Source organism: Streptomyces roseofulvus (genome assembly GCF_039534915.1).
Lineage (GTDB): Bacteria > Actinomycetota > Actinomycetes > Streptomycetales > Streptomycetaceae > Streptomyces > Streptomyces roseofulvus.
Genome location: NZ_BAAAWE010000001.1, coordinates 3,903,341 through 3,956,353, shown reverse-complemented (window position 1 = coordinate 3,956,353; position 53,013 = coordinate 3,903,341). Strand labels below are relative to the sequence as shown.

The 53,013-nt window shown below is 72.9% G+C and carries 58 protein-coding genes, 1 tRNA gene and 2 pseudogenes (2 of these 61 only partly in view); 37 read left to right on the top strand and 24 right to left on the bottom strand.

Going from position 1 to position 53,013, the window contains the following annotated elements; all coding sequences use genetic code 11:
* A protein-coding gene (gene cobN, locus ABFY03_RS18175) for a cobaltochelatase subunit CobN (protein ID WP_346170373.1) crosses the window boundary here: on the top strand, positions 1-2,707 show its 3' portion. 902 nt of this gene lie to the left of the window's left edge; the window shows 2,707 of its 3,609 coding nt (coding positions 903-3,609); the start codon falls outside the window, past its left edge; the stop codon is at positions 2,705-2,707.
* A gap of 6 nt (positions 2,708-2,713) precedes the next feature.
* Here the strand turns inward: cobN and ABFY03_RS18170 are convergent, their stop codons facing one another.
* Together ABFY03_RS18170 and ABFY03_RS18165 are read right to left on the bottom strand one after the other, a co-directional pair.
* On the bottom strand, positions 2,714-4,309 hold the full coding sequence (locus tag ABFY03_RS18170) for an ABC-F family ATP-binding cassette domain-containing protein (protein ID WP_346170372.1): 1,596 nt from the start codon (positions 4,307-4,309) through the stop codon (positions 2,714-2,716).
* Positions 4,310-4,450: 141 nt separating this feature from the next.
* On the bottom strand, positions 4,451-4,798 hold the full coding sequence (locus tag ABFY03_RS18165) for a DoxX family protein (RefSeq protein WP_319009426.1): 348 nt from the start codon (positions 4,796-4,798) through the stop codon (positions 4,451-4,453).
* Positions 4,799-4,892: 94 nt separating this feature from the next.
* Here ABFY03_RS18165 and ABFY03_RS18160 point away from each other — a divergent pair, with 94 nt between their 5' ends.
* On the top strand, positions 4,893-5,333 hold the full coding sequence (locus tag ABFY03_RS18160; protein ID WP_319009427.1) for a MarR family winged helix-turn-helix transcriptional regulator: 441 nt from the start codon (positions 4,893-4,895) through the stop codon (positions 5,331-5,333).
* Between the two features lie 67 nt (positions 5,334-5,400).
* Here ABFY03_RS18160 and ABFY03_RS18155 read toward each other — a convergent pair whose 3' ends face one another.
* Positions 5,401-6,369 (bottom strand): S8 family serine peptidase, encoded by a 969-nt coding sequence (locus tag ABFY03_RS18155; protein ID WP_319009428.1) that lies wholly within the window; start codon positions 6,367-6,369, stop codon positions 5,401-5,403.
* 176 nt (positions 6,370-6,545) lie between these two features.
* Here ABFY03_RS18155 and ABFY03_RS18150 point away from each other — a divergent pair, with 176 nt between their 5' ends.
* Both ABFY03_RS18150 and ABFY03_RS18145 read left to right on the top strand, forming a co-directional pair.
* Complete coding sequence (locus tag ABFY03_RS18150; RefSeq protein WP_346170371.1) at positions 6,546-7,520, top strand: DUF1648 domain-containing protein; 975 nt, start codon at positions 6,546-6,548, stop codon at positions 7,518-7,520.
* A gap of 2 nt (positions 7,521-7,522) precedes the next feature.
* Positions 7,523-7,879 (top strand): GntR family transcriptional regulator, encoded by a 357-nt coding sequence (locus ABFY03_RS18145; RefSeq protein WP_346170370.1) that lies wholly within the window; start codon positions 7,523-7,525, stop codon positions 7,877-7,879.
* Positions 7,880-7,894: 15 nt separating this feature from the next.
* Here ABFY03_RS18145 and ABFY03_RS18140 read toward each other — a convergent pair whose 3' ends face one another.
* Entirely contained in the window at positions 7,895-8,866 is a 972-nt protein-coding gene (locus ABFY03_RS18140; protein WP_319009431.1) for a D-2-hydroxyacid dehydrogenase family protein, read from the bottom strand.
* Between the two features lie 91 nt (positions 8,867-8,957).
* Here ABFY03_RS18140 and ABFY03_RS18135 point away from each other — a divergent pair, with 91 nt between their 5' ends.
* From ABFY03_RS18135 to ABFY03_RS18115, 5 genes are all read left to right on the top strand, one after another.
* Positions 8,958-10,304 (top strand): hypothetical protein, encoded by a 1,347-nt coding sequence (locus ABFY03_RS18135; RefSeq protein WP_346170369.1) that lies wholly within the window; start codon positions 8,958-8,960, stop codon positions 10,302-10,304.
* A gap of 87 nt (positions 10,305-10,391) precedes the next feature.
* On the top strand, positions 10,392-10,802 hold the full coding sequence (locus tag ABFY03_RS18130; protein ID WP_319009433.1) for a VOC family protein: 411 nt from the start codon (positions 10,392-10,394) through the stop codon (positions 10,800-10,802).
* A gap of 20 nt (positions 10,803-10,822) precedes the next feature.
* Positions 10,823-11,065, top strand: a complete 243-nt coding sequence (locus tag ABFY03_RS18125) for an AraC family transcriptional regulator (protein WP_319009434.1) — start codon at positions 10,823-10,825, stop codon at positions 11,063-11,065.
* Positions 11,062-11,505 carry a pyridoxamine 5'-phosphate oxidase family protein gene (locus ABFY03_RS18120; protein ID WP_319009435.1) on the top strand — a complete coding sequence of 148 codons (444 nt, stop codon included), beginning with the start codon at positions 11,062-11,064 and terminating at the stop codon, positions 11,503-11,505. Before ABFY03_RS18125 ends, ABFY03_RS18120 begins: the two co-directional genes overlap by 4 nt.
* A 102-nt stretch (positions 11,506-11,607) precedes the next feature.
* On the top strand, positions 11,608-12,075 hold the full coding sequence (locus ABFY03_RS18115; protein ID WP_319009436.1) for an iron chaperone: 468 nt from the start codon (positions 11,608-11,610) through the stop codon (positions 12,073-12,075).
* Between the two features lie 4 nt (positions 12,076-12,079).
* On the opposite strand, the gene ABFY03_RS18110 is transcribed toward ABFY03_RS18115, so the two are convergent.
* Together ABFY03_RS18110 and ABFY03_RS18105 are read right to left on the bottom strand one after the other, a co-directional pair.
* Entirely contained in the window at positions 12,080-12,988 is a 909-nt protein-coding gene (locus ABFY03_RS18110; protein ID WP_346170368.1) for an NAD-dependent epimerase/dehydratase family protein, read from the bottom strand.
* An 87-nt stretch (positions 12,989-13,075) separates the two neighbouring features.
* A pseudogene (locus ABFY03_RS18105) lies at positions 13,076-13,264 on the bottom strand (LuxR C-terminal-related transcriptional regulator); the annotation flags it as partial.
* Position 13,265: 1 nt separating this feature from the next.
* Between ABFY03_RS18105 and ABFY03_RS18100 the strand changes: the two are divergent.
* Positions 13,266-14,327: an ATP-grasp domain-containing protein gene (locus tag ABFY03_RS18100; RefSeq protein ID WP_346170367.1), complete on the top strand. Its 1,062-nt coding sequence runs from the start codon at positions 13,266-13,268 to the stop codon at positions 14,325-14,327.
* A gap of 61 nt (positions 14,328-14,388) precedes the next feature.
* Here ABFY03_RS18100 and ABFY03_RS18095 read toward each other — a convergent pair whose 3' ends face one another.
* The 4 genes from ABFY03_RS18095 to ABFY03_RS18080 form a co-directional block, all read right to left on the bottom strand.
* Positions 14,389-14,799, bottom strand: coding sequence for a hypothetical protein (locus ABFY03_RS18095; RefSeq protein ID WP_346170366.1), 411 nt, complete (start codon positions 14,797-14,799; stop codon positions 14,389-14,391).
* A 61-nt stretch (positions 14,800-14,860) separates the two neighbouring features.
* Positions 14,861-15,745 carry an RNA polymerase sigma factor SigJ gene (sigJ, locus tag ABFY03_RS18090; RefSeq protein WP_346170365.1) on the bottom strand — a complete coding sequence of 295 codons (885 nt, stop codon included), beginning with the start codon at positions 15,743-15,745 and terminating at the stop codon, positions 14,861-14,863.
* A 127-nt stretch (positions 15,746-15,872) separates the two neighbouring features.
* A complete protein-coding gene (locus tag ABFY03_RS18085) occupies positions 15,873-16,526 on the bottom strand; it encodes an SCO4225 family membrane protein (RefSeq protein ID WP_319009441.1) in 654 nt (217 codons plus the stop codon).
* A gap of 132 nt (positions 16,527-16,658) precedes the next feature.
* On the bottom strand, positions 16,659-17,660 hold the full coding sequence (locus tag ABFY03_RS18080; protein ID WP_346170364.1) for a helix-turn-helix transcriptional regulator: 1,002 nt from the start codon (positions 17,658-17,660) through the stop codon (positions 16,659-16,661).
* A gap of 212 nt (positions 17,661-17,872) precedes the next feature.
* Here ABFY03_RS18080 and ABFY03_RS18075 point away from each other — a divergent pair, with 212 nt between their 5' ends.
* Positions 17,873-18,265, top strand: a complete 393-nt coding sequence (locus ABFY03_RS18075) for a RidA family protein (RefSeq protein WP_319009443.1) — start codon at positions 17,873-17,875, stop codon at positions 18,263-18,265.
* Between the two features lie 71 nt (positions 18,266-18,336).
* Here the strand turns inward: ABFY03_RS18075 and ABFY03_RS18070 are convergent, their stop codons facing one another.
* Positions 18,337-18,675 (bottom strand): MerR family transcriptional regulator, encoded by a 339-nt coding sequence (locus tag ABFY03_RS18070; protein ID WP_319009444.1) that lies wholly within the window; start codon positions 18,673-18,675, stop codon positions 18,337-18,339.
* A gap of 703 nt (positions 18,676-19,378) precedes the next feature.
* Here ABFY03_RS18070 and ABFY03_RS18065 point away from each other — a divergent pair.
* Positions 19,379-19,735, top strand: coding sequence for a hypothetical protein (locus ABFY03_RS18065; protein WP_319009445.1), 357 nt, complete (start codon positions 19,379-19,381; stop codon positions 19,733-19,735).
* A 103-nt stretch (positions 19,736-19,838) separates the two neighbouring features.
* Here the strand turns inward: ABFY03_RS18065 and ABFY03_RS18060 are convergent, their stop codons facing one another.
* The gene (locus tag ABFY03_RS18060) at positions 19,839-20,042 is read right to left on the bottom strand and encodes a cold-shock protein (protein ID WP_319009446.1); all 204 of its coding nucleotides are present in this window, start codon (positions 20,040-20,042) and stop codon (positions 19,839-19,841) included.
* 418 nt (positions 20,043-20,460) lie between these two features.
* Between ABFY03_RS18060 and ABFY03_RS18055 the strand changes: the two genes are divergently transcribed.
* Positions 20,461-21,129, top strand: coding sequence for a DUF998 domain-containing protein (locus tag ABFY03_RS18055; protein ID WP_346170363.1), 669 nt, complete (start codon positions 20,461-20,463; stop codon positions 21,127-21,129).
* Between the two features lie 47 nt (positions 21,130-21,176).
* Here the strand turns inward: ABFY03_RS18055 and ABFY03_RS18050 are convergent.
* The 3 genes and pseudogenes from ABFY03_RS18050 to ABFY03_RS18040 all read right to left on the bottom strand — a co-directional run.
* Positions 21,177-21,278: pseudogene (locus ABFY03_RS18050) on the bottom strand (RNA polymerase subunit sigma-70); the annotation flags it as partial.
* 36 nt (positions 21,279-21,314) lie between these two features.
* Positions 21,315-21,878 (bottom strand): DUF5994 family protein, encoded by a 564-nt coding sequence (locus ABFY03_RS18045; protein ID WP_346170362.1) that lies wholly within the window; start codon positions 21,876-21,878, stop codon positions 21,315-21,317.
* Between the two features lie 279 nt (positions 21,879-22,157).
* A complete protein-coding gene (locus tag ABFY03_RS18040) occupies positions 22,158-22,430 on the bottom strand; it encodes a hypothetical protein (protein WP_319009450.1) in 273 nt (90 codons plus the stop codon).
* 232 nt (positions 22,431-22,662) lie between these two features.
* Here ABFY03_RS18040 and ABFY03_RS18035 point away from each other — a divergent pair, with 232 nt between their 5' ends.
* Entirely contained in the window at positions 22,663-23,187 is a 525-nt protein-coding gene (locus tag ABFY03_RS18035) for a DUF5994 family protein (RefSeq protein WP_319009451.1), read from the top strand.
* Positions 23,188-23,205: 18 nt separating this feature from the next.
* Here the strand turns inward: ABFY03_RS18035 and ABFY03_RS18030 are convergent.
* Positions 23,206-23,276: transfer RNA gene (locus tag ABFY03_RS18030), tRNA-Gly, on the bottom strand.
* Between the two features lie 411 nt (positions 23,277-23,687).
* On the opposite strand from ABFY03_RS18030, the gene dcd reads away from it, so the two are divergent.
* Positions 23,688-24,263, top strand: coding sequence for a dCTP deaminase (gene dcd / locus ABFY03_RS18025; protein ID WP_030495892.1), 576 nt, complete (start codon positions 23,688-23,690; stop codon positions 24,261-24,263).
* Positions 24,264-24,277: 14 nt separating this feature from the next.
* Complete coding sequence (locus tag ABFY03_RS18020; protein WP_031008691.1) at positions 24,278-24,775, top strand: phosphoribosyltransferase; 498 nt, start codon at positions 24,278-24,280, stop codon at positions 24,773-24,775.
* A 63-nt stretch (positions 24,776-24,838) separates the two neighbouring features.
* On the opposite strand, the gene ABFY03_RS18015 is transcribed toward ABFY03_RS18020, so the two are convergent.
* Positions 24,839-25,678: a Yip1 family protein gene (locus tag ABFY03_RS18015; protein ID WP_319009469.1), complete on the bottom strand. Its 840-nt coding sequence runs from the start codon at positions 25,676-25,678 to the stop codon at positions 24,839-24,841.
* 191 nt (positions 25,679-25,869) lie between these two features.
* On the opposite strand from ABFY03_RS18015, the gene ABFY03_RS18010 reads away from it, so the two are divergent.
* Positions 25,870-26,622 carry a protein kinase family protein gene (locus tag ABFY03_RS18010; RefSeq protein WP_346170361.1) on the top strand — a complete coding sequence of 251 codons (753 nt, stop codon included), beginning with the start codon at positions 25,870-25,872 and terminating at the stop codon, positions 26,620-26,622.
* A 71-nt stretch (positions 26,623-26,693) separates the two neighbouring features.
* On the opposite strand, the gene ABFY03_RS18005 is transcribed toward ABFY03_RS18010, so the two are convergent.
* On the bottom strand, positions 26,694-28,958 hold the full coding sequence (locus ABFY03_RS18005) for a heterodisulfide reductase-related iron-sulfur binding cluster (protein WP_346170360.1): 2,265 nt from the start codon (positions 28,956-28,958) through the stop codon (positions 26,694-26,696).
* Positions 28,959-29,115: 157 nt separating this feature from the next.
* The gene (locus tag ABFY03_RS18000; protein ID WP_346170359.1) at positions 29,116-29,724 is read right to left on the bottom strand and encodes a sugar transferase; all 609 of its coding nucleotides are present in this window, start codon (positions 29,722-29,724) and stop codon (positions 29,116-29,118) included.
* A 246-nt stretch (positions 29,725-29,970) separates the two neighbouring features.
* Here ABFY03_RS18000 and dnaK point away from each other — a divergent pair, with 246 nt between their 5' ends.
* Genes dnaK through ABFY03_RS17980 form a run of 4 tightly spaced genes read left to right on the top strand, consistent with a single transcriptional unit; the run spans position 29,971 to position 34,110 of the window.
* Complete coding sequence (dnaK, locus tag ABFY03_RS17995) at positions 29,971-31,812, top strand: molecular chaperone DnaK (protein WP_031008702.1); 1,842 nt, start codon at positions 29,971-29,973, stop codon at positions 31,810-31,812.
* Positions 31,809-32,453: a nucleotide exchange factor GrpE gene (gene grpE / locus ABFY03_RS17990; protein WP_319009473.1), complete on the top strand. Its 645-nt coding sequence runs from the start codon at positions 31,809-31,811 to the stop codon at positions 32,451-32,453. Before dnaK ends, grpE begins: the two co-directional genes overlap by 4 nt.
* Before the next feature lie 33 nt (positions 32,454-32,486).
* Entirely contained in the window at positions 32,487-33,662 is a 1,176-nt protein-coding gene (dnaJ, locus tag ABFY03_RS17985; RefSeq protein WP_319009474.1) for a molecular chaperone DnaJ, read from the top strand.
* Between the two features lie 4 nt (positions 33,663-33,666).
* Positions 33,667-34,110: a heat shock protein transcriptional repressor HspR gene (locus ABFY03_RS17980; RefSeq protein WP_031008710.1), complete on the top strand. Its 444-nt coding sequence runs from the start codon at positions 33,667-33,669 to the stop codon at positions 34,108-34,110.
* Positions 34,111-34,172: 62 nt separating this feature from the next.
* Here the strand turns inward: ABFY03_RS17980 and ABFY03_RS17975 are convergent, their stop codons facing one another.
* Together ABFY03_RS17975 and ABFY03_RS17970 are read right to left on the bottom strand one after the other, a co-directional pair.
* Positions 34,173-34,643: a hypothetical protein gene (locus tag ABFY03_RS17975; protein ID WP_346170358.1), complete on the bottom strand. Its 471-nt coding sequence runs from the start codon at positions 34,641-34,643 to the stop codon at positions 34,173-34,175.
* A 5-nt stretch (positions 34,644-34,648) separates the two neighbouring features.
* A complete protein-coding gene (locus ABFY03_RS17970) occupies positions 34,649-35,611 on the bottom strand; it encodes a helix-turn-helix transcriptional regulator (RefSeq protein ID WP_319009476.1) in 963 nt (320 codons plus the stop codon).
* 146 nt (positions 35,612-35,757) lie between these two features.
* Between ABFY03_RS17970 and ABFY03_RS17965 the strand changes: the two genes are divergently transcribed.
* The gene (locus ABFY03_RS17965) at positions 35,758-36,024 is read left to right on the top strand and encodes a hypothetical protein (protein ID WP_319009477.1); all 267 of its coding nucleotides are present in this window, start codon (positions 35,758-35,760) and stop codon (positions 36,022-36,024) included.
* The gene (locus tag ABFY03_RS17960) at positions 36,021-36,341 is read left to right on the top strand and encodes a Rieske (2Fe-2S) protein (protein ID WP_031008718.1); all 321 of its coding nucleotides are present in this window, start codon (positions 36,021-36,023) and stop codon (positions 36,339-36,341) included. Before ABFY03_RS17965 ends, ABFY03_RS17960 begins: the two co-directional genes overlap by 4 nt.
* A gap of 116 nt (positions 36,342-36,457) precedes the next feature.
* On the opposite strand, the gene ABFY03_RS17955 is transcribed toward ABFY03_RS17960, so the two are convergent.
* Positions 36,458-36,862, bottom strand: coding sequence for a pyridoxamine 5'-phosphate oxidase family protein (locus tag ABFY03_RS17955; protein WP_319009478.1), 405 nt, complete (start codon positions 36,860-36,862; stop codon positions 36,458-36,460).
* A gap of 127 nt (positions 36,863-36,989) precedes the next feature.
* On the opposite strand from ABFY03_RS17955, the gene clpB reads away from it, so the two are divergent.
* Positions 36,990-39,575 carry an ATP-dependent chaperone ClpB gene (clpB, locus tag ABFY03_RS17950; protein ID WP_346170357.1) on the top strand — a complete coding sequence of 862 codons (2,586 nt, stop codon included), beginning with the start codon at positions 36,990-36,992 and terminating at the stop codon, positions 39,573-39,575.
* Between the two features lie 6 nt (positions 39,576-39,581).
* Here clpB and ABFY03_RS17945 read toward each other — a convergent pair whose 3' ends face one another.
* Positions 39,582-40,010: a hypothetical protein gene (locus ABFY03_RS17945; protein WP_319009480.1), complete on the bottom strand. Its 429-nt coding sequence runs from the start codon at positions 40,008-40,010 to the stop codon at positions 39,582-39,584.
* A gap of 105 nt (positions 40,011-40,115) precedes the next feature.
* Here ABFY03_RS17945 and ABFY03_RS17940 point away from each other — a divergent pair, with 105 nt between their 5' ends.
* On the top strand, positions 40,116-40,649 hold the full coding sequence (locus ABFY03_RS17940) for a type III secretion system chaperone family protein (RefSeq protein WP_319009481.1): 534 nt from the start codon (positions 40,116-40,118) through the stop codon (positions 40,647-40,649).
* A 60-nt stretch (positions 40,650-40,709) separates the two neighbouring features.
* Here ABFY03_RS17940 and ABFY03_RS17935 read toward each other — a convergent pair whose 3' ends face one another.
* Positions 40,710-41,903: a pyridoxal phosphate-dependent aminotransferase gene (locus tag ABFY03_RS17935; RefSeq protein WP_319009482.1), complete on the bottom strand. Its 1,194-nt coding sequence runs from the start codon at positions 41,901-41,903 to the stop codon at positions 40,710-40,712.
* A 106-nt stretch (positions 41,904-42,009) separates the two neighbouring features.
* Here ABFY03_RS17935 and ABFY03_RS17930 point away from each other — a divergent pair, with 106 nt between their 5' ends.
* The 12 genes from ABFY03_RS17930 to ABFY03_RS17875 form a co-directional block, all read left to right on the top strand.
* Positions 42,010-42,204: a hypothetical protein gene (locus tag ABFY03_RS17930; RefSeq protein ID WP_319009483.1), complete on the top strand. Its 195-nt coding sequence runs from the start codon at positions 42,010-42,012 to the stop codon at positions 42,202-42,204.
* A gap of 301 nt (positions 42,205-42,505) precedes the next feature.
* Complete coding sequence (locus ABFY03_RS17925) at positions 42,506-43,024, top strand: DUF2617 family protein (RefSeq protein ID WP_319009484.1); 519 nt, start codon at positions 42,506-42,508, stop codon at positions 43,022-43,024.
* A gap of 74 nt (positions 43,025-43,098) precedes the next feature.
* Positions 43,099-44,784 carry a polyamine aminopropyltransferase gene (locus ABFY03_RS17920; protein ID WP_319009485.1) on the top strand — a complete coding sequence of 562 codons (1,686 nt, stop codon included), beginning with the start codon at positions 43,099-43,101 and terminating at the stop codon, positions 44,782-44,784.
* Between the two features lie 74 nt (positions 44,785-44,858).
* Positions 44,859-45,710 carry an SRPBCC family protein gene (locus tag ABFY03_RS17915; protein ID WP_346170356.1) on the top strand — a complete coding sequence of 284 codons (852 nt, stop codon included), beginning with the start codon at positions 44,859-44,861 and terminating at the stop codon, positions 45,708-45,710.
* A 41-nt stretch (positions 45,711-45,751) separates the two neighbouring features.
* The gene (locus ABFY03_RS17910) at positions 45,752-46,543 is read left to right on the top strand and encodes an aldose epimerase family protein (RefSeq protein WP_346170355.1); all 792 of its coding nucleotides are present in this window, start codon (positions 45,752-45,754) and stop codon (positions 46,541-46,543) included.
* A gap of 25 nt (positions 46,544-46,568) precedes the next feature.
* Positions 46,569-47,117: an orotate phosphoribosyltransferase gene (gene pyrE, locus ABFY03_RS17905; RefSeq protein ID WP_031008740.1), complete on the top strand. Its 549-nt coding sequence runs from the start codon at positions 46,569-46,571 to the stop codon at positions 47,115-47,117.
* 235 nt (positions 47,118-47,352) lie between these two features.
* Positions 47,353-48,375: a class II fructose-bisphosphate aldolase gene (gene fbaA / locus ABFY03_RS17900; protein WP_319009489.1), complete on the top strand. Its 1,023-nt coding sequence runs from the start codon at positions 47,353-47,355 to the stop codon at positions 48,373-48,375.
* A gap of 73 nt (positions 48,376-48,448) precedes the next feature.
* The gene (locus tag ABFY03_RS17895) at positions 48,449-49,624 is read left to right on the top strand and encodes a MalY/PatB family protein (RefSeq protein WP_319009490.1); all 1,176 of its coding nucleotides are present in this window, start codon (positions 48,449-48,451) and stop codon (positions 49,622-49,624) included.
* 37 nt (positions 49,625-49,661) lie between these two features.
* Positions 49,662-51,110, top strand: coding sequence for an MFS transporter (locus ABFY03_RS17890; RefSeq protein ID WP_346170354.1), 1,449 nt, complete (start codon positions 49,662-49,664; stop codon positions 51,108-51,110).
* A 41-nt stretch (positions 51,111-51,151) separates the two neighbouring features.
* Entirely contained in the window at positions 51,152-51,565 is a 414-nt protein-coding gene (locus ABFY03_RS17885) for a DUF3151 domain-containing protein (RefSeq protein ID WP_030497339.1), read from the top strand.
* A 175-nt stretch (positions 51,566-51,740) separates the two neighbouring features.
* A complete protein-coding gene (locus ABFY03_RS17880) occupies positions 51,741-52,544 on the top strand; it encodes a DUF3152 domain-containing protein (RefSeq protein WP_346170353.1) in 804 nt (267 codons plus the stop codon).
* 133 nt (positions 52,545-52,677) lie between these two features.
* On the top strand, positions 52,678-53,013 hold the beginning of the coding sequence (locus ABFY03_RS17875; RefSeq protein WP_319009493.1) for a tryptophan 2,3-dioxygenase family protein. Its footprint extends 534 nt past the window's final position; the window shows 336 of its 870 coding nt (coding positions 1-336); its start codon is at positions 52,678-52,680; the stop codon falls past the right edge of the window.

Genomic DNA, 53,013 nt, shown 5'->3' with positions numbered 1-53,013 from the left:
CGTCGCCGACGCCGAGCGCGCCGCCCGCGTGGCCGGCATCGCCGTCCGGCACGCCCGGCTCCGGCACATCCCGAACGCCGAGAAGAAGCTGGCGCTGGTCCTCTCCGCGTACCCGACCAAGCACTCCCGCATCGGCAACGCCGTCGGCCTCGACACCCCCGCCTCCGCCGTCGCCCTGCTGCGCCGGCTGATCGCCGAGGGATACGACTTCGGCCCGGCCGAGGAGCTGCCCGGCCTGGTCTCCGGCGACGGCGACGAGCTGATCTACGCCCTCATCGAGGCCGGCGGCCACGACCAGGACTGGCTCACCGAGGAGCAGCTGGCGAAGAACCCGGTCCGCATCCCGGCCGCCGACTACAAGCGCTGGTACGCCGAGCTGCCGGCCGAGCTGCGCGAGCAGGTCGAGGAGCACTGGGGCCCCGCGCCCGGCGAGATGTTCCTCGACCGGTCCCGGAACCCGGAGGGCGACATCGTCCTCGCGGCGCTCCGGCGCGGGAACCTCCTCGTCCTCATCCAGCCGCCGCGCGGCTTCGGCGAGAACCCGATCGCGATCTACCACGACCCCGACCTGCCGCCGTCGCACCACTACCTGGCCGCCTACCGCTGGATCGCGGCCCGCGCGGAGGACGGCGGCTTCGGCGCCGACGCCATGGTCCACCTGGGCAAGCACGGCAACCTGGAGTGGCTGCCCGGCAAGAACGCCGGCCTGTCCGCCGCCTGCGGCCCCGACGCGGCCCTCGGCGACCTGCCGCTCGTCTACCCGTTCCTCGTCAACGACCCCGGCGAGGGCACCCAGGCCAAGCGCCGCGCCCACGCCACCCTCGTCGACCACCTGGTGCCGCCGATGGCCCGCGCCGACTCGTACGGCGACATCGCGCGCCTGGAGCAGCTGCTCGACGAGTACGCGCAGATCTCCTCGATGGACCCGGCGAAGCTGCCCGCGATCCGCGCCCAGATCTGGACCCTGATCCAGGCCGCCAAGCTCGACCACGACCTCGGCATGGCGGAGCGGCCCGACGACGACGGCTTCGACGACTTCCTGCTGCACGTCGACGGCTGGCTGTGCGAGGTCAAGGACGCCCAGATCCGCGACGGCCTGCACGTCCTCGGCGGCGCGCCGGAGGGCGAGGCCCGGGTCAACCTGGTCCTCTCCATCCTCCGGGCCCGCCAGATCTGGGGCGGCACTCAGGCGCTGCCCGGGCTGCGCGAGGCGCTCGGCCTGGACGAGTCGGCCGCGACCCGCACCACCGCCGACGAGGCGGAGGCGAAGGCCCGCGAGCTGGTCGAGACCATGGAGGCGGCCGGCTGGTCCGTGGACGCGGTCCCGGCGGTCGCCGGCGACCACGGCCCCGAGGTCCAGGCCGTGCTCCGCTTCGCCTGCGAGCAGGTCGTGCCGCGCCTCGCCGCCACCACCGACGAACTCGCCCACGCCGTGCACGCGCTGAACGGCGGCTTCGTGCCGGCCGGCCCGTCCGGATCCCCGCTCCGGGGCCTCGTCAACGTGCTGCCGACCGGGCGGAACTTCTACTCCGTCGACCCGAAGGCCGTGCCGTCCCGGCTCGCCTGGGAGACCGGGCAGGCGCTCGCCGACTCGCTGCTGACCCGCTACCGCGAGGACAACGGCGCGTGGCCGACCTCCGTCGGCCTCTCCCTGTGGGGCACCAGCGCGATGCGCACCGCCGGCGACGACGTCGCCGAGGCGCTGGCGCTGCTCGGCGTCCGGCCGCTGTGGGACGAGGCGTCCCGCCGCGTCAACGGCCTGGAGCCGATCCCGCTCGCCGAGCTGGGCCGCCCGCGCGTCGACGTGACGCTGCGCATCTCGGGCTTCTTCCGGGACGCCTTCCCGCACGTCATCGGCCTCCTCGACGACGCCGTCCGGCTGGTCGCCGAGCTGGACGAGCCCGCGTCGGAGAACCACGTCCGGGCCCACACCCAGGCCGACCTCGCCGAGCACGGCGACGAGCGCCGCGCCACCACCCGCATCTTCGGCTCCCGGCCCGGCACCTACGGCGCCGGCATCCTGCAGCTGATCGACTCGCGGGACTGGCGCACCGACGCCGACCTCGCCGAGGTGTACACGGTGTGGGGCGGGTACGCGTACGGGCGCGGGCTCGAAGGGCGGCCGGCGCGCGCCGAGATGGAGACCGCGTACAAGCGGATCGCGGTGGCGGCGAAGAACACCGACACCCGCGAGCACGACATCGCCGACTCGGACGACTACTACCAGTACCACGGCGGCATGGTGGCGACGGTCCGCGCGCTGCGGGGCACCGCCCCCGAGGCGTACATCGGCGACTCGACCCGCCCGGAGACCGTCCGCACCCGCACCCTGGTGGAGGAGACCTCCCGGGTGTTCCGGGCCCGGGTGGTCAACCCGCGCTGGGTCGAGGCGATGCGCCGCCACGGCTACAAGGGCGCCTTCGAGCTGGCCGCGACCGTCGACTACCTCTTCGGCTACGACGCCACCACCGGGGTCGTCGCCGACTGGATGTACGACAAGCTCACCCAGGAGTACGTCCTCGACGAGACGAACCAGGCCTTCCTCAAGGAGGCCAACCCCTGGGCCCTGCACGGCATCGCGGAGCGCCTCCTGGAGGCCGAGTCGCGCGGCATGTGGGAGAAGCCGGACCCGGAGACCCTGGCCGCCCTGCGCCAGGTGTTCCTGGAGACGGAGGGCGACCTCGAAGGCGCCGGCGACGAGGACTAGGCCCGCCTAGACGCCCGCCGGGGTCCTGGCCGGTGCCAGTTCCAGGCGCCGGCCGCGGAAGCCTGCCCGCAGCCGGCGGTCGTGGCTGACGATCACCAGCGTGCCCCGGTAGGCGGCGAGCGCGGCCTCGATCTCCTCCACGAGGGCGGGCGCCAGGTGGTTGGTCGGCTCGTCGAGGAGGAGCAGGTCGGCCGGCGCGGTCACCAGGCGGGCCAGTTCCAGCTTGCGGCGCTGGCCCGTCGACAGCAGTCGGACCGGGGTCGTCAGATCCCGGGCCGCGAAGAGCCCGAGGGCGAGCAGTTCGTCCTCGCGGCCCTCTCCGAAGGCCTCGCCCACCGTACGGGGGTCGTGGGGCGAGGCCGTGTCCTGGCGGAGCAGTCCGACCCGGGCGGGCACGGTCACCGTGCCCGCGTCCGGGGCCATTTCGCCCGCCAGGACCCGGAGGAGGGTGGTTTTCCCCGCGCCGTTCGGGCCGGTGACGAGCAGTCGCTCGCCCGGTGCGAGGTGCAGGGCGTCGAGCCGGAGCCGGCCGTCGACGCGGACGCCGGTGAGGCCGACGGCCGCTCCCTCGCCGTCGAGCTCCGCCCGGAAGCGCAGGGGCTCGGGCGGCGGCGGCACCGGGTGGTCGGTGAGCCGGGCCAGCCGCTCGCGGGCGGCGCGGATCCTGCTCATCGCCCCGTGCGCCCGTGACCGGGCCCGGAAGGCGCCGGCGCCGCTGAAGGCGGCGGGGGCCTTGCGCGGGATGGCGGTGAAGCGGTCGATGGCGCTGTCGGCGAGGGCCCGGTGGCGGGCCAGTTCGGCCTTCCACTCCTCGTGCTCCCGGGCCCTGCGGGCCCGTTCGGCGGCGCGCCCGGCGAGATAGCCGGCGTAGCCGTCGCCGTAGCGGCGCAGGGTGTGCCGGTCCTCGTCGACCTCCACGATCGCGGTGGCGACCCGGTCGAGGAAGGCGCGGTCGTGGGAGACGGCCACGACCGTGCCCCGGTGGGCGCGGAGCCGCTCCTCCAGCCAGGCCACGGCCTCGTCGTCGAGGTCGTTGGTCGGCTCGTCGAGCAGCAGCAGTTCCGGGTCGGCGGCGAGGACTCCGGCCAGCGCGAGCCGGGCCCGCTGCCCGCCGGAGAGCGTGGCCAGCGGCCGGTCCCGGCCGGGCGGCGCGGTCTCGCCGAGCCGGCGCAGCACGGTCGCCACCCGACGGTCGGCCCCGGCGCCGCCGCGCGCCTCGTAGGCGGCGAGCAGCGCGGCGTACCGGTCGAGTCCGGCGGGGGTGAGGGCGCCCTCCGCCGCCCGGATCTCCCGCTCCAGCTCCCGGATCTCCGCGAGCGCGTGGTCGACGGCGTCGCCGACGGTCGCGGTCGCGGGGAGGTCGGGGGTCTGGGCGAGATGGCCGAGGCCGCCGGGGGTCTCGACGGCCACGGTGCCGTTGTCGGCGGTCTCGAGGCCGGCGAGGAGCCGGAGCAGGGTGGACTTCCCGGAGCCGTTGTCCCCGACGACGCCGAGGCGTTCGCCGGGGCGGACGGTGAGGGAGGCGCGGTCGAGGACGGTCCGGTGGTGGACGTACCGGTCGTCGTAGCGCTTGGTGACCTCGGTGAGTGACGCACGGAACAAGGGCGGTCTCCTGCCGTCGGGGACACGGGACGATTGGCGAGACGGTCCGTCTCGATACGTCGACCGTACGGCGTCGAGGACCTTTCCGCAAGACGATTCGTCTCGTCTCGTCTCGTCGCCCGTCGTCCCGCCCGGCGGGGATCAGGCGCTGGCTATGCGCAGCACCAGGGCGACCGCCGGGAGCACGGTCAGGACGACGACCGGCGCCAGCGTGTAGTCCTTCGCCCGGACGTGGGTGACGAGGGCGCCGATGAAGTAGAGGACGAGGCCGATGGCGGCGGCCTCGCCGAGTGCCGGGACCACCAGGCCGGCGAGCAGGCCGAGCGCGCCCGCCACCTTCGCCGTGCCCAGCCAGGGCAGCCAGCTCTCCGGCACTCCGAGCTTCGTCATGTTCCCCGCCACCGCCGGGTTGCGGGTGAAGGTCATGACGGCGGACCCGGTCATGGCGAGGGCGAGCAGTCCGGCGACGACGGCGTAGGCGATGAACATGGTGGTGCGCTCCAACGATCCGGGGACGGAAACCATTGAAGCGTAACAACGATTTATCTCGCTCCACAATCCTGTTGTTGTTACGGTGGACGGCATGGCAGCCCTCCCGACCGACCGGCTCGGTTTCCTCCTCTCCTTCCGCGGGGAGCTCACCGGCGCGCGCATCCGCTCCGCCCTGGGCGTCGAGGGGCTGCATCCGCGCAACGCGATGACCCTGATGCAGCTCGCCCCCGCGCCCATGAGCCAGCGGGACCTGGCCGCCGCGATGGAGATCGACCCCAGCCAACTGGTCGCGGTCCTCAACGAGTTGGAGGCGGCGGGGCTGGCCGAGCGGCGCCGCGATCCGGCCGACCGGCGCCGGCACATCGTCGAGATCACCCCGGCCGGGGCGGCGGTCCTGGAGCGCATCGACCACGCCGTCAGCGAGGCGGAGCGCGAGCTCTTCGCGGACCTCACGGAAGCCGAACGAACGCTGCTGCGGGGGCTGTTGGACCGTGTGGTGGTCGACCCGTCGGCGCACGAGTGCGGCGAGTAGCTTTCCCTTGCGGGCCGTCGTCCCGCTGGGGCGGACCCCAGCGGCACGCCTGCCCAGAGGGACGGGGTCAGTTCTGCGGGGTGGCTGCCTGGACCGCGGCGGCCGCGTCGACGTTGCCCAGGCCCAGTTTCGGGTTCTGCGTCGGGTTCTTCGCCGTGTCGCGGATCGTCGCCATGATCTCCGCCGGCGACAGGCCCCGCTGGTGGAGGAGGGCGGCCACGGCGGAGACGTACGGTGAGGCCATCGAGGTGCCGGAGAGCTTGCCGTAGCCCGTGGTGTTCCTCAGCGTCTCCTTCGCCGTGTAGGTCGGCAGGGTGGAGAGGATGTCCACACCGGGCGCCGCCACCGCGTTCCGTGCGCCGAAGTTGGTGAAGGAGGCCGGCTGCCCGTTCGCGTCGGCCGCGTTGACGACGAGGACCGGGGTCTCCAGCTCGTACGGCTGGAGCAGGGTCGCGTCGTTGCCGGCGGCGGCCACCACCACCGCCCCCTTCGCGTTCGCCGCCGCGATGGCGTCGTTGAGGACGCCGCCCTTGAGCAGCCGGGCCATCAGGCCGGACTCGCCGAGGGAGAGGTTGATGACGTCGGCGCCGTGCTGGGCGGCCCAGACGATCCCCTGGGTGATGTCCGCGTCGCTGCCGCTGCCGTCGGCGCCCAGCACCCGTACCGGCATGATCTTCGCGCCGCCCGCGCCGCCCGCGATGCCGACGCCGTTGTCGGTGTGGGCGGCGGCGATGCCGGAGACGTGGGTGCCGTGCCCGTTGAGGTCCTTCGGGTCGTCGTCCCCGTCCACGAAGTCGTAGCCGGCCACGAGTCGCCCCTTCAGGTCGGGGTGGCCGGGGTCGACGCCGGTGTCGACGACGGCGATCACCGTGTCGTCCCCCTTGGCGGTGGACCAGGCGTCCGGGAGCCTCAGCGCGTTCAGCGCCCACTGCTGGTCCCGCAGCGGGTCGGGCTCGTCGTCGCTGCCGCAGCCGGTGGCGAGCGGAGCGGTGAGGGCGGCGAGGGCGATGAGGGCGGCGGTGGACCGGCGGCGCATGACGTCTCCCCGTTCGGCGGCAAAAGTGCGCAGGTGTCACTGATGTGCCCCATTCAACGATCCGCCGTCCGGGCCCGCATCCGGAGGAGGCGGGCCCGGACCCCTCCCTTCAAACGCACTTGTTCTAGTAGAGTGCGAACAAGTGAGACTGGACTTCTGAGAACGAGGGAGGGTTCATGTCCACCGCTCCGCGCGCCGCCGCGCTCCGCGTCCCGTTCCGCCTCCGCGCCCTCGCGGCGCTCCCGTTCCTGCTCGCCGTCGCCGCGTACCTGCTGCTCCTCGCCGTCTGGTCCGACCGGCTGCCCGACCCGCTCGCCACCCACTTCTCCACCGGGGGCGAGGCCGACGGCTTCACCGGCCGGACCGCCTTCGGTGTCGTGGGTGCCGCGCTGCTGCTCGCCCTCGGCGCCGGCTGGACGGCCCTCGTCCGGCGCGGCGCGCTGTGGGGCGCCTGGCTGACGGTGGGTCTCCTCGGCACGCTGCTCTGCCTGCTCGTACGGGACAACCTCGACGCGGCCGACGCCGCCGCCGTCCGCTCCCCGCTCTCGAACCTCGCCGTCGCGCTCGCCGTCGGCGCCGTCTGCGCCCTCGCCGGGCACGCCCTCTCCCGCCTGCTCCCGCCCGAGGACGCCACCGCCCCCGCGGACGGCACCGGCGTCGACCCGGCCGCGCCCCGGCTCGACCTCGGCGCCGGCGAGGTTGCCGGCTGGTCCCGTGCCACCGCCTCCACCCCGCTCACCGCGCTCGGCCTGCTCCTCCTCGCCGTCGGCGCCGTCGCCGCCCTCCTCGGGCCCTGGTGGCTGCTCCCGCTCGCCGCCCTGATCGCCGTCCCCGGCCTCGCCCTCGCCCGGGTCCGCGTCAACGTCGACCGCCACGGCCTCACCGTCCGCTCGACCCTCGCCCCGCGCCCCCGCGTCCAGGTGCCGCTCGCCGACATCGCCGGCGCGGACGCGCGCGACGTGCACGCGGTCGCCGAGTTCGGCGGCTGGGGCTACCGGGTCCGCGCCCGCCGCACCGGCGTGATCCTCCGCTCCGGCGAGGCCCTGGTCGTCCGGCGCGGCGACGGACGCGAGTTCGCCGTCACCGTGCCCGACGCCCGTACCGCAGCCGCCCTCCTCAACACCCTCGTCGAACGTCGTGGAAGGCTCTGACCGTGCTCTTCCGTGTCGACCCCGCCTCCGCCGTCCCGCTCGGCGACCAGATCGCCGCCTGCGTCCGCGGCGCCCTCGCCGACGGCACCGCCGCGCCCGGCGAACGGCTCCCGGCCGCCCGGGAGCTCGCCGACTCCCTCGGCGTCAACGTCCACACCGTCCTCCGCGGCTACCAGCGGCTCCGCGAGGAGGGCCTCATCGAACTGCGCCGCGGCCGCGGCGCCATCGTCGTCCCCGGCGCCACCGCCCCCGACCGCGCCCGCCTCGTCACCCGGCTCCGCGAGGCCGCCGCCGAGGCGCGCGAACAGGGGCTCACCGACGAGGAGTTCATCGCCCTGGCCCGTACCGTCCTCGACTAGAGCGGGTCCTCCGGATCAGGAGAGGACGCGGACCGGCGCCCCCGCCAGGTACGCCTCCACGTCCTCCACCGCCTGCCCGAAGTAGCGGGTGTAGTTCGCCTCCGAGACATAGCCGAGGTGGGGGAGGGCGAGCACGTTCGGGAGCGTACGCAGCGGGTCGCCGGCCGGCAGCGGCTCCGTCTCGTACACGTCGAGCCCGGCCCCCGCGAACCACCGCTCCCGCAGCGCCCGCAGCAGCGCCGTCCCGTCCACCAGGCCCGCGCGCGAGGTGTTCACCAGGTACGCCCCCGGCCGCATCGCCCGCAGCTCCGGCTCGCCGACGATGCCGCGGGTGCGGTCGGAGAGCACCAGGTGCAGCGAGACGACGTCGCTCGCCGCGAACAGCTCGGTCTTGTCCTTCGCGAGCCGGACGCCGTCCCCGTGCGCGGCGACCCGCTCCTCCGTCAGGTTCGGGCTCCACGCGAGGACGTCCATGCCGAAGGCGCGTCCGACGGCGGCGACCCGGCCGCCGATCTTCCCCAGGCCCAGCAGGCCCAGCGTGCGGCCCGCCAGGTCGCCGCCGACCGTCGACTGCCAGGGCCCGCCCTCGCGCAGCGCCCGCGCCTCCGTCGTGACGTGCCGGACCAGGCCCAGGATCAGCGCCCAGGTCAGCTCGGCGGGCGGCTCGGAGCCGCTGGCCGTGCCGCAGACGGTGATGCCGCGCTCCCGGCAGGCGGCCAGGTCGATCGAGGCGTTGCGCATCCCGGAGGTGACGACCAGCCGCAGCCGGGGGAGCCGGTCGAGCAGGGCGGCGTCGAGCGGCGTCCGCTCCCGCATCACCACCAGGATCTCGCAGTCCCCGACGGCGGCGGCCAGCGCGTCGCGGTCCGTCAGGTGCTCGCGCAGCACCCGTACCTCCACCCGCCCGCGCAGCGGGCTCCAGTCGGCGGAGGCGAGGGCGGCGCCCTGGTAGTCGTCGAGCACGGCGCAGATCGGCAGCGAAGTCATACCGGCATGATCGCCCACGGGGCCGCCCGGGCGTCACCCGTTCGGTCGCGCCCGGGGCGCAGGACCCCGTCCCCGCCCGCACAGTGGCCGCATGGGAGCACCAGGCGGCGGGACCGACGACGAACTCACCGTGCTGCGGGCCCGCGTGGCCGCGCTGGAGGCGACGGCCGCGCAGGGCGCGCCGAAGCGGGAGCACCACCGGGTGCGCTCCTTCTTCGCCGCGCTGCTGATCGTCGTCGGCTGCGTCCTGGTGCCGCTGGGCCTGGTCGCGGCCTGGACCGCGGACCTGCTCGGCGACACCGACCGCTACGTGCAGACGGTGGAGCCGCTCGCCTCCGACGCGGACGTGCAGGCGGCGGTCGCCAACCGGGTGACCGGCGCCGTGATGGAGCACATCGACCTGCCCTCCCTCCTCGAAGGCGTCGCCCCCGACCAGCGGCCGCTGGTGGAGAAGGCCCTCGGGAAGCTCGGCGGCTCGCTGGAGAGCGCGCTCTCCAGCTTCGTCCACGACCGGGCCCAGGACGTCGTCGCGTCCCCGGCCTTCGAGACGATCTGGACCGACGCCAACCGGGCCGTCCACACCTCCCTCGACCGGGCCCTGACCGGCGACCAGGACGGGGCGGTGAAGATCGAGACGGACGCGGTGACGATCGACCTGGCGCCGGTCATCGAGCGGGTGAAGGAACGTCTCGTCGACTCGGGTCTCACGGTCGCCGCCAACATCCCCGAGGTGCACACCGACTTCACGGTCCTGCGGTCCGACGACATCGGGAAGGCGAAGACCGGGTTCGCGCTGCTCCAGACGCTGGGCGTGTGGCTGCCGGTGATCGCCGTGCTGTGCGTGGCCGGCGGGGTGCTGCTCGCGGTGCGCCGGCGCCGCGCGCTGGTCGCGGGGGCCCTGGGCTTCGCGGTGGCGGCGATCGTCCTGGGGATCGCGCTGACCGTCTTCCGTACGGTCTACCTCAACGCCCTGCCCTCCTCGGTCTCCCCGGCGGCCGCCGGGTCGGTCTACGACACCCTGATCCGCTTCCTGCGCACCTCGGTCCGGGTCTTCGCGGTCATCGGCGTCCTCGTCGCCCTGGTGGCCTGGCTGTCCGGGCCGAGCCGCCCGGCCGTCCTGGTGCGCGGCCTGTGGCACGCGGGCATCGGCGCCAGCCGCTCGACGGCGGACCGGGCGGGGATGCGGCTGGGCCCGGTCGGCCCGTTCGTCCGCCGCTTCCACACCTGGATCGTGTGGATCCTGGTGGTGGCCGCCGCGCTCGCCTTCGTCCTCTGGTCGTACCCGACCGGCTGGGTCGTCGTCGGCCTCGCCCTGGCCCTCCTCTTCGCCCTGGCGGTGACGGACTTCCTGGCGGACCCGGAGGAACCGGCGGCCCGGGAGGCACCGCGGGACGGCGCGGCGCCCCCGCCGGGGACCGGCGGAGCGCGCACGCCGTGACGGATCGGGACGCACACACGCCGTGACGGGTCGGGAAGATCAGGATTCGAGAAGCGCGCCGGGGGCGCCCTGACTACCGTGATCGTCATGGACATCACCATCCACACCACCGTTCTCCCGCACGACGACCCGGACGCCTCGCTCGCCTTCTTCCGCGACGTCCTCGGCTTCGAGGTCCGCAGCGACGTCGGCCAGGGGCGGATGCGCTGGATCACCGTCGGCCCGGCGGGACAGCCCGGCACCTCGATCCTGCTCGCCCCGCCGGCCGTCGACCCGGGCGTCACGGAGGACGAGCGCCGCACCATCGCCGAGATGATGGCCAAGGGCACGTACGGCTGGATCCTGCTCGCCACCCCCGATCTGGACGCCGTCTTCGCGAAGGTCTCCGCCGGTGACACCGAGGTCGTGCAGGAGCCGACCGAGCAGCCGTACGGCGTCCGCGACTGCGCCTTCCGCGACCCGGCCGGCAACCTGATCCGCATCCAGGAACTGCGCTGAATCCCAGGGGGGAAACCGACATGTGCCAGCCCGCATGGGCCGCGGCCCGCACGGAGGCGGTACGGCTCCAGGCGCTGCGGACGCTGCGCCGGGTCCGCGACCGCATCGACCGCGAGTACACCCGGCCGCTGGACGTCCCGGCCCTGGCCCGGACCGCGGGCCTGCCCGCCGGGACGCTGCACCGCACCTTCACCCAGGCGTACGGCATGACACCGCACGCCTTCGTCACCACGCTCCGCACCGCCCGGGGGAGAACGGCATGACCACCGCACCCGCGCCGAGGCCCCGCGAGCAGCGTCTCGCGGACACCCTGACCCGGCTGGAGACGGACGTGGACCTGTGGCTGGCGAGCCGGGGCCATCTGATCCCGCTCTCCTTCCTCTGGGACGGCGCCGCCGTCCTCGTCTCCACCCCGCGCGCCTCCCGCACCGGCCGCAACCTGCTGGCCGACGGGCGGGTCCGGCTCGCCCTCGGCCCCACCCGCGACGTCGTGATGATCGACGGCACCGCCGAGCCCGTCGACCTCGCCGACCTGCCCGCCGGGACCGGCGACGCCTTCGCCGCGAAGACCGGCTTCGACCCGCGCGGACTGACCACGCCCTACCAGTACTTCCTGATCCGGCCGCGCCGGGTGCACGCCTGGCGCGAGGCCGACGAGCTCGACGGGCGCACCCTGATGCGCGACGGCGTCTGGCTCTCCTGAGCCGGCCGGTCAGTTTCGGAGAAGCACCGGGGAAGCCCGGAACCTAGCCTGGAATCAGCACCGGGAAAGACCAGCCCACACAGCGAACGAGGGGAAACCGACATGGCTGCCGAGACCACCGCGTCCACCCAGTCCACCAAGTCCTACGACGGCTTCACGGAGGACGAGCGGGAGGCGATGAAGGAGCGGGCGAAGGAGCTGAAGGCCGCCAAGGGGCGCTCCGCGCGCGGCAAGGCCGCCGACGGCGAGGCCGACCTGCTCGCCAAGGTCGCCGAGATGACCGACGAGGACCGGGTCCTCGCCGAGGGCATCCACGCCCTGGTCAAGAAGGTCGCGCCCGACCTGACCGCCAAGACCTGGTACGGCATGCCGGCCTACGCCCGGGACGGCAAGGTCGTCTTCTTCTTCCAGAGCGCCGCCAAGTTCAAGGCCCGCTACGCCACCCTCGGCTTCAACGACGCCGCGAGCCTCGACGACGGCGACATGTGGCCCACCGCCTTCGCCCTCACCACCCTCACCCCCGAGGTCGAGGCCCGGATCGAGGCGCTGATCAAGAGGGCGACGGCCTGACCGTTCACGCGGCGGCCCGGCCGGCCCGCATCCCCTCCCGGTGGTCCGCGTACCGGGGCGTCCAGCCCAGCTCGCGGGTGGCCTTCGCGTGCGAGACGCGCAGCCGGGTGTCGAGCATCAGGCTGCCGAGGTAGGGGACGGCGAGCCGGAGCAGCGGGCCGGGGACCCGCAGCCGGGAGCCGCGGGCGGCGGCCAGCTCGCCCCAGGTGGACGGGCGGTCGTCGACGATGTTGTACGCCTCGCCCGCGCGGCCCCGCTCCAGCGCGGCGACCGTCGCCTCGGCCGCGTCCTCGACGTGAATCCACGACATGGTGCCGCCGCCGCCCGCCGGCACGGGGAACGGGCGGCTGCCGGGCGTCGGGTCGAACCAGGTGCCCGGGCCGTAGAAGACGCCGTACCGCAGCGCCGTGCCGGCCACGTGGTCCGCGGCGAACAGCCGGCCCTCCGCCTCGACGAGGCCGGTGATGACGTGGTCGGCGACCGTGCCGTTCCGGACGCCGAACGGGTCCTCCTCGGTGACCGGCCGGGTGCCGTGGTCGCGGTAGCCGTACCCGAGGACCAGCGACTGGGTGACGAACCGGCCCGCGCCGAGCACGCCCGCCGCCTCCAGGAGGTGCGCGGTGCCGCGCTCCCGCAGCACGTTGCTCGGGTCGTCCGCGGTGAGCCTCAGCTTCGGCGAGCTGAGCGCGGTCAGCTGGTGGACGACCGCGTCGGCGGACAGTCCGTCCAGGGCCCGCAGCAGGCCCTCCCGGTCGAGCGCGTCCGCGCGGACGGGCGTCCCGCCCAGCGCCCGTACCGTCTGCGCCGAGCCCTCCGAACGGGCCAGGGCCAGCACCTCGTGGCCGTCCCTGGCCAGCGCCCGGGTGAGCGGACGGCCGATGGCGCCGGTCGCGCCGGCGAGCAGGATCCTCATGGTCAACCTCCTGGTGTCGTCACCAGGAAAGGTTGGCCGCGGCCCCCGTACGTGACAGCCCGGGGCGCGCCGGAGGGGTGACGCCCGTCACGCCCCGTCCGCCGCCCGGTCGCGGCCGGCCGGCGTGTCCAGCAGGCCCGCCTGGGCGATGAGGTAGGCGAGCTGGGCGCGGCTGTTGCTGCCGAGCAGGTCCGACGCCTTCTTCATGTGCGCGGCGACCGTGCGGGGGCTCATGCCCAGGCGGCTGGCGATGGCCGCGTCCGTGTAGCCGTCGACCATGAGCCGCAGCACGTTCAGCCGGGTCGCCCGGCAGGCCCTGGACCGGCACGGGCTGAGCCCGGTGCGCCACCGCCGGGTCCACAGCGCCGCCGAGGCGGTCGCGTTCCTGGAGGAGGTCGGCGACCGGATCGTGCTGAAGCCCGGCCAGGGCGCGGGCAGCCTGCACATCAACGTGGTGAGCGACGCGGAGGGCGCCGCCCGCGCCGTCCGGGAGATCGAGGAGTTCGGGTACGGCGGCGTCCTGGCCGAGGAGTACCTGGAGGGCCCGGTCGTCAGCGTCGAGGCGTTCTCCCACCAGGGCCGCCACGTGGTGCTCGGCGTCAGCGAGTACCGGGTGAACGAGCACTTCGTCGAGTGGGAGTGCAGCGTCCCCAGCGACGCGGCCCAGCCGGACCTGGCGGAGCTCCACCGGGTCACCGCCGGCGTGCTGGACGCGGCCGGTCTGACCGACGGTCCCTCGCACAGCGAGTTCGTCCTCACCCCGGCCGGCCCGCGCCTCCTGGAGACCCACAACCGGCTGTCGGGCGCCGGCATCCCCGAGATGGTGCACCGGGCCACGGGCTGGGACCCGGCCCGGCTGTTCATGACGGTGCCGCTGGGCATCGACCGGCTGCCCGAGACGGCGCCGGAGCCGCAGCAGGGCGCGGCGATCCGTTTCCTGGACGCGGCCCCGGGCCGGATCACGGCGATCACCGGTGCGGACGACCTGCCCGTCCCCGTCCGCCGGGTCCCGGCCGGCGAGCGCGCCCCCCCACATGATCCCGTACCTCGAGGACTTCGCGGCGGCGGACGCCGGAGCGGTGATCGGCAAGCACGTCGGCGACGAGGTGTCGGCGATGGACTCCCTCCTCTCCTCCGACCGCGGCTACGTCTTCGCCACCGCCCCCACCCGCGCGGAGGCCGTCCGCCGCTGCGAGGCCCTGGCCGCCGGCATCACCTTCCACGTCGAACCGGCCCAGAGCCCGTCCTGACACGAAGCCCCGTGGCCACCGGCCCGGGGCTCGTGTCAGGGGGCCCCAGTCGGAGCGTCCCGAAGTGGCCCATTCGGCCGGACACTTGAGGGCTGCCGTAGGTGCGATGACCACCTCACCCGCCGCCTCCAGGATCAACGGGGGTGGCGGTCAGGACCGGGCGGCGGCCCGGGGGAGCGGGAACCGCGGCGACAGCGAACGGGCCAGGGCCAGCGTGCTCAGCGCGAACATCACCACGCCCAGGGGGACATGGGCCGCGGGCACGTGGGCGATTCCCAGCGCGACCTGCGCCGAGGCGAGGAGGAGCAGGCCGGTGGAGAACAGGACGGGGCGGGGGGATCCGCCGCCCGGGCGCCAGGCCAGGACCGTGGCGAGCACGTACAGCATGGCGGCCGCGTACATCACCTTCGATCCGATGTCGTGCAGCAGATAGGCGGTGGACGAGTTCAGCAGCAGGCCCGCGGTGACCGCCTGGAAGAAGAGGGTCAGGGCCTGCAGGGCCGCGGTGACGCGGAGGAAGGCGCCGCCGCGCGTGCCGTCGGACTCCGGCTGTCTGGTCATGGTGGGGTTCCCCTCGGGTGGTGGCGGGCGGCGATCGCGGGTGGGCGCGGGTCGTTCGGGGTCAGCGGAGGCCGAGCGGCGTCCCTGCGGCGAGGTGGGTGAGCTTCTCGGGGGCGCGGACGAGGTAGAGCCCGGAGACGCGGCCCTCCTCGACCCGGACGGCCATGACGGCGTCCGGCTCGCCGGCCACGCGCACGGCCGGCGCGGGGCTGCCGTCGACCGCGGTGGGCTCCCAGGTGAGCGCGCCCTCCGCCTCGGCGGAGCCGCCGAGGCGGAAGCGGACGATCTTCTCGGCGCCGACGACCGGACGCGGCGCGGCGCGCTTGAGCCCGCCGCCGTCGCTGAGCAGCACCACATCGGGCGCGAGCACGTCGAGGAGGCCCTGGGAGTCCCCGGTCTCGACGGCCCGCCGGAAGGACTCCAGGGCCGCCCGGGTCTCGGCCGCGGAGGCCGTCCCGCGAGGGCGGCGGGCGCCGACGTGCCGGCGGGCGCGGTGCGCGATCTCCCGGACGGCCCCGGGACTCCGGCCGACGGCCTCGGCGATCTCCCCGTCGTCGACCCCGAAGACCTCGCGCAGCACGAACACCGCCCGTTCGGTCGGGGAGAGGCTCTCCAGGACGAGCGTCATCGCCATCGACAGGCTCTCGGCGAGCTCGGCGCCCTCGGCCACGTCCGGTGCGGTGACCAGCGGCCCGGGCAGCCACGGCCCGACGTACGCCTCGCGGCGTCGCTTCGCCGCGCGGAGCCGGCCGAGCGCCTGCCGGGTGGTGACGCGGACGAGGTACGCCCGCGGGTCGCTCGCCTCCCCCGGGCCGGCCCCGGCCCGGCGCAGCCAGGTCTCCCGGAGGACGTCCTCGGCGTCGGCGGCCGAGCCGAGCATCTCGTGGGCGACGGTGAAGAGCGGGGTCCGGTGGGCGTCGAACGCCTCGGTCGCCGGATCGGCCATGGTGTCTCTCCTCCGTCTCAGGGGGTTCGGCCTCAAGACACCGGGCACCGCGGCCCTGTGACACCCTGTGACGCGGCTCACGTCCGTGAGCGGTCCACCGCCCGGAGCCGGGGGCGGTGCACCGTCCTCAGGCGGCCGGCCGGGGCTCCCGGGCCCGCAGCCTGCGGGCCAGCCGGCCGAGCAGCACGGCGTTGAACAGCCCGGCCGACACCACTCCGAGGGAGAAGGCCAGCGAGGCCGGCCAGCCGGCCGAGAAGAGGTACTCGAGGGGCGACGACACCGCCACCGCGAGGAAGCCGAACGGCGCGGTCGCCAGGAGCGGCCACATCCCGGCGAGCCCGGCGTCCGGCAGGACGAGAGCCGCGCCCACGAAGAACCCCAGCGCGACCGCGACCACGGCGAGGTACCCGCGCGCGAGCCAGTTGTCCACGGCGGGCGCCAGCAGCGCCCGAAGCCTCCGCGCCCGGGGCTCTCCCGCGCCGGTCGGGGCGCCGGTCCCGGTCCTCGCGGCGAGGGAGCCGAGCACGGCCGCGTTCACCAGCGCGCACAGCAGCAGCCACCCGGCGAAGACCACGACCGTCGTCACGCCGGTGCCGAGGGGGAGGAACACGCCCAGGAAGGAGAGCGGCGCCGTCAGCAGCAGCGGGGCCGTGGCGACGACGCTCTCCGGGAAGAGGAGCATGGCGGCGAAGGAGACGGCGAACACCGCCAGATAGCCCCGGGCGAGCCGGTTCCCCGAAGCGAGGGCGAGCAGTCGGCGGGTGCGGGACGCGGTCGGCATCGGTGGTTCCTCGGGTCGGTCCGTTGGTGATCACCACGGTGGACCACGGGCCGCTCGCCGACATGAGTACGCCTACTCACCGCCGGCCCCCAAGACCCCCACCCGCACCTGGGCGAAGAGACCGGTACCCCGTCAGGACGGCGGCGTCCCGGCCGCCCGCAGCCGCTCCGCCAACTCCCCGCAGCGGTCCGCGAGGTCCGGCGGGTCCAGCACCTCGAAGTCGTGCCCCAGCAGGAGCACGTGCAGGAGCACGGCGTCGAGGCGCGCGGCCCCGCTGAGCACCTCGCAGCGCCCGCTCCCCCGCGCTTGCACGACGGCCGCCGACGCCGGGATCTGCGCGCGCACCGTGTCGGCCGGCGCGTGCACGAGGAAACGTGCCCGCCGCGCGTAGACCCGGCTCGCCACGCCCTCCTGGACGTACGCCGCCGCCTCGGGTGCCGTACGCGGGCGGAAGCGCCAGGTGCGGGGGGACACCTCGGTCATCCGGTCGACGCGGAAGGTGCGCCAGTCGTCGCGGTCCAGGTCGTACGAGAAGAGGTACCAGCGGCGGTCCGAGGCGACCAGGCGGTAGGGCTCGACCCGCCGCCGGACCGGCCCGCCCCCCGGCGGCGCCTGCCGGGCCGGGCCCGGGGGAGGGTACGCGAAACCCACCTCGACCTCGTCGCGGCAGGCTCTGGCGAGCGTCATCAGCACCTCCGGGTCGGCGGGCGTGCGGCCTCCGCCGAAGGACTCCACCGAGCCGGCGAGCGCGTGCACCTCGTGCCGCAGCCGGGTGGGCAGCACCTGGTCGAGCTTGGCCAGGGCGCGCAGGGCGGCCTCACCGGCGCCCGCGACCGAGCCGCCCGCTCCGGCGAGCAGCGCGACCGCGGTGGCGATCGCCTCCTCGTCGTCGAGGAGCAGCGGCGGCAGCTCCTGCCCCGGGCCGAGCCGGTAGCCGCCGCCGACGCCCTTGCCGGCGTGGACCGGATACCCGAGCGTGCGCAGGCGCTCGACGTCCCGCCGCACCGTCCGGGACGTCACCCCGAGCCGTGCGGCGAGCTCGGGCCCGGTCCAGGTGCGGCGCCGCTGCAGCAGCCCGAGCAGGGTGAGCACCCGCTCCGTCGTATCGCGGTCGCCGCCGCTCCCCACGTCCATGCCGTCCACGGTGCCAGAGATCGACGACAGCGGACCGATCCTGTCCGCTATCGGTGCCAGAGTGCGGGAACAGGGACGCAGCCGAACCCGGCGGCCCCGCGCGGCGCGAAGCGGCGCTTCCCCGGAGACGCCCACGGCCGACCCGGTGCCGGAGGTCCACCGCGCGCCCTCCACCGCCTGTCACCGAAACCCGCACCTCTCAGGAGAGACTCATGACCGAGAAGACGATCCACCTCGACCCCGAGGGACTCCCGCGCAACCCCGCCTTCACCCAGGGCGTGATCACCCCCGCCGGCCGCCTGCTCCACGTCGGCGGCCAGCTCGGCACCGACAGCGCCGGAAACCTCCTCGACGGCATCGAGGCCCAGACCGCACAGGCCCTGCGCAACGTCCTGACCGTCCTCGCCGCCGCCGGCACCGGCCCCGAGCACGTCGCCAAGCTCACCATCTACCTGGTCGCCGGCGTCGACGCCCAGGTGGGCTACGCGGCATCGCGCGAGGTCTGGGGCGACCACCGCACGGCCGTCACCGTCGTCTCCACCGCAGGCCACGCCCGCCCGGGCGCCCTCGTGGAGATCGACGCCGTGGCGATCGTCCCCGAGTAGCCGACGGCCCCGCACGCGAGCGACCTCCACCGGCGGAGCGCCGGGGCGGGACGGGGCGGGCCGGGGGCGACTCAAGCCTGTTCTGAGGGCGTACCGGATGCGGCGGCGCGGCGGTACTCGGCGTTGATGCGCTGCGCCTCCTCCAGCTGGTCCTCGAGGATGATGATCCGGCAGGCGGCCTCGATCGGAGTGCCCTGGTCGACGAGTTCCCGGGCTCGGGCGGCGATGCGGAGCTGGTAGCGGGAGTAGCGGCGGTGGCCGCCCGCGGAGCGCAGCGGAGTGATCAGGCGGGCTTCGCCGAGGGCGCGGAGGAAGCCCTGGGTGGCGCCGATCATCTCGGCGGCCCTGCCCATCGTGTAGGCGGGGTAGTCATCGTCGTCGAGACGGTCGTAGGAGTCGTCTGCTGTCATTTGCACCTCTCCGTGAAACGCATAGAGGGGCCCTGGTGCCAGTACTGGCACCAGGGCCCTGAAGGAACTACTACACCACCTGCCGGCCCTGATGAAGCGCCGGCCTTCTGTGTCCGCACGTCCGGCCTGGTAGCTGCCGGGGGTGCGGGGATCGCGGTTGCTTGACCGAAGACCACCTCGCTGACGATGTCCTGCGGTACCCGGGCTCACGAGATCGGCCCGGGCGATCCTGATGGCGCCGTACTCCTCCGTTCTTCCTTCGTTCTTCCTTCGTCGACCAACCTCTTGTTCCGGCGGGTACCGCTTCGCCATGACCGCGGTCCCGCTCTCGGAGGCCCCTGATCACCGCGGGCCTCCCGGTCCAGCCGCCAGTCCCGTCGCCGTTCTGCAACCTCGTGGCTTCGACACTCTGCCGCCGCACCGTCCTGCTCTGATGCCGTTCGTGCTGCTCGCGGGCAGTTCGTCTCTGCCCGGCTCCTTGTCTCCCTGGGTTACGACAGAAAACATAACCCGACTACTTCCCGATGTCTACTGCGGCGGCGATAGATTTTCGTTCCTCGCCCGGACAGACCAATGGACCTCGGCAGGGTGCGACGGGCCCGTGGGCGGGGGGTGGCCGCTCCGCGCACGCGCCCGGGCCGTCCGTCCCGCCCGCGAGCAGGTCGGGGACAGGAGGCGGGGGCGACCCGTAGGATCGGCTTCCATGTCGAAGACTGACGAGCTGCTCGTTGACATCGCCCGGCTGGTGGAGTCCGGGCGGAGCAACCAGATGTCCCTGACCGTCGTCACCGGGGGCGCGGTCATCACAGGCCGGCTGGCGCCCGAGGCGGTGTGGCGGCAGCGGGTCTCGGAGGTCCTGGCGGACTCCGACCACCTGGCCGACTTCTCCGCGGTCTTCGCCGCCGCGCCGAAGGACGACTCGCCCACCCACCTGCACTTCCACCTGGCGCGGATCCTCCAGGGCACGGTGGGGATCCCGGAGACGGGCGGTATGTACCGCGTCTCCATCGCGGACGTCAGCGCCTGGACGATGGGCGACGTCAGCTATTCCGACCACTGAGCCCGGCCGCCGGTCAGGGCGGCCCTGAAGCCGTACGGAATGCAAAAAGCTGGGGCCCGCACCCCGAAGGATGCGAGCCCCAGCTGCTTATGGCGCGTCAGCGTCAGGCGGGAACGATGTTCTCCGCCGTCGGGCCCTTCTGGCCCTGCGCGATGTCGAAGGAGACCTTCTGGCCCTCCTGGAGCTCGCGGAAGCCCTGGGTGGCGATGTTCGAGTAGTGGGCGAACACGTCAGGACCGCCACCCTCCTGCTCGATGAAGCCAAAACCCTTTTCCGCGTTGAACCACTTCACGGTACCGGCAGCCATGTCATTTCTCCTTCGGGAAGGCAGCGGAAACCGCACTCTGCGGATTCCGTGTCGCCGCGATGATTCCCTGACCGGAAAATGACCGGAATACAAGAAGTCTCCGCCCGGCCTGTGGCCGTACGGGGGACGTCTGAACCTTTTCGGGTACCAAAACTGCAGCTGATTCGACTGTAGCACGCAGGGGCATTCCGGACGGGTTTCCTTTTCTTCCGTGTGGCGCCGACAAAAATTCTCACGGTGACGTCGGCTGAAATCTTGCTCCACGGACACAGTTATTCGTGTTCCAGGAATGCGGTGTCCGAAGCGTGCCCGCAGGCCCGCACCGGCGTGTGATCCAGTGCACATCGGCGGCAACGATGACTTCGCTGCGCGCCGTCGGTCGTATGGGTGACATCACCGAAACGAGGAAGGCTCCGCCATGACCGACATGCTCACTGCTCCCCGCCGGGTCGTCTCCGCCGCGCCCCCTCGGCGATCGGCGGCGCGGTGGGCCCTGGCCGGCGGCGTGGCGGCGGGGCCGCTGTTCCTGGCGGCCGGGCTCGCCCAGGGCTTCGCACGGGACGGCTTCGGCTTCACGCGGAACGCGATCAGTCAGCTCGCCCTCGGCGAGGCGGGCTGGATCCAGACGGCGAACTTCGTGCTCACCGGCGCCCTGCTGGTCGCGGGGGCGGCCGGCCTGCGAACGGCGCTGCGCGGTGGTCCCGGCGGAACGTGGGGGCCGGCCCTGGTCGGCGTCTTCGGCGTCTCCTTCTGGGTCGCGGGCGCCTTCCCCGCCGACCCCGGGGCGGGCTTCCCCGCCGGGGCGCCCGAGACGACCGTGATGAGCGGCCACGGCGCCGTCCACATGGCCGGCGGCATGATCGGCTACCTGGCCCTGTGCGCGGCGTTCGTCGTCCTGGCCCGTCCGCTCGCGGCCCGGGGCCTGCGGGGGTGGGCCGTGGCGTCCCGCGTCGTCCCCGTGGCCGTCCTCACCGGTTTCACGGCCTCGGCCGCCTCGGTCCTGGCGTTCACCGTCGGCGCCGGCCTCGGTCTGCTGTGGCTGAGCGCGGCGACGGCCCGCCTCGCGGGCGCCCCGGCCGCGCGCTGACCGCCCCCACCGCCCACCGACACCCCGCCGGGGACACCGCCGGCCGATCAGGCCGGAACGCCGAGGCCGGTCTCCGCGCTCAGCCGATCCGGCAGGCCGAACAGCGGAAAGAGGCGCGCGGTGTCACGGAAGGCCGTGATGCTCGCGATGGGCGGTACTGGCCGAAGGCGGGGGAACGGCAGGTGTCATCTCCGCATGCCCTGGGCCAGGTAGATCATGCGTGCCCCGACGACGGGGTGGGGGCGGAGCGGGGGCTGCCGGGAGGCGCCGCCTTCCGCCTCCCAGGCGTCCTCCCCGGCCGCCCTCGCCTCCCGCAGGAGACGACTGGTCTCGTGCTCCTCGGACATCAGGGTGCCGGTGGTGTGGACGTTGCCCGGGGCGGACGCGGCGGTCATCAGGCGTGCGGCGGAGGCGGGTTCGGTCTCCGGGGGGACCACGAGCAGGTCGCAGCGGCCGAGGCTGTACGAGAACAGGATCATCGTGTCGGGGGCCTGGTCGGTGAACCAGCTGACGTGCACGGCGTAGCCGCCGACGGGGACCTTGCGCGGGGCGACGGGCCAGGGGGCCGGGTTCGCGGTGATGCGCGTGACGCGTCCGAAGCGGTCCCGCAGCGCCCCTACCAGGGGAGGCAGCTCGGTGGCGAGATCGCGCGAGTACGGCCACCAGGCGCCGTCCAGCAGGCCGGCCATGGAGGTGTTCGGGGTCAGGGCCAGGCGGGCCTGGCGGGTGGGAGCAGTGCTGCTGGTCATGAGACCGGAACCCGTCCCCGGGGCGCCCGCGGGAGCCCCGGCCTAGTGAGCGCCGGGAACGACGTCCGCGTGGCGGCGGGTGTACGAGGTGCTCCCGGTACCTCCAACGTACTCCGCGGCGGAGTCGGACGCGCCGGGTCCCCGTCACCCCGGCCCGCGCCGCTCGACGAGGACGAGCGTCGCGTCGGCGGCGGTGGCCCCGCCGCAGCCCGCCGGAGCGCGGGCATGCGCCGCGACGGCCGGAGGCGCCACCGCGCCCCCACGGCTCCGGCCGCCCGGTCAGGGTTCCTCGGAGTGGGGCCCGATGCCGCTCGGGGGCCTGCTGGTGGCCAGCCAGGACCGGGCCGGTTCGGCGGTGTGGGCTGTGTCGACGGTGAGGTGGAGGCGGGTGCCTCCGCCGGGGGCGGGGTAGCTGCGCTGCTCGCCGCCGGCGAAGCAGTGGCGGAGGACGTCCGCCACCATCCGGGCGGCGTCCGGGGTGGCGGCGACGATGCGGACCTCGGCGTGGCCCGGCGGCGGCAGCGCTTCGGCTTCCGGCTCGTTGCGGTCCAAGGCGGCACCGTCCCTTCCCGTCGAAGGCCAAGCTGGTCAGGTCTCCGTACGTCCACGGTACGTCCGCACACCGCACCGGCCGCACCGACCGCTTCCCCGGTGGGGACCGGCGCGTCCCCGGGTCCTCCCGGAGTACGGTGAAAGAACGGGGCCGCCGCCCCGCTCACCGGCCCGGCGCCCGCCGTGGCACCGGTCCGAGCGGCAGCGGACACCGGGGATGGACGGACCGACCATGACCGACACAGGCATTCCCCACACGCCCCCGCGCCTCCTGCCGGACGAGATCCACCGGGCAGTCGGACCGGGCACCGCGCTGCTCCGACTGGAGACGACGGGGTCCCGGCAGAGCCTGCTCGACGGGGCCTGGTGGCCGCGCTCACGTGACGTGGAGCGAGAGATCCCGCCGCTGATCACCGCCCTGACCGAACACCTCGGACCCATCACCCGGGTAGGTCTGGACGCCTCGGCCTGGAACGCCATCCCGACACGCCTGGTCGTCGACGACCAGGTCGTGCACCTCGACTCCTTCCCCGTCGGCGACGACACCGTCCTGATCACCCGCGGGGACCACGACCACTTCTCCCTCATGGTCGTCCCGCCCACCACGACGCCCGAGGCCGCCCGCACGGCCATGGCCCGCGCCGTCCACGCCGACAACGTCACCCAGGCCGCCGAGATCCTCCTCGCCGAACTCCCCCACGCCGCAGCCCCGTCGGGCGGTACTTCCCCGGACAACGACGAAGCCCCAGGTCTCTGACCTGGGGCTTCGTTCAAGAGCGGATGACGGGAATCGAACCCGCGCTATAAGCTTGGGAAGCTCATGTTCTACCATTAAACTACATCCGCGCAGCGGCCGGATGAGCCGGTCGCATCGTTGCACACTGTACCCCATGCGCCACGGGTGGCGTAGTTCGTGTCTCCCCCGCGGGTCGGAGTGCCGCGTGGAGGGTGTCCCGTTGATCCCCTAATGTGGCTGTCTCGTCCAGCATGTGTGTAGGGGAAGGGACTTGATGGGTTCCGTGGAGCGCACCGTCGTCCGCTGTGCCGAAGGGCACGTGTTCAGTACCGCCTCGTTTCCGCTTCAGCAGCTCGGGGCCGGGCGGATCGGGCCCGGGCGGCTCATCCGGTGTCCGCGGTGTGCGCGGTTGAGGCACGCGGTGCCGGTGGAGGTTCAGCAGCGCTGAGCTGCGTGAACCGGGCAGGGCGCGGAGCCGGTCCCGATTGGGGAGGTCCGCGCCCTCTGCGTATCGTGGGGGCGTGCTTCTCTCAGACAAGGACATCCGGGCCGAGATCGATGCCGGGCGGGTGCGCATCGACCCGTACGACGAATCCATGGTGCAGCCGTCCAGCATCGACGTGCGTCTCGACCGCTTCTTCCGGGTGTTCGAGAACCACCGCTACCCGCACATCGACCCCGCGATCGAGCAGCTCGATCTGACGCGCGAGGTGGAGCCGGAGGGCGACGAGGCGTTCATCCTGCACCCGGGCGAGTTCGTGCTCGCCTCGACCTACGAGGTCATCACCCTGCCGGACGACATCGCGTCGCGGCTGGAGGGGAAGAGTTCCCTCGGGCGGCTCGGGCTCGTGACCCACTCGACGGCCGGGTTCATCGACCCCGGCTTCTCGGGCCACGTGACCCTGGAGCTGTCGAACCTCGCGACCCTCCCGATCAAGCTCTGGCCGGGGATGAAGATCGGGCAGCTGTGCATGTTCCGGCTGAGCTCGCCCGCGGAGTTCCCGTACGGCAGCGAGCGGTACGGCTCCCGGTACCAGGGCCAGCGGGGACCGACGGCCTCCCGCTCGTACATGAACTTCCATCGGACCCAGGTGTGAGGCGGTAGCCGGACATGACTGAAGTACGCGAGAACCTGACGTACGAGGGCTTCGGGACGGCCGTCCGCGAGCTCGCCCAGACCATCGCCGACGACGGCTACGAGCCCGACATCGTCCTCTCCATCGCCCGGGGCGGCGTCTTCGTCGCCGGCGGGCTCGCCTACGCGCTGGACTGCAAGAACATCCACCTGGTGAACGTGGAGTTCTACACCGGCGTGGGCACGACGCTGGAGATGCCGGTCATGCTCGCGCCCGTCCCGGACGCGATCGACTTCTCCGACAAGAAGGTCCTGATCACCGACGACGTCGCCGACACCGGCAAGACGCTGAAGCTGGTCCACGACTTCTGCGTCGACCACGTCGCCGAGGTCCGCTCCGCCGTCATCTACGAGAAGTCCCACTCCCTCGTGAAGTGCGAGTACGTGTGGAAGAAGACCGACGAGTGGATCAACTTCCCCTGGTCGGTCGAGCCCCCCGTCGTGAAGCGCGAGGGCCAGGTCCTCGACGCCTGAGCGACCCCTGTACGCGCGAGAGCCCCCGCCGGACGTCCCGGCGGGGGCTCTCTCGCGTCCGTCCTACAGCGTGCCCAGCTTGATCAGGCTCAGCAGGGCCACCAGCTGGATCGCCGAGGCGCCGAGGGCCTTGGGCCAGGGGAGGTCGTGGGAGCGGCTCACCATGAGGGTGAAGAGGGCGCCGGCCGCGCCCCAGGTGAGCCAGCCGATGATCTGCACCAGGCCGTTGTCGCCGCCCAGGAAGAGGGCGAAGAGGAGGCGGGGGGCGTCGGTGAGCGACATGATCAGCATGGAGAGGCCGACCGTGGGCTGCCAGGCGCCGTCGCCGCCGAGCTGGCGGGCGAGGGTGTGGGTGACCGCGCCCAGGATCAGGCCGGCGAGGACGAAGCCGACGCCCGTCATCAGGACGTACGGGATCGTGCTGGAGATCGTCGCGTTCAGCACCTCGTCGCGGGCCTGGTCGAAGCCGAAGATCGCCAGCAGGCCGTAGAGGAAGGTGACGATCAGCGCCGGGCCCCAGACCGCGTGGTCGCGCATCCGGAGGAAGGTGTCCGCCGGGCGCAGCACGATGCCGCTCAGGAGGGCCTTCCAGGGCAGGCGGGGGCCGACGGGGGCCGGGGGTGCCTGGTAGGCGCCCTGCGGGCCGTAGGGGTCGTCGACGCTGAACATCTGGGTGTGGCCCGGGTTGTTCGCCGTCGCCGCGTGGGGGTGCTGCGCGTGCGGGTCGCCGAAGTACTCGGGCTCCCCGTACGGCTGCTGCTGCCGCGGTGGCTGTTGCTGCCACTGCTGCTGCGGCGGGTAGCCCTGCGGGGGCGCGTTGTACCCGTACGGCGCCTGCTGCGGTCGATGCTGTTGCTGCGGGGGGCGGTTGTCCCGGCCGCGTCCGTTCCTGAATCCAGCCACGTCATTGAACGTACCCGCTTCCGCGGCGGCCCCGCGCCTTTGCGGCTGACCTGTGACATCCACTAGGGGACCGGTGGGTCGTGACGGGGCCGTCGGGCGGGCGCCGGGTTGCTGTTACAAATCGTACGCAATGCCTCAATATCGGGTCCGTAGCTTCGGTGGTGTCAGCAGCGAATCCCCTGGAGCTCTTCATGCGCCTCAACCGCCGTGCCCGTGTCCTCCGTACCGCCGCCGTCGCCACCGGTACCTCCGCCGCCCTCCTCCTCCCCGCGGCCGCCGCCTTCGCGGCCGAGGGCCCCGCGGGCCCCGCCGCCGTCGCGAGCGACCAGGACGGCTCCACTCCGGCCGCGAGCGACCAGGCCGTGTTCTGGCGGAACGTCGACCTCGCCGACGGCGCGCTGGCCAAGGTCTACCAGGAGGGCCAGGGCCGCTTCTCCGCCGACGTCTACGGCGGTGGCCGGCTGATCGGCACCCTCGTCAGCGCCGACGGGAAGCCCGCGTACGGGGAGCACAACGGGCTCCACGTCGTCCTCCGGCCCGACGGCACCGTCGGCTCGTGGCTCGACCGCGCCCCGAACCCGAAGCCGGCCCCCGAGCCGACCCCGAAGCCCGCCCCCGAGCCGAAGCCGGCGCCCGTGCCTCACGGCAAGACCACGACGCCGCCGCGGACCACGCTCGCCGACGGGACCGTCGCCACCTTCGCCAGGCACGTCAAGGACGGCCCCCGCGTGCAGGTGGCCGCCGTCGACGGCACGCGTCTCGCCACCGTCGACGCCCGCCACCTCACCGCCCAGCACCGCGGCTGGACGTACAAGCTCGTGCCGCAGCCCGGCAAGCACCAGTTCCGCTTCGTCGTCGTCGACACCCCGAAGCAGGGCGGCGACAGCTGGGTCTACGACCTGAGCGGCAGGCTCGTCGCGGCGTACCACGCCCAGCGGCGGTGAGCCGCCGCCGCGCATGCCGAAGGGCCGCCCCGTCCGAGAACGGGGCGGCCCTTCGGCACGTACGCGAGCGGTTACGCGGCCGGCTCGGGCTCCGGCTCCTCGGCCGGGGCCTCCGGCTCGGGGTCGACCGGGGTCTTCACCGAGTCGAGCAGCAGCTGGGCCACGTCGACGACCTGGAGGCTCTCCTTGGCCTTGCCGTCGTTCTTCTTGCCGTTCACGGAGTCCGTGAGCATGACGAGGCAGAACGGGCAGGCGGTGGAGACGATGTCCGGGTTGAGGGACAGGGCCTCGTCGACGCGCTCGGTGTTGATGCGCTTGCCGATCCGCTCCTCCATCCACATCCGGGCGCCGCCGGCGCCGCAGCAGAAGCCGCGCTCCTTGTGGCGGTGCATCTCCTGCTGGCGCAGGCCGGGGACGGCGGACATGATCTCGCGCGGCGGCGTGTAGACCTTGTTGTGGCGGCCCAGGTAGCAGGGGTCGTGGTAGGTGATCAGACCGTCGACCGGGGTCACCGGGATCAGCTTGCCCTCGTCGATGAGGTGCTGGAGCAGCTGGGTGTGGTGGATGACCTCGTACTCGCCGCCGAGCTGCGGGTACTCGTTGGCGATGGTGTTGAAGCAGTGCGGGCAGGTGGAGACGATCTTCTTGGCCGACTTCGGCTTCTTCGTCGACTCGTCCTCGTCGTCCTCGCCGAACGCCATGTTCAGCATCGCGACGTTCTCCTGGCCGAGCTGCTGGAACAGCGGCTCGTTGCCCAGACGGCGCGGGGAGTCACCGGTGCACTTCTCCTCGCCGCCCATGATCGCGAACTTGACGCCCGCGATGTGCAGCAGCTCCGCGAAGGCCTTGGTGGTCTTCTTGGCGCGGTCCTCCAGGGCGCCGGCGCAGCCGACCCAGTAGAGGTAGTCGACCTCGGACAGGTCCTCGATGTCCTTGCCGACGATCGGGACCTCGAAGTCGACCTCCTTGGTCCACTCGACGCGCTGCTTCTTGGCCAGGCCCCAGGGGTTGCCCTTCTTCTCCAGGTTCTTGAGCATCGTGCCCGCCTCGGACGGGAACGCGGACTCGATCATCACCTGGTAGCGGCGCATGTCGACGATGTGGTCGATGTGCTCGATGTCGACCGGGCACTGCTCGACGCAGGCGCCGCAGGTGGTGCAGGACCACAGGACGTCCGGGTCGATGACGCCGTTCTCCTCGACGGTGCCGATCAGCGGGCGCTCGGCCTCGGCCAGCGCCGCGGCCGGGACGTCCTTCAGCTGCTCCTCGGACGCCTTCTCCTCGCCCTCCATGGTCTTGCCGCCGCCCGCGAGCAGGTACGGCGCCTTGGCGTGCGCGTGGTCGCGCAGCGACATGATCAGGAGCTTGGGGGAGAGGGGCTTGCCGGTGTTCCAGGCGGGGCACTGCGACTGGCAGCGGCCGCACTCGGTGCAGGTGGAGAAGTCGAGGAGGCCCTTCCAGGAGAACTGCTCGACCTGGGAGACGCCGTAGACGTCGTCCTCGCCCGGCTCCTCGAAGTCGATCGGCTTGCCGCCGGTCGTCATCGGCTGGAGCGCGCCCAGGGCGGTCTCGCCGGTCGCGTTGCGCTTGAACCAGATGTTCGGGAAGCCGAGGAAGCGGTGCCAGGCGACGCCCATGTTGGTGTTCAGCGAGACCACGATCATCCAGATGAACGAGGTGCTGATCTTCACCATGGCGGTGAAGTAGATGAGCGTCTGGAGGGTGGGGAGGGAGAGGCCCTTGAAGGCCAGGACGAGCGGGTACGAGGCGAAGTACGCGGCCTCGTAGTGCTCGACGTGGTGGATCGCGCCCTCCAGGCCGCGCAGCACGTAGATCGCGAGGCCGATGGTGAGGATCACGTACTCGACGAAGTACGCCTGGCCCGCCTTGGAGCCGGCGAAGCGGGACTTGCGGCCGGCGCGGCCAGGGAGGCTCAGCAGGCGGATGACGATCAGCACGGCGATGCCGAGGATCGTCATGACGCCGATGAACTCGATGTAGAGCTCGAAGGGCAGGAAGCCACCGATGACGGGCAGCGTCCAGTCGGCCTGGAAGAGCTGACCGAACGCCTGCGCGAGGGTCGGCGGCAGGGTCAGGAAGCCGATGGCGACGAACCAGTGGGCGAAGCCCACGATGCCCCAGCGGTTCATCCGGGTGTGGCCCAGGAACTCCCGGACCAGCGTCACGCTGCGCTGGTAGGGGTTGTCGGTACGGGTGCCGGCCGGGACGGGCTGGCCGAGCTTGAAGTACCGGACGAACTGGCCGATGGCGCGAGCGAGCAGGGCAACGCCGACCACGGTCAGCGTCAGCGACACGATGATCGCGGCGAGTTGCATGACGGGCTCCTCGGGCGGGCCTGGGGCGCGGCGGGGGCGGCCTGCGCTCGCCTCTTCTCTCGCCCTGAGCCTACTAAGCGGTAACTTATCTAGTCCGTGCTGAGATTACCGGTCGGAGCGCCCCACTTGTAGCGGGCCTCGCGGTGATCTGTGTCGCTCAGGCAAGCCTTGCCGGACGGGCGGAGGTGCGCCGGAGACGACGTCGGCGGACTGCTGGAAGCGTACGCGCCAGAACGGCCAGGTCCATGCCGAGCCAGTGGTGGTCCACATAGTGGAGGTCGAGCAGCTCCCGCTCCTCCCAGGGCAGGTCGGAACGGCCGCTGATCTGCCACGGCCCGGTCATCCCGGGGCGTACGGAGAGCCGGCGCCGGGTCTCGCCGGAGCACTCGCGGTGGGTGGGGGAGAGCGGACAGGGGCCGACGAGCGACATCTGGCCCCGGACCACGTGCAGCAGCAGCGGCAGCGCCGCCAGCGGGCTCCGGGTGCGGAGGGTCAGCATCGTGAAGGGGCGCCCGCCCAGTCCGGCCATCGTGCGCCGGCGCAGGGCGGGGCCCTCCTGGGCGAGGGTGAGCAGCAGCGCGGCGCCGGCGAGGACGGGGGAGAGGACGAGCAGCAGCGCCGTGCCCGCGACGAGGTCGAAGGCCCGCTTGAGGTCGAGGGCGCGGGCGGCGCCGGGGGCGTCGCGGTCGGGGCCGTGTCCGGGTGCGCGGCCGTGCCCGAGGGCGAAGCCGTGCTTGAGGTCGACACTGCGATGGTTCGCCGTCATGCCCCGGACCCCTCCGGCTGAGATCATGGGATGTTCGTGGGATATGCCTGCTTTGCCCGGCAAAGGGCATCAGGACTCTGCCACTTCTCGCGCTCCGGGTCAGGCATCGACGCGCCCCGTGCGTCTCTTTGAGCGACAGAACCGGCGAAGAGTTGAGCGGACTCGACTCAAGTCTGTTGACGCCCCGCGTTCCGTCATGCATCCTTGAGTCAGTTCCGCTCAAGTCAGTCAGCTGGAGGAATCGAAATGGCACGTGCGGTCGGCATCGACCTGGGCACGACTAACTCCGTCGTCAGCGTTCTGGAAGGCGGCGAGCCCACCGTCATCACGAACGCGGAGGGCGCCAGGACCACGCCGTCCGTCGTCGCCTTCGCGAAGAACGGCGAGGTGCTCGTCGGCGAGGTGGCCAAGCGCCAGGCCGTCACCAACGTCGACAGGACCATCCGGTCGGTCAAGCGCCACATGGGCACCGACTGGAAGATCGAGATCGACGGCAAGAGCTTCAACCCGCAGCAGATGAGCGCCTTCATCCTGCAGAAGCTGAAGCGCGACGCCGAGGCCTACCTGGGCGAGAAGGTCGTCGACGCGGTCATCACCGTCCCGGCGTACTTCAACGACTCCGAGCGCCAGGCCACCAAGGAGGCCGGCGAGATCGCGGGCCTCAACGTCCTGCGCATCGTCAACGAGCCGACCGCGGCCGCCCTGGCCTACGGCCTCGACAAGGACGACCAGACGATCCTCGTCTTCGACCTCGGTGGCGGCACCTTCGACGTGTCCCTCCTGGAGATCGGCGACGGCGTCGTCGAGGTGAAGGCCACCAACGGTGACAACCACCTCGGTGGTGACGACTGGGACCAGCGCGTCGTCGACTACCTGGTGACCCAGTTCAAGAACGGTCACGGCGTCGACCTGTCCGCCGACAAGATGGCGCTCCAGCGTCTGCGCGAGGCGGCCGAGAAGGCGAAGATCGAGCTCTCCTCCTCGACCGAGACCTCCATCAACCTGCCCTACATCACGGCCTCCGCCGAGGGCCCGCTGCACCTGGACGAGAAGCTCACCCGCGCCCAGTTCCAGCAGCTCACCGCGGACCTGCTCGAGCGCTGCAAGGTCCCGTTCCACAACGTCATCAAGGACGCGGGCATCGCCCTCTCCGAGATCGACCACGTGGTCCTGGTCGGCGGCTCGACCCGCATGCCGGCCGTCGCCGAGCTCGTCAAGGAGCTGACCGGTGGCAACGAGGCCAACAAGGGCGTGAACCCGGACGAGGTCGTCGCCATCGGCGCCGCGCTCCAGGCCGGTGTCCTCAAGGGCGAGGTCAAGGACGTCCTGCTCCTCGACGTCACCCCGCTGTCCCTCGGCATCGAGACCAAGGGCGGCATCATGACCAAGCTCATCGAGCGCAACACCACGATCCCGACCAAGCGGTCCGAGATCTTCACGACGGCCGAGGACAACCAGCCGTCCGTGCAGATCCAGGTCTACCAGGGCGAGCGCGAGATCGCGGCGTACAACAAGAAGCTCGGCATGTTCGAGCTGACCGGCCTCCCGCCGGCCCCGCGCGGCGTACCGCAGATCGAGGTCGCCTTCGACATCGACGCCAACGGCATCATGCACGTGACCGCGAAGGACCTGGGCACGGGCAAGGAGCAGAAGATGACCGTCACCGGCGGCTCCTCGCTGCCGAAGGACGAGGTCGACCGGATGCGCCAGGAGGCCGAGCAGTACGCGGACGAGGACCACCGCCGCCGCGAGGCCGCCGAGTCCCGCAACCAGGGCGAGAACCTGCTCTACCAGACCGAGAAGTTCCTCAAGGACAACGAGGACAAGGTCCCGGGCGACGTGAAGTCCGAGGTCGAGGCCGCGCTCGTCGAGCTCCGCGAGAAGCTCAAGGGCGAGGACGCCGCGGAGATCCGCACCGCCACCGAGAAGGTCGCGGCCGTCTCCCAGAAGCTCGGCCAGGCGATGTACGCCGACGCCCAGGCGGCCCAGGCCGCGGGTGGCGCCGACGCCGGCCAGGCGAAGGCCGACGACGATGTCGTCGACGCCGAGATCGTCGACGACGAGCCCAAGAAGGACGGCCAGGCGTGAGCGAGGAGACCCCGGGCTTCGAGGAGAAGCCCGACGTCCCCTCCGGCGACGCCGCCGAGGCCGCCGAGTCCCCCGAGGACACGGCGGCCCCGGCCGGGGACGCGAACAGTGCGCCGGCGGCCGACGCCGGCCTCACCGCCCAGCTGGACCAGGCCCGTGCCGCGCTCACCGAGCGCACCGCGGACCTCCAGCGGCTCCAGGCCGAGTACCAGAACTACCGCCGCCGCGTGGAGCGGGACCGGGTCACGGTCAAGGAGATCGCCGTCGCGAGCCTCCTGTCCGAGCTCCTGCCCGTCCTCGACGACGTCGGCCGGGCCCGGGACCACGGCGAGCTCGTGGGCGGCTTCAAGTCGGTGGCCGAATCGCTGGAGACCGTCGTCGCCAAGATGGGTCTGCAGCAGTTCGGCAAGGAGGGCGAGCCCTTCGACCCGACCATCCACGAGGCCCTGATGCACTCGTACGCGCCGGACGTCACCGAGACGACCTGCGTCGCGATCCTGCAGCCGGGGTACCGGATCGGCGAGCGGACCATCCGGCCCGCCCGCGTGGCCGTCGCCGAGCCCCAGCCCGGGGCGCAGGGCAAGGCCGAGGAGCCGGACGACACCGACAAGACCGGCTCGTCCGAGCAGGACAGCGAGTAACAGCCGTACCCGCGTGCGGGAGGAGGGACGTCGATGAACACGAAGGACTTCGTCGAGAAGGACTACTACAAGGTCCTCGGCGTCCCCAAGGACGCCACCGACGCCGAGATCAAGAAGGCGTACCGGAAGCTCGCCCGCGAGAACCATCCGGACGCCAACAAGGGCGACACCAAGGCGGAGGAGCGCTTCAAGGAGATCTCCGAGGCGAACGACGTCCTCGGTGACCCCAAGAAGCGCAAGGAGTACGACGAGGCGCGCGCCCTCTTCGGGAACGGCGGCTTCCGGGCCGGCGGTCCCGGGGCGGGCGGCTCGTTCAACTTCGACCTGGGCGACCTCTTCGGCGGCGCCCAGGGCGGGGCCGGCGGTTTCGGCGGCGGAGGCGGCCTCGGGGACGTCTTCGGCGGCCTGTTCAACCGGGGCGGCGGTGCGGGCGCCCGTACGCAGCCGCGCCGGGGCCAGGACATCGAGTCCGAGGTGACGCTCAGCTTCACCGAGGCCATCGAGGGCGCCACCGTGCCGCTGCGGATGTCCAGCCAGCAGCCGTGCACGGCCTGCTCCGGCACCGGCGACAAGAACGGCACCCCCCGCGTGTGCCCGACCTGCGTCGGCACCGGCCAGGTCTCGCGCGGCAGCGGCGGCGGCTTCTCGCTCACCGACCCGTGCGTGGACTGCAAGGGCCGCGGTCTGATCGCGGAGAACCCCTGCGAGGTCTGCAAGGGCTCCGGCCGGGCCAAGTCCTCGCGGACCATGCAGGTCAGGATCCCGGCGGGCGTCTCCGACGGGCAGAAGATCCGGCTGCGCGGCAAGGGCGCCCCGGGCGAGCGCGGCGGGCCCCACGGCGACCTGTTCGTCGTGGTGCACGTCGACGCCCACCCGGTCTTCGGCCGCAAGGACGACAACCTCACCGTCACGGTGCCGGTCTCCTACGTGGAGGCGGCGCTCGGCGGCGAGATCAAGGTGCCGACCCTCGGCGGCCCGGCGGTCACGCTGAAGCTGCCCGCCGGCACCCCGAACGGCCGGACCATGCGCGCCCGCGGCAAGGGCGCGGTCCGCAAGGACGGCACGCGCGGCGACCTGCTGGTGACGGTGGAGGTCGCGGTGCCGAAGGAGCTGGACGACAAGGCCCGCGAGGCCCTGGAGCAGTACCGTACGGCGACCGCCGACACGGACCCCAGGGCGGAGCTGTTCCAGGCGGCGAAGGGAGCGTGACGCGGTGGAAGGAAGACGGCGCAATCCGTACGAACTGACCGACGAGACCCCGGTGTACGTCATCTCGGTGGCGGCCCAGCTGTCCGGTCTGCACCCGCAGACCCTGCGGCAGTACGACCGCCTGGGTCTGGTCTCCCCGGACCGTACGGCCGGCCGGGGCCGCCGCTACTCGGCCCGCGACATCGAACTGCTCCGCCAGGTGCAGCAGCTGTCGCAGGACGAGGGCATCAACCTGGCCGGAATCAAGCGCATCATCGAGCTGGAGAACCAGGTCGCGGCGCTCCAGGCCCGGGTCGCCGAGCTCTCCACGGCCGTCGAGGGCGCGGCCGCGGCGATGCGGCAGCGCGAGGCCCAGGTGCACGCCTCCTACCGGCGCGACCTGGTCCCCTACCAGGACGTCCAGCAGGCGAGCGCCCTGGTGGTCTGGCGCCCCAAGCGCGACCACTAGCCCGAAGCCGTACCGCGCGAAGGCCCCCGCCACGGTGTCGTGGTGGGGGCCTTCGGCGTGCGTCAGCCCAGCAGCTCGCCCACGATGTCGCCGAGCGTCTCCCACCAGGGCGCGGCGCCGGTGCCGAACGCGGCGGCCAGCGCGGTGCCGACGGCGAGGTCCAGCGGGGCCGGACCGGCGTCCCACTCGTCGGTGACCCGTCCGTCGCCGCTGGAGGTCAGGGTGCCGATCCGCCGCCCGCCCCGGCTGAGCCGGCTCTCCTCGTACGAGCACGGCACCAGCCGGTACCGGACGCCGCCGGCCCGGACGTCCACCCGGTACGAGCGCCGCACCAGCAGCCGCCCGCGGGCCGGGCGGATCTTGGCGGGCACGCCGTCGACGGTGAGCGTCAGCAGGGCGGCCCTGCGGGTGCCGATGGGCGTGTGGGCGTCGGCCGGCGTCCCGGCCGCCCGGACGAGCTCCACGACGGGCAGCCCGTCCCCGGAGACCCGCAGGGTGCCGGCGGTCCCGTCGAGCGCGACCTTCGCGCGCACCCCCGTCAGCCGTCCTGCTCGAGGATGCCGGACCGGGCGATCAGATACCCGAGCTGCGCCCGGCTCCCGCTCCCCAGCGTGGCCGCGAGCTTGGCGATGTGCGCCCGGCAGGTCCGCACGTTCATCCCCAGCCGGCGCGCGATGGCCTCGTCGACGTGGCCCTCGACGAGGAGCTTGGCGATGGAGAGCTGGATGCCGCTGACGCCCTCGACGGAGTGGGTGTACGGGACCTCCGCCTCCCAGGGCACGCCGTAGAGCCAGAACTGGTCGAAGACGCCGACCAGATACCGCACGAGCCCTTCGTGGCGGAGTTCCAGGGCGACCCGGCGGTCGGTGCGGGCGGGCACGAAGGCGACCTTCCGGTCGACGACGATCAGCCGGTCGATGATCTCCTCGAGGGTGCGGACCTCCAGCCCGTAGGGGCCGATCCGCTCGACGTACCCCATGGTGGCCGAGTGGTGGCGCGCGGTGTGCTGGTAGAGCGTGCGCATCCGGATGCCCCGTTCGAGGAGGGGCTCCACCCGGCGCAGGCCGTCCTGGACGACCTCGGGCTTGCGGCCGCTGCCCGGCTGGATGGTGAGGAGCTCCTCGGTGCACTCGTCGAGGACCCGGTCCAGGGTGTCGTTGATGACGTCCAGCCCCTCCAGGACGGTGATCGCCTGGACGGCGGAGGGGTCGGGCGTGCTGATCGACATGAACGGCTCGAACGCGTCGGCGAGGTCCAGCGCCCGCTGCCGCTGCTGCTGGATCTCCTGCTCGATCGGGTGGACCAGCTTGTTCAGGGCGACCGACGGAGGCACCGGGCGGAGCCAGCGCACGTCGTCGGGATCGGTGCGGACGAGGGCCAGGTCGATGAGGCACGGATCGCCGGCGAGGTCCTCGCGGGCTATCCGGCCGGCGCGGAGAGCCGCGGCGTACCGGGCTTTTCCGGCATCGCAGGGCTCCCCCGGGAGATGGTCGGTGTCCATTCCCTCCCGTATTGGCACCATATGAACCCCCCTCAGGGTCTTGAATTACAGGAACATGATGCCTGGCGGTGGTGGCAGAAGGGATCGGTGTGAGTCATCGTCTTAAACGCGGGGGAGGTAGTGATTAAAAGAGGTGGAGATCGGCCATGACCAGGATGGTTCGTGCACTTGGCGCCATAGCTTTCGCTGCCGCGGCTGCTGTCGGTGTCGTCGCCCTCAACGGCGAACCGACGTGGGACGCTCCGCCCGCGCACGTCGTCGCGGCTCCGGGCGAGCCGACGTGGGACCTCGTCCCGGTCGGTGAGCGGGAGCCCACATGGGACTTCGCCCTCGGCGAGCCCACGTGGGACGTCGCGCCGGCCGGCGAGTCCGAGCCCACCTGGGACTCGGCTCCGCTGGACTCCGGGGCATGACCGTCCCTCCGGACGACCGGGTCTTCCGCAGGGAGATGGCTTCGGCCTACCGGTCCGGTTGGCACTTCGTCGATCTCGTCACGGCCATCCCCCACCGTGGCGACTCGCTGAAGGTCACCCTGTTCGGAGAACCTGTGGTCGTCGCACGGGAACAGGACGAGGACGTCCGGGCCTATCGGTGCCTCCGCCGCCCCCGCGGTGCTCCGCAGCCCATCCGCTGTGCCGTCAGGTACGGCATGATCTTCGTCAACCTCGACCAGCGGGACCACCAGCTGATCGAGCCTGAGACCATCACCGCCACCCCCCGCAGTGCCTGAGCGATGCCCCCGTCGTTGTAGATCGCTCAGGTGCTTCCCCCACACAACGGCGCCATCGCGGACCTGAAACGCGATGGCGCCGTTGTGCTTTTCCGGGACCGTTCCCGGCGGACGGTTCAGGCGCGGCCCATCGCCCGGGTGAGGGCGATCTCGATGACGACCCGGTCCGGGTTGGGCGTCGGCACGCGGCCGTAGCGGTCCGCGTAGCGGGCCACCGCGTCGGCGACCGTCTCCGCGTCCGTGCGGATGTGCGCGACGCCCTCCAGGGTGGCCCAGCGCCCCTTGTCGACCTGGCAGACCGCGACCCGCGCCCCGTCCGCGCCGGCCGCGAGCACGTTCGCGACCTTCCGGCTGTGCTTGTTGGTGATGACCCGCGCCAGCCCGTTCTCGGGGTCGTACGTGACGCCGACGGCCACCACGTGCGGGGTGCCGTCCGGGCGCGGCGTGGTCAGCGTGCACATGTGGTACTCGCGCCAGAAGCTGAGATACGAGTCCGTGGGGTTCCTCGGGTCAGTCGCCATGCCCGGAAACTACCTCCGTGCGGACCACCTCCGATACCTTGAGCGGAATAGACTCAACTTTATGTACGCTGTATGAGTCAGAACAGACGAGGACCCAGAGGACCACACCCAGGAGGAGACCCCGCACGTGGACGCCGAACTGACCAACAGGAGCCGGGACGCGCTGAACGCGGCGAGCAGCCGCGCCGTGTCCCAGGGACACGCCGACCTGACCCCGGCCCATCTTCTTCTCGCGCTGCTGGCCGGTCAGGACAACGAGAACATCACCGACCTGCTCGCCGCCGTCGAGGCCGACCAGGCCGCCGTCCGCACCGGCGCGGAGCGGCTGCTCGCCGCCCTGCCCAGCGTGACCGGCGCGACCGTCGCCCCGCCGCAGCCCAACCGCGAGCTGCTCGCCGTCATCACCGACGCCGCCGAGCGCGCCAAGAAGCTCGGCGACGAGTTCCTGTCCACGGAGCACCTGCTCATCGGCCTCGCCGCCCAGGGCGGGCAGGCCGGCCAGGTCCTCGACCGGCAGGGCGCCACCGCCCGCCGGCTGCAGGACGCCTTCGAGAAGGCCCGAGGAGGCCGCCGCGTGACCGCCGCCGACCCGGAGGGCTCGTACAAGGCCCTGGAGAAGTTCGGCACCGACTTCACCGCCGCCGCCCGCGAGGGCAAGCTCGACCCGGTGATCGGCCGCGACCACGAGATCCGGCGGGTCGTCCAGGTCCTCTCCCGGCGCACCAAGAACAACCCGGTGCTCATCGGCGAGCCCGGCGTCGGCAAGACCGCCGTCGTCGAGGGCCTCGCCCAGCGGATCGTGAAGGGCGACGTCCCCGAGTCGCTGCGGAACAAGCGGCTGGTCTCCCTGGACCTCGGCGCGATGGTCGCCGGCGCCAAGTACCGCGGCGAGTTCGAGGAGCGGCTGAAGACCGTCCTCTCCGAGATCAAGGAGAGCGACGGCCAGATCATCACCTTCATCGACGAGCTGCACACCGTCGTCGGCGCGGGCGCCGGAGGCGACTCCGCCATGGACGCCGGCAACATGCTGAAGCCCATGCTGGCCCGCGGCGAGCTCCGCATGGTCGGCGCGACCACCCTCGACGAGTACCGCGAGCGGATCGAGAAGGACCCCGCGCTGGAGCGCCGCTTCCAGCAGGTCCTGGTCGCCGAGCCGTCCGTCGAGGACACCGTCGCCATCCTCCGCGGGCTCAAGGGCCGGTACGAGGCCCACCACAAGGTGCAGATCAACGACTCCGCCCTGGTGGCCGCCGCGACCCTGTCCGACCGGTACATCACCTCCCGCTTCCTCCCCGACAAGGCCATCGACCTCGTCGACGAGGCCGCCTCCCGGCTCCGCATGGAGATCGACTCCTCCCCGGTCGAGATCGACGAGCTCCAGCGCTCCGTCGACCGGCTCCGCATGGAGGAGCTGGCCCTCGCCAAGGAGACCGACCCGGCCAGCGTCCAGCGCCTGGAGAAGCTCCGCCGCGACCTCGCCGACCGCGAGGAGGAGCTGCGCGGCCTCACCGCCCGCTGGGAGAAGGAGAAGCAGTCCCTCAACCGGGTCGGCGAGCTGAAGGAACGCCTCGACGAGACCCGCGGCCGGGCCGAACGCGCCCAGCGCGACGGCGACTTCGACACCGCCTCCAAGCTGCTCTACGGCGAGATCCCGACCCTGGAGCGCGAGCTGGCCGAGGCCACCGAGGCCGAGCGCGAGGTGCAGAAGGACACCATGGTCAAGGAGGAGGTCGGACCCGACGACATCGCCGACGTCGTCGGCGCCTGGACCGGCATCCCGGCCGGCCGCCTCCTGGAGGGCGAGACCCAGAAGCTGCTCCGCATGGAGGACGAGCTGGGCCGCCGGCTCATCGGCCAGACCGAGGCCGTCCGGGCCGTCTCCGACGCGGTGCGCCGCACCCGCGCCGGGATCGCCGACCCCGACCGGCCCACCGGCTCCTTCCTCTTCCTCGGCCCCACCGGCGTCGGCAAGACCGAGCTGGCCAAGGCGCTCGCCGACTTCCTCTTCGACGACGAGCGGGCCATGGTCCGCATCGACATGTCGGAGTACTCCGAGAAGCACTCCGTCGCCCGGCTGGTCGGCGCGCCTCCCGGCTACGTCGGCTACGAGGAGGGCGGCCAGCTCACCGAGGCCGTGCGCCGCCGCCCGTACAGCGTCGTGCTCCTCGACGAGGTGGAGAAGGCGCACCCGGAGGTCTTCGACATCCTGCTCCAGGTCCTCGACGACGGCCGGCTCACCGACGGCCAGGGCCGCACGGTCGACTTCCGCAACACGATCCTGATCCTGACGTCGAACCTGGGCAGCCAGTACCTCGTCGAGCCCCTGACCTCGGCCGAGGAGAAGAAGCAGCAGGTCCTGGAGGTCGTCCGGGCCAGCTTCAAGCCCGAGTTCCTCAACCGCCTCGACGACCTGGTGGTCTTCTCCGCCCTGGACCGGGCCGAGCTGGGGCGCATCGCGCGCCTGCAGATCGACCGGCTCGCCAAGCGGCTCGCCGACCGCCGGCTCACCCTGGACGTCACCCCGGAGGCCCTGGAATGGCTGGCCGAGGAGGGCAACGACCCGGCGTACGGCGCCCGGCCGCTGCGCCGCCTCATCCAGACGGCCATCGGCGACCGGCTCGCCAGGGAGATCCTGGCCGGCGAGGTCCGCGACGGCGACACCGTCCGGGTGGACCGCTTCGAGGACGACCTGATCGTCGGCAGGGCCGGCTAGGCGCCCTCAGGTGTCGAAGGCGCGGAGGTGGACGAGGGCGGTGCCGCCGTCCTCGTACACCACCGTCACGTCGACGTACAGCTGCTGGTCGAAGGCGACGTCCCGGCAGAGGTCCGCCTCGCAGGAGTGCGGCGGCGCGCCCTGGGGGTAGGTGGTCCCCAGCCAGCCGCCCACCTCCGTCACCGGCATCCGGAAGTCCACCTCGACGATCGTGTCCTGCCAGTGCCGCCCCGTGCAGCGGGCGTCCCGGGCGGTCTCCGGCAGCGCGGCCCGGGCGAACTCCATCGCCTTCCCGCAGTCGACCGGCTGCTCGCGTCCCGCCTCGCCGAAGGAGTACGCGCCCCACGCGAGCAGCCCGAGCGGCACCGCGCAGACCGTCCCGATCAGCGCCAGGACCCAGACCCACCGGCGATACGGCCTCTTCTCGTCCCCCATGGGCGGAGATCATGTCAGCCCGCAGCGGATCCGGCCCGGCGGGGCTTGCCACGGACGGGCCGGGATGGGGGAGGATGGCAACATCCGTACGAAGGGAAATACACGGTGAGCATCGACCCGTCCTCGATTCCGAATTTCGGGGGACAGCCCCAGCCGCAGGCAGGACCGGCGGGCCCCGTCGTCCCCGACCAGGACCTCGTGAAGCAGCTCCTGGAGCAGATGGAGCTGAAGTACGTCGTCGACGACGAGGGTGACCTCGCGGCGCCGTGGGAGGAGTTCCGCACGTACTTCATGTTCCGCGGCGAGGCGGAGCAGCAGGTGTTCTCGGTGCGCACGTTCTACGACCGTCCGCACTCGGCCGACGACCGGGCCAAGGTCCTCGACGCGATCGACGACTGGAACCGCCGCACCCTGTGGCCGAAGGTCTACACCCACCTGCACGAGGAGGAGGACGGCTCCGCCACCCTCCGTCTCATCGGTGAGGCGCAGATGCTGATCGGCACCGGCGTCGCCCTGGAGCACTTCGTGTCCTCCACGGTGAGCTGGGTCCGCGCCTCGATCGAGTTCGACAAGTGGATCGTCGAGCAGTTCGGCCTGTCCTCCCCGGAGGAGAAGGCCGAGGGCGGCGAAGAGGGCTGACCGCCCCGCCGCCACCGCACAGAGGCCGGGTCCCCCGCGGGGGACCCGGCCTCCGGCGTCTCAGGCGAGCCGCTTGAGCCGGTCCACGGCCTCCTGGAGGACGTCGGTCCGCTTGCAGAAGGCGAAGCGGACGAAGGGGGCGCCGGCCTCGCGGTGGTCGTAGAAGACGGCGTTCGGGATGGCGACGACACCGGCCCGCTCGGGCAGCGAGCGGCAGAACGCGAAGCCGTCCCCCTCGCCCAGCGGCCGGATGTCGGTGGTGACGAAGTAGGTGCCCTGCGGCCGGTAGACCTCGAACCCGGCCTCCGCGAGCCCGTCGCTCAGCAGGTCCCGCTTGGCCTGGAGGTCCGCGCGCAGCCCGTCGTAGTAGGCGGCGGGCAGACGGAGCGCCTCGGCGACGGCGTACTGGAACGGGCCGGAGGAGACATAGGTGAGGAACTGCTTGGCCGAGCGGACGGTGGCGGTCAGCTCGGGGCTCGCGGTGGTCCAGCCGACCTTCCAGCCGGTGAAGGAGTACGTCTTGCCGGCCGAGCCGATGGTGACGGTCCGGTCCCGCATGCCGGGGAGGGTCGCGATCGGCAGGTGTTCGGCGCCGTCGAAGACCAGGTGCTCGTAGACCTCGTCGGTGACGACCAGGAGGTCCCGCTCGACGGCGAGTTCGGCGACGGCGGTGAGTTCGGCGGGGGTGAGGACGGTGCCGGTGGGGTTGTGTGGGGTGTTGAGGAGGATCAGCCGGGTGCGGGGGCTGACGGCGGCCCGCAGCTCGTCGAGGTCGAGGACGTAGCGCCTGTCGGCGGCTCCGCCGCGGGGGCCCTCGTGGGGGCGGAGGGTGACGGGCACCCTGGTGCCGCCGGCCATCGCCACGCAGGCCGCGTACGAGTCGTAGTACGGCTCCAGGGCGATGACCTCGTCGCCGGGCTCGACCAGGGCCAGCAGGGCGGCCGCGATGGCCTCGGTGGCGCCGGCCGTGACCAGGACCTCGGTGTCGGGGTCGTACTCCAGGCCGTAGCGGGCGCGCTGGTGGTCCGCGATCGCGGTGCGCAGCTCGGGGACGCCGGGGCCGGGCGGGTACTGGTTGCCGCGGCCGTCGCGCAGGGCTCGTACCGCCGCCTCGCGCACCTCCTCGGGGCCGTCGGTGTCGGGGAAGCCCTGCCCGAGGTTGATCGCCCCGGTCCTGGCGGCGAGCGCGGACATCTCGGCGAAGATCGTGGTGCCGAACTCGGCCAGTCGGTTGAGTCGCGTCATAGCGGTCATCCTGGGCCGAAGCTCTGGACTTGCTCAAGTGCGCTTTGGGCTGCGGGCGGTGCGGGAATCCCCGGGGCAGAGGCGGCAGGGGGCCGCCGGAACGGGGGAGACGACGATGGGATTCGTGGTCACGGTGGTCATGGTCGTGGTGGTCGTCGGCCTGATCGTGGCGGGTACGGGCTCGTCGGGCGGCGGCCGGAAGCGGCGGCGCGGCGGCTGGTCCGACGGCGGCAGCGGCTGCGGGGGCGCCGGCTCCTGCGGGTCGAGCTGCGGCGGGGGCGGGTGTGGCGGTGGTGGTGGGGGCGACTGACGGGACGCGGGGGGCGACGGGCCGGGGGCGGGGCGGGATCGGCCTCGTGGGTGCCGTTGTCGATCGCTCAGCGATCGATTCTGTTTGAACAATTGAACTGTGGGGTCCCCGAAGGGGATGGAAACCACGGCAAGTTGGGTAAAAACGCTGCGAGTCGTCCGGCGACCGTGGTTCTCTCGCTCCTGTCAGAGACAGCCCTCGGACCGTGTGTGGACCCGAGCCGGCGATTCCCCCACTCCCGTTGAAACCCTCTCCGGGGCGCCCCCGGCCCACCCGCCAACCGTGTTTGCGGAGCCGACCCATGCTCACCACCCTGAAGACCTCCTACACCGACACGCGCGCGGCCGACCTGGCCTGGGCGCTGGGCCGCGAGCCGCTGCCCGCCCTCGCCGTGCTCGACCTCGAACTATCCGGCGCCAAGCTGCAGTTGAGACTGCTGGGCGCCTCCCACCAGGTCCTCCTGGAGGAGGAGGGCCGCACCTGCTCCGAGACCGTGGCCTGCATGCCGGGCAGCAGCACCCCGCTGCCGCTCGGCGTCTCCAAGCGGATCGGCGAATGGGAGTACGAATTCGCGGCCCGCGTCGAGACGCTCACCCAGGGCTCCTTCGCGGGCCGGGCGCAGGAGCTGCTCGCGCTGGTCGCCGACCATCCCCACGGCCTGGCCGGCACCTTCCCCGGCTCGCCGCACGCCTTCACCGCGATGCTGGCGCAGCGTCACGAGGGCCAGGTGCGCTGGCGGACCTGGCACGCCTACCCGCAGGAGGGCCAGCTCGTGGTCACCCGCACCAGGATCGGCGCCCGTATGCCCGCCACGCTCTGATGCGCCCCACCGCAGCCCCAGGTGCACTCGTGTGGGTGACAAGGGGTGCGTGGGTCGTGACGTAGCGTTACGGCATGATCGAGCCGACCGTGACCCTGCCCCCCACGAGGGTGCGGCGCCGACCGCCACCGCGGCCGCGCGACACGGTGCGGTGGCCGGTCCTCGCCGTCGTCTTCGTCTGCGCCGCCTGCGGTCTCGTCTACGAACTCGAACTCGTCGCGCTCGCCTCGTACTTGATCGGCGACTCGGTCACGCAGGCGTCCGTGGTGCTCTCCGTCATGGTCTTCGCGATGGGACTGGGCTCGCTGCTCGCCAAGCGGCTGCGCTGCCGCGCCGCCGTCGGCTTCGGCCTGGTCGAGGGGGCGCTCGCGCTCATCGGCGGCACCTCGGCGCTGGTGCTGTACGCCTGCTTCGCCTGGTTCGGCGAGTCCCGCTGGGTCCTGGTGGCCTTCTCGCTCGCCATCGGCGTCCTGATCGGCGCGGAGATCCCGCTGCTGATGTCGCTCATACAGCGTGTGCCGGAACGGTCCGTCGGCACCCGCCGGTCGCCCCGGACCGGGCGGCCGGCCCGGCCCGGCGACTCCGAGGACGCGGCCGGCACCGTCGCCGACCTCTTCGCCGCCGACTACGTGGGCGCGCTCGTCGGCGGCCTCGCCTTCCCGTTCCTGCTGCTGCCGTGGCTGGGCCAGCTCACCGGCGCGCTCGTCACCGGCGCGGTGAACGCGGTGGCGGGGGCCGCCCTGGTGCTCTGGCTCTTCCGCCGCGACCTCACCGCCCGGGGCCGCGCGCTCGTCGTCGGCGTCAACCTCGCCGTCCTCGGTGTGCTCGCCACCGCGACCGTCCTCGTCGACGACTTCGAGGAGGCCGCCCGCCGGGCCGTGTACGGGGAGCGGGTCCGGGTCGCCGTCCACACCGAGCTCCAGGAGGTGGTGGTCACCGGCGGCCCCGAGGACCCGCCCGACCTGTACCTCGACGGCCGGCTGCGGGTCTCCGGCGCGGACGAGTACCGCTACCACGAGGCGCTGGTCCACCCGGCGATGAACGGGCCGCACGCGCGCGTCCTCATCGTCGGCGGCGGCGACGGCCTCGCCGCCCGCGAAGTGCTCCGCTACCCCGGCGTCCGCGCCGTCACCGTCGTCGAGCTCGACCCCGGCGTCGTCCGGCTCGCCCGCACCGACCCCGCGCTCGCCGCGCTCAACGGGCACGCGTTCCGCGACCCGCGCGTGCGGGTGGTCCACGCCGACGCCTTCCACTGGCTCAGGGGCGCCGTCGATCGTGTGCAGGAACGGTACGACGTGGTGATCTCCGATCTGCCCGACCCCGGGATCACCCCCAGCACCAAGCTGTACGCGCAGGAGTTCTACGGCCTCGCCGCCCGCGCCCTCGCCGACGGCGGCCGGCTCGTCGTGCACGCCGGACCCGCCACCGACCGGCCGCACACCTACTGGACCGCCGACGCCACCCTCCGCGCCGCCGGCTACGCCACCCGGCCGTACAGCACCGAGGGCGGCACCCCCGGCTTCGCCGCCGGCCCCGACCGCGCCGACCGGGACAGCGGCACCCGCCACGAGCCCGACGACTGGGGCTTCCTGCTCGCGGTCCGCGGCGCCCGGCCGCCCGTCCTCGGACTCGCCGCCGACGCGCCCCCGCTCCGCTCCCTGGCCCCGCGCGACCTGGCCGCCGCCGCCCACCGGGCCGAGCGGACCCGGATCACCGGACTGCCGCCGTCCACGCTGGTGCACCCCCGGTACGGCCACTGACCGGGGGACCCCGGGGCGCGGCACCCGGGACGAACGGGCGACGCCGGGCGCCCCGCTGAGTAGGCTCGGCTCCCATGGAGCATGAGGTGTTCGTCCCGGTCCCGGCCGAGGCCCTGCGGGCCACCCTCACCGACCCCGGCCGGGTGGCGCGCTGCCTGCCCGGCTTCGAGCGCGACGTCTCCGAGGCGGCCCGCGGCGAGGGCTCCGGCGCCGGCACCGGAGCCGGCGAGGACCTCGTGGGGCGGTTCCGGCTCCGGGTCGGCGGCCACACCATCACCTACCGGGGCGGGCTGCGGATCGTCGAACGCGACGGCGCGATCACCTACGAGGGCGAGGGCACCGAGGTCCGCGGCAAGGGCGTCGCCGAAGTCTCCCTCACCGTCGTCCTCACCCCGGCGGCCGAAGGCACCGGACTCGGCTTCACCGGCGCCCTCAGCGCCACCGGCCGGCTCGCCGACGAGCCCGAGGAGGCCCGGGACGCCGCCCGCGCCCGGCTCCTCGACGCCTTCGTGGAGGCCGCCGCCGCGCTCGCCGCCGCGGACGCCCCGGCCGTGGCCCCCGACGACGCCCCCGGCGAATCCCCCCACGACGCTCCCGAGGGGGAGACCGCCTTCGGCACCGGTGCCTTCGACGGCGGCCCCGGCCCCGGTGGGGACCCCGGCTTCGACGACGACGTGCTCCCCGAGCCCGCCCCGCCCGTGGAGATCCCGGCGGCGCCCGCCGCCGAGGCCGCCCACGCGCGCCGGACGATGATCGGCCGCAGTGCCGAGGAGGTCGACCACGCGCCGCCGCGCGGCCGGTACGCCCCCGTGCCCGCCCCCGAGCCGAGCGGCGCGGGCGCCACCCTCCGCTGGGTCGCCCCCGCCGCGGCCCTCGCCCTCGCCTCCGCGGTGCTCGTGGGACGCGCGCTGCGCCGCCGTCGTTGAAACGGTCCAATCCACGGGGGCGCAGGACTTAGGGTCGGGGCGTGAGCAACCTGACGCGACTGACGGCGGGCGACGCCGAGCTGACCATCAACCCCGAGCACGGCGGCCGGATCGAGAGCCTGCGCATCGCCGGCACCGAGGTCCTCAAGCAGGGCGAGCGCTACGGCAGCTTCCCGATGGTGCCCTGGTGCGGCCGGACCCGTGAGGGCCGCTTCCGCGACGGCGCCACCACCCACACGCTGCCCGTCAACGCGGCCCCGCACGCCATCCACGGCACCGTGCGCGACCAGGCATGGACGGTGGCCCGGGCCTCCGCCGCGGAGGCCGTCCTCACCTGCGAGCTCGGCGACCCGTGGCCGTACAAGGGCCGGGTCACCCAGGTCCTCGAACTGGCCGAGGACCGGCTGACGCTGCGGTTCGGGGTGGAGGCGTACGACGACTCCTTCCCGGCGCAGGCCGGCTGGCACCCCTGGTTCCTGCGGAACCTCGGACAGGGCGGCGAGGACGTGGCGATCGGCTTCACGCCCGGCTGGCAGGAGGAGCGCGGCGACGACCACCTGCCCACCGGCCGACGCATCGCCCCCCTCCCCGGCCCGTGGGACGACTGCTTCGGCATGCCCGACGGCGTCGACGTCACCCTCACCTGGCCGGGCGAGCTGGAGCTGAAGGTGACCAGCGGCGCCGAGTGGGTGGTGATCTACGACGAGCCCGCGGACGCGGTCTGCGTCGAACCGCAGTCCGGCCCGCCGAACGGCCTCAACACCCACCCGCGCCTGGTCACCCCCATCGACCCGCTGGAGGTCGAGAGCGTCTGGGCCTGGCGGCGGCCGTGACCTCGGCGCCCTTAAGCTCGGAGGCATGACTGACGTACGCGCTGAACTGCTCCAGCAGATCAAGGACAAGGCCGTGGTGCACGGCAAGGTGACCCTCTCCTCGGGTCTGGAAGCCGACTACTACGTGGACCTGCGCCGGATCACGCTGGACGGGGCGGCGTCGCCGCTGGTCGGCCAGGTCATGCTCGACCTGGTCAAGGACCTCGACTTCGACGCGGTCGGCGGCCTCACCCTGGGCGCCGACCCCGTCGCCACCTCGATGCTGCACGCCTCCGCCGCGCGCGGCGAGCGCCTGGACGCCTTCGTCGTCCGCAAGGCCGCCAAGGCCCACGGCATGCAGCGTCAGGTCGAGGGCCCGGACATCAAGGGCCGCCGGGTCCTGATCGTCGAGGACACCTCCACCACCGGCGGCTCCCCGCTGACCGCCGTCGAGGCGGCCCGCGCGGCCGGCGCCGAGGTCGTCGCCGTCGCCACGATCGTGGACCGCGCCACCGGCGCCGGCGAGAAGATCAGCGGCACGGCGGGCGTCCCGTACCTCTACGCCTACGCGCTCGACGAGCTCGGTCTCGCGTAAGCGCACCGGACGAACCGCCGCGAAGTCGTGACTTAGGTCCCGGACCCCGGCCACCCCGGTTCTGACCTGCGCTTTTCCCGAAGGGCGGGGTGTTTCACGTGAAACACCCCGCCCTTCGGCATGCGCCGCCCGTGGGAGCCCGCACAAGAGTCTGGAAAGATGGCACCGACGATGACGTCGCCCCTAGGTCAGGGACTCAGCAAGCCCACACCCGCACATCACAAGGAGCGGACGAATGCCCATCGCAACCCCCGAGGTCTACGCCGAGATGCTCGACCGGGCGAAGGCTGGCAAGTTCGCCTACCCGGCCATCAACGTGACCTCGTCCCAGACCCTCCACGCGGCGCTGCGCGGGTTCGCCGAGGCCCAGAGCGACGGCATCATCCAGATCTCGACCGGTGGCGCCGAGTTCCTGGGCGGCCAGTACAGCAAGGACATGGTCACGGGCGCCGTCGCCCTGGCCGAGTTCGCCCACATCGTCGCCGCGAAGTACGACATCACGGTCGCGCTGCACACGGACCACTGCCCGAAGGACAAGCTGGACGGCTACGTCCGCCCGCTGCTCGACATCTCCGCCGAGCGCGTCAAGGCCGGTCGGAACCCGCTCTTCCAGTCGCACATGTGGGACGGCTCCGCCGAGACCCTCGCCGACAACCTGGCCATCGGCCAGGAGCTGCTCGCCAAGGCCGCCGCCGCCAAGATCATCCTCGAGGTCGAGATCACCCCGACCGGTGGCGAGGAGGACGGCGTCAGCCACGAGATCAACGACGAGCTGTACACCTCCGTCGACGACGCGATCCGCACCGCCGAGGCCCTGGGCCTGGGCGAGAAGGGCCGCTACCTGCTCGCCGCCTCCTTCGGCAACGTGCACGGCGTCTACAAGCCGGGCAACGTCGTGCTGCGCCCCGAGCTCCTCAAGGACCTCCAGGCCGGCGTCGCCGAGAAGTTCGGCAAGACCTCCCCGTTCGACTTCGTCTTCCACGGCGGCTCCGGCTCGACCGCCGAGGAGATCGCCACCGCCATCGAGAACGGCGTGGTCAAGATGAACCTCGACACCGACACCCAGTACGCCTTCACCCGTCCGGTCGTGGACCACATGTTCCGCAACTACGACGGCGTCCTGAAGGTCGACGGCGAGGTCGGCAAGAAGTCCACCTACGACCCGCGCACCTGGGGCAAGCTCGCCGAGGCGGGCATGGCCGCGCGCGTCACCGAGGCCTGCGAGGCGCTCCGCTCGGCCGGCAAGAAGCTGAAGTAACAGCCGTGACCGAAGGGCCCGGCACCCGCGCACGAGGGTGCCGGGCCCTTCGTGTCCCCAGGAGAGGGCGCTGATGTACGACTTCGACGAGATACGCGACCGGCGGGGCACCTGGTCGGTCCAGTGGGACGGGATCGCGGACCGCTTCGGCGTCCCCGGCCTGCTCCCCTTCACCATCTCCGACATGGACTTCGCCTCCCCGCCCGAGGTCCTCGACGCCCTGCGCGCCCGCGTCGACCACGGCGTCTTCGGCTACACCGACTGGCGGCTCGGCGGCGACGACGGCTTCCGGGAGGCGATCCGCCACTGGTACGCGAGCCGGTACGGCACCGCCGTCGACACCGAGGCGCTGGTGTACGCGCCGTCCGTGCTCAACCAGGTCTCCCAGCTGCTGCGCATGTGGACCCGCCCCGGCGACGGCGTCGTCACCCACACCCCCACCTACGACGGCTTCCGCAAGGCCGTCACGGGTCTCGGCCGCGAACTGCGCGGCGTCCCGGTCGGGGACACGGCGGCCCTGGAGCGGGAGCTGGCCCGGCCGGACAGCACGATGCTGCTGCTCTGCTCCCCGCACAACCCCACCGGGCGGGTGTGGACGGAGGAGGAGCTCACCGAGTTCGCGCGGCTCGCCCGCCGGTACGACGTGCCCGTCGTCAGCGACGAGATCCACGCGGACCTCACCGCCGACGGGTACCGGCACACCCCCTGGACCCGGATCGCGGAGGCCGGCGGCGACCGCCGCTGGGCGCTCGTCACCTCCGGCACCAAGGCGTTCAACTTCCCGGCGCTCTCCGGCTCGTACGGCTTCGTCGGCGACCCGGAGGAGCGGGCGGCGTTCGTCCGCCGGATGGAGACCGGCGAGGGCCTCGCCTCCCCGGCGGTCCTCTCGCTCACCGCCCACGTCGCCGCCTACCGGCACGGCGGACCGTGGCTGGACGCGCTGCGCGGCTATGTCGCCGGCACGATGGCGATGGTCGCGGACCGGCTCGCGGCGGGTCTGCCCGGCGTGGAGTGGCGGCCGCCGCAGGCCGGCTACCTCGCCTGGATCGACCTCCGGCCGCTCGGCGTCGACGAGGACCGCCTCCAGGAGGAGCTGGTCGGGACCGAGAAGGTCGCGATCATGCCGGGCGGCACCTACGGCACCCCCGGCTTCGTCCGGCTCAACGTCGGCTGCCCGCGCGCCAAGGCCGAGCGGGGCGTGGACGCCCTGGTCAGGGCGGCGGCACGGCTGCGGACCGACCGGGGCTGAGGAGGCAGGCGGCGCCGGAACGCGGGACCATGCAGGCATGAGCGCGGCCGCGACCGAGGTGCGGATGACGTCCGGGACCGGGCGGTGGATCGTCTTCACCACCGTCCTCGGCTCCGGGATGGCGCTGCTCGACTCGACCGTCGTCAACGTGGCGCTGCCGCACATCGGCGAGGACCTCGGCGCCGACCTCGCCGTCCTCCAGTGGACCGTCAACGCGTACATGCTGACGCTGGCCGGGCTCATCCTGCTCGGCGGTTCGCTCGGCGACCGGTACGGGCGGCGGCGGGTCTTCGTCGTCGGCGTCGTCTGGTTCGCCCTCGCCTCGCTGCTCTGCGGGCTCGCCCCGAACGCCGGCGTCCTCGTCGCCGCCCGCGCCCTCCAGGGCGTCGGCGGGGCGCTGCTCACGCCGGGGTCGCTGGCGCTGATCCAGGCGAGCTTCCACCCGGACGACCGGGCCCGGGCGGTCGGCCTGTGGTCCGGCTTCGGCGGGGTCGGGGCCGCGATCGGGCCGTTCGTCGGCGGCTGGCTCGTCGACGGGCCCGGCTGGCGGTGGGTCTTCCTGCTCAACGTGCCGCTCGCCGCGCTCTGCGTCCCGGTCGCGCTGCGGCACGTCCCCGAGTCCCGCGACGCCACCGCGCGCGGCCGGTTCGACGTGCTCGGGGCGGTGCTCGGCGCGGCGTCGCTCGGCCTCGTCACCTACGCGCTGATCGACGGGGTGTGGTGGCCGGGGGCGGTGGGGGTGCTGGTCGGGGCCGGGTTCGCGGTGGTGGAGCGGCGGCGGGGCGAGGCCGCGATGGTGCCGCCGTCGATCTTCCGGTCCCGGCTCTTCACCGCCGTGAACCTGGTGACGCTCTGTGTGTACGCGGCCTTCGGCGGCTTCTTCTTCCTCGCCGTGATCCAGCTCCAGGTGGTCTCCGGCTACTCCGCCCTCGCCGCCGGGACGGCCCTGCTGCCCACCACCGTCCTGATGCTGCTGCTCTCGGCCCGCTCCGGCGAGCTGGGGGAGCGGATCGGCCCGCGCATCCCGCTGACCGTCGGCCCGCTGCTGTGCGCCGCCGGGATGCTGCTGATGACCCGGGTCGGGGAGGACGCCGTGTACGTACGGGACGTGCTGCCGGCCCTCCTCGTGCTGGGGCTCGGGATGACGGCCCTGGTCGCCCCGCTGACCGCGACCGTCCTCGCCTCGGTGGACGTCTCCCGCGCCGGTCTGGCCAGCGGCGTCAACAACGCGGCGGCCCGGGCGGCCGGGCTCGTCGCGGTGGCGGCGCTGCCGCTGCTGACGGGGATGGGGCCGGAGGCGTACCGCTCGGCGGCCGAGTTCGACGCCACGTTCGACCGGGCGATGCCCATCTGCGCCGGGGTGCTGGTGGCGGGCGCGGTGCTGGCGTGGACGACCATGCGGACTCCCGAGGCGCCGGGCTGCCACCCCGAGTGCCGGACGCACTGCGGGGTGACCTCCCCGCCGCTCGACCCGGGCGCCCCCTGATCCCGGCCGCTCCGCGCGCTGGCGTGGGGCAGACTGGGGGGATGGCTATCCATGAGAACCTGCTGGGCGGGCCCGCGCCCACCCTGCTCCCCGACGAGCCCGAGCCGCGCGAGCTCCTCGCGCAGGGCACCGCCCCGGCGGACGTCGCCGCGAAGTACCCGACCTCCTCGCTGGCGTGGGCGCAGCTCGCGGACGACGCGTTCGAGGCCGGCCGCGTGGTGGAGTCGTACGCCTACGCCAGGACCGGCTACCACCGGGCGCTGGACGCGCTGCGGCGCAACGGCTGGAAGGGCCACGGCCCGGTGCCGTGGGAGCACGAGCCGAACCGCGGTTTCCTGCGGGCCCTGCACGCGCTGGCGCGGGCCGCGGGCGAGATCGGCGAGCAGGCCGAGTACGAGCGCTGCACGACCTTCCTGCGGGACTCCTCGGAGACCGCGGCCGACACCCTCGGCTGACCGTCACCCCCGGCCGGTACGATCCCCCGGACCGGCCTGAAGCAGGGGGGAAACTGTCGTGGGCAAGCGGGGAGCGCCTGACCGGCGCCGACGGAACCGACATAGCGGGAGGAGCCGCCGCGGGGGGACGCGTGTCACGCGCCGCGGCCGGCTCGTCCTGTCGACCCTGGTCCTGATGGGCGTCTCGCTCGGCGCGGGCGTGGCGCTCGCGCACTTCCAGAGCGAGGCGGAGCTGCGTGACAGCGCGGCGAAGGCCCCGGCGTCCGGGGCTCCGGCGGCGTCCGCGCCGGCGACCGCCGCCCCGACGCCGACCCGGACGGCCTCGCCCCCACCGAAGCCGAAGGCCAAGCCGAAGCCGAAGCGGACCGTGAAGCCGACGCCGACGGCGACCGCGAAGAGGCCCGCGACCGTGCCGCAGTCCGGTCGGGGCACCTTCACCACCGCCTCCGCCTCCGGAAGCGTCACCGGGGAGAGCGGGACGCTGCGCCGGTACCGGGTGCAGGTCGAGGAGGGGCTCGACCTCTCGGCCCGGGAGACCGCCGAGGAGATCGAGGCGATCCTGGCCCATCCGCGCAGCTGGGCCGCGCACGGCCGGGGCCGTTTCCAGCTGGTCGAGTCGAACGCCGACTTCGTGATCCGGATCGCCACCCCCGACACCGCGGACGCGCTCTGCGCCCGGCAGGGCCTCAACACCCACGGCGAGCTGAACTGCGAGACGACCGACGGGGTCGTGGTGAACCTCAAGCGGTGGATGCTGGGCTCGCCGACCTTCGCGGGGCCGCCGGAGGAGTACCGGCACCTGATCATCAACCACGAGGTCGGGCACGAGATCGGCATCCGGCAGCACATGGGCTGCGGCGGTCCCGGCAAGCTCGCGCCCGCGATGATGCAGCAGATCAAGGGCCTCAACGGCTGTCGCTCGAACGCTTTTCCGTATGACGAAGACGGGCTCTACATCACCGGTCCGATCGTGTCATGATGCGCGTGGGACGGCGCGCGACGCAGCACGCCTCCTGAGGGGACCGGGGCTCCCGTGGCGCCCTTCCGCCGAGCGGAGGGCCGTGCGCGGTGGAGCAGACCGCTACCCGGTAGTGCGTATCGAGGAGACAGCGATGTCACTCTTCCCGGGTTCTCCGGATCAGACCGCGGCAGACGAGGCGTCCGAGGCGACGCCGAACCTCGACTTCGCGGGCACCACACCGTACGAGGACTACGTCCAGGCGGACGTCCTCACCCACCTCCAGCACCTCCGCTCGGACGACCCCGGCGAGATGGTCTTCCTGGTCACCACCCAGGTCATGGAGCTGTGGTTCACCGTCATCGTCCACGAGTGGGAGACCGCGAGCCGCGCCCTCCGCGAGGACCGGCTGCCGGTCGCCGTCGACGCGCTGAAGCGCTCGGTGCGCGAGCTGGAGGCGCTCAACCACTCCTGGCGTCCGCTCGCCCAG

What these genes read in the sequence shown, in the direction of transcription:
- ABFY03_RS18165 (WP_319009426.1), bottom strand. Translation starts at nt 4,798, where the DNA reads ATGTTCATCGCCTACGCCGTCGTCGCCGGACTGCTCGCCCTCGCCATG.
- ABFY03_RS18160 (WP_319009427.1), top strand. Translation starts at nt 4,893, where the DNA reads ATGGCAGCCCTCCCGACCGACCGGCTCGGTTTCCTCCTCTCCTTCCGC.
- ABFY03_RS18155 (WP_319009428.1), bottom strand. Translation starts at nt 6,369, where the DNA reads ATGCGCCGCCGGTCCACCGCCGCCCTCATCGCCCTCGCCGCCCTCACC.
- ABFY03_RS18150 (WP_346170371.1), top strand. Translation starts at nt 6,546, where the DNA reads ATGTCCACCGCTCCGCGCGCCGCCGCGCTCCGCGTCCCGTTCCGCCTC.
- ABFY03_RS18140 (WP_319009431.1), bottom strand. Translation starts at nt 8,866, where the DNA reads ATGACTTCGCTGCCGATCTGCGCCGTGCTCGACGACTACCAGGGCGCC.
- ABFY03_RS18135 (WP_346170369.1), top strand. Translation starts at nt 8,958, where the DNA reads ATGGGAGCACCAGGCGGCGGGACCGACGACGAACTCACCGTGCTGCGG.
- ABFY03_RS18130 (WP_319009433.1), top strand. Translation starts at nt 10,392, where the DNA reads ATGGACATCACCATCCACACCACCGTTCTCCCGCACGACGACCCGGAC.
- ABFY03_RS18125 (WP_319009434.1), top strand. Translation starts at nt 10,823, where the DNA reads ATGTGCCAGCCCGCATGGGCCGCGGCCCGCACGGAGGCGGTACGGCTC.
- ABFY03_RS18120 (WP_319009435.1), top strand. Translation starts at nt 11,062, where the DNA reads ATGACCACCGCACCCGCGCCGAGGCCCCGCGAGCAGCGTCTCGCGGAC.
- ABFY03_RS18115 (WP_319009436.1), top strand. Translation starts at nt 11,608, where the DNA reads ATGGCTGCCGAGACCACCGCGTCCACCCAGTCCACCAAGTCCTACGAC.
- ABFY03_RS18110 (WP_346170368.1), bottom strand. Translation starts at nt 12,988, where the DNA reads ATGAGGATCCTGCTCGCCGGCGCGACCGGCGCCATCGGCCGTCCGCTC.
- ABFY03_RS18100 (WP_346170367.1), top strand. Translation starts at nt 13,266, where the DNA reads ATGAGCCGCAGCACGTTCAGCCGGGTCGCCCGGCAGGCCCTGGACCGG.
- ABFY03_RS18095 (WP_346170366.1), bottom strand. Translation starts at nt 14,799, where the DNA reads ATGACCAGACAGCCGGAGTCCGACGGCACGCGCGGCGGCGCCTTCCTC.
- sigJ (WP_346170365.1), bottom strand. Translation starts at nt 15,745, where the DNA reads ATGGCCGATCCGGCGACCGAGGCGTTCGACGCCCACCGGACCCCGCTC.
- ABFY03_RS18085 (WP_319009441.1), bottom strand. Translation starts at nt 16,526, where the DNA reads ATGCCGACCGCGTCCCGCACCCGCCGACTGCTCGCCCTCGCTTCGGGG.
- ABFY03_RS18080 (WP_346170364.1), bottom strand. Translation starts at nt 17,660, where the DNA reads ATGGACGTGGGGAGCGGCGGCGACCGCGATACGACGGAGCGGGTGCTC.
- ABFY03_RS18075 (WP_319009443.1), top strand. Translation starts at nt 17,873, where the DNA reads ATGACCGAGAAGACGATCCACCTCGACCCCGAGGGACTCCCGCGCAAC.
- ABFY03_RS18070 (WP_319009444.1), bottom strand. Translation starts at nt 18,675, where the DNA reads ATGACAGCAGACGACTCCTACGACCGTCTCGACGACGATGACTACCCC.
- ABFY03_RS18065 (WP_319009445.1), top strand. Translation starts at nt 19,379, where the DNA reads ATGTCGAAGACTGACGAGCTGCTCGTTGACATCGCCCGGCTGGTGGAG.
- ABFY03_RS18060 (WP_319009446.1), bottom strand. Translation starts at nt 20,042, where the DNA reads ATGGCTGCCGGTACCGTGAAGTGGTTCAACGCGGAAAAGGGTTTTGGC.
- ABFY03_RS18055 (WP_346170363.1), top strand. Translation starts at nt 20,461, where the DNA reads ATGACCGACATGCTCACTGCTCCCCGCCGGGTCGTCTCCGCCGCGCCC.
- ABFY03_RS18045 (WP_346170362.1), bottom strand. Translation starts at nt 21,878, where the DNA reads ATGACCAGCAGCACTGCTCCCACCCGCCAGGCCCGCCTGGCCCTGACC.
- ABFY03_RS18035 (WP_319009451.1), top strand. Translation starts at nt 22,663, where the DNA reads ATGACCGACACAGGCATTCCCCACACGCCCCCGCGCCTCCTGCCGGAC.
- ABFY03_RS18020 (WP_031008691.1), top strand. Translation starts at nt 24,278, where the DNA reads ATGACTGAAGTACGCGAGAACCTGACGTACGAGGGCTTCGGGACGGCC.
- ABFY03_RS18010 (WP_346170361.1), top strand. Translation starts at nt 25,870, where the DNA reads ATGCGCCTCAACCGCCGTGCCCGTGTCCTCCGTACCGCCGCCGTCGCC.
- ABFY03_RS18005 (WP_346170360.1), bottom strand. Translation starts at nt 28,958, where the DNA reads ATGCAACTCGCCGCGATCATCGTGTCGCTGACGCTGACCGTGGTCGGC.
- ABFY03_RS18000 (WP_346170359.1), bottom strand. Translation starts at nt 29,724, where the DNA reads ATGACGGCGAACCATCGCAGTGTCGACCTCAAGCACGGCTTCGCCCTC.
- dnaK (WP_031008702.1), top strand. Translation starts at nt 29,971, where the DNA reads ATGGCACGTGCGGTCGGCATCGACCTGGGCACGACTAACTCCGTCGTC.
- dnaJ (WP_319009474.1), top strand. Translation starts at nt 32,487, where the DNA reads ATGAACACGAAGGACTTCGTCGAGAAGGACTACTACAAGGTCCTCGGC.
- ABFY03_RS17970 (WP_319009476.1), bottom strand. Translation starts at nt 35,611, where the DNA reads ATGGACACCGACCATCTCCCGGGGGAGCCCTGCGATGCCGGAAAAGCC.
- ABFY03_RS17965 (WP_319009477.1), top strand. Translation starts at nt 35,758, where the DNA reads ATGACCAGGATGGTTCGTGCACTTGGCGCCATAGCTTTCGCTGCCGCG.
- ABFY03_RS17960 (WP_031008718.1), top strand. Translation starts at nt 36,021, where the DNA reads ATGACCGTCCCTCCGGACGACCGGGTCTTCCGCAGGGAGATGGCTTCG.
- ABFY03_RS17955 (WP_319009478.1), bottom strand. Translation starts at nt 36,862, where the DNA reads ATGGCGACTGACCCGAGGAACCCCACGGACTCGTATCTCAGCTTCTGG.
- ABFY03_RS17945 (WP_319009480.1), bottom strand. Translation starts at nt 40,010, where the DNA reads ATGGGGGACGAGAAGAGGCCGTATCGCCGGTGGGTCTGGGTCCTGGCG.
- ABFY03_RS17935 (WP_319009482.1), bottom strand. Translation starts at nt 41,903, where the DNA reads ATGACCGCTATGACGCGACTCAACCGACTGGCCGAGTTCGGCACCACG.
- ABFY03_RS17930 (WP_319009483.1), top strand. Translation starts at nt 42,010, where the DNA reads ATGGGATTCGTGGTCACGGTGGTCATGGTCGTGGTGGTCGTCGGCCTG.
- ABFY03_RS17925 (WP_319009484.1), top strand. Translation starts at nt 42,506, where the DNA reads ATGCTCACCACCCTGAAGACCTCCTACACCGACACGCGCGCGGCCGAC.
- ABFY03_RS17920 (WP_319009485.1), top strand. Translation starts at nt 43,099, where the DNA reads ATGATCGAGCCGACCGTGACCCTGCCCCCCACGAGGGTGCGGCGCCGA.
- ABFY03_RS17915 (WP_346170356.1), top strand. Translation starts at nt 44,859, where the DNA reads ATGGAGCATGAGGTGTTCGTCCCGGTCCCGGCCGAGGCCCTGCGGGCC.
- pyrE (WP_031008740.1), top strand. Translation starts at nt 46,569, where the DNA reads ATGACTGACGTACGCGCTGAACTGCTCCAGCAGATCAAGGACAAGGCC.
- fbaA (WP_319009489.1), top strand. Translation starts at nt 47,353, where the DNA reads ATGCCCATCGCAACCCCCGAGGTCTACGCCGAGATGCTCGACCGGGCG.
- ABFY03_RS17895 (WP_319009490.1), top strand. Translation starts at nt 48,449, where the DNA reads ATGTACGACTTCGACGAGATACGCGACCGGCGGGGCACCTGGTCGGTC.
- ABFY03_RS17890 (WP_346170354.1), top strand. Translation starts at nt 49,662, where the DNA reads ATGAGCGCGGCCGCGACCGAGGTGCGGATGACGTCCGGGACCGGGCGG.
- ABFY03_RS17885 (WP_030497339.1), top strand. Translation starts at nt 51,152, where the DNA reads ATGGCTATCCATGAGAACCTGCTGGGCGGGCCCGCGCCCACCCTGCTC.
- ABFY03_RS17880 (WP_346170353.1), top strand. Translation starts at nt 51,741, where the DNA reads ATGGGCGTCTCGCTCGGCGCGGGCGTGGCGCTCGCGCACTTCCAGAGC.